58 protein-coding genes and 4 pseudogenes are annotated in these 53,297 nt (G+C 62.4%); 34 read left to right on the top strand and 28 right to left on the bottom strand.

All coding sequences use genetic code 11. The features are described 5' to 3' along the window. From IP85_RS22480 to IP85_RS20090, 4 genes and pseudogenes are all read right to left on the bottom strand, one after another. Positions 1-66, bottom strand: a pseudogene (locus IP85_RS22480) (cold shock domain-containing protein); the annotation flags it as partial. Positions 67-292: 226 nt separating this feature from the next. Continuing rightward, positions 293-892 (bottom strand): NAD(P)H-dependent oxidoreductase, encoded by a 600-nt coding sequence (locus tag IP85_RS20100; RefSeq protein WP_054151431.1) that lies wholly within the window; start codon positions 890-892, stop codon positions 293-295. Beyond that, positions 892-2,502 (bottom strand): exodeoxyribonuclease VII large subunit, encoded by a 1,611-nt coding sequence (gene xseA, locus IP85_RS20095; RefSeq protein ID WP_054151430.1) that lies wholly within the window; start codon positions 2,500-2,502, stop codon positions 892-894. The genes IP85_RS20100 and xseA overlap by 1 nt, the downstream gene beginning before the upstream one ends. 66 nt (positions 2,503-2,568) lie before the next feature. Further along, on the bottom strand, positions 2,569-4,401 hold the full coding sequence (locus IP85_RS20090; RefSeq protein ID WP_054151429.1) for a hypothetical protein: 1,833 nt from the start codon (positions 4,399-4,401) through the stop codon (positions 2,569-2,571). Between the two features lie 171 nt (positions 4,402-4,572). Here IP85_RS20090 and IP85_RS20085 point away from each other — a divergent pair, with 171 nt between their 5' ends. The 4 genes from IP85_RS20085 to IP85_RS20070 are packed head-to-tail and all read left to right on the top strand — an operon-like array spanning position 4,573 to position 7,001. Beyond that, positions 4,573-5,565 carry a glycosyltransferase gene (locus IP85_RS20085; protein WP_054151428.1) on the top strand — a complete coding sequence of 331 codons (993 nt, stop codon included), beginning with the start codon at positions 4,573-4,575 and terminating at the stop codon, positions 5,563-5,565. Next, positions 5,562-6,260, top strand: a complete 699-nt coding sequence (locus IP85_RS20080; RefSeq protein ID WP_054151427.1) for a class I SAM-dependent methyltransferase — start codon at positions 5,562-5,564, stop codon at positions 6,258-6,260. Before IP85_RS20085 ends, IP85_RS20080 begins: the two co-directional genes overlap by 4 nt. A 5-nt stretch (positions 6,261-6,265) precedes the next feature. Beyond that, positions 6,266-6,631, top strand: coding sequence for a transporter (locus tag IP85_RS20075; protein WP_054151426.1), 366 nt, complete (start codon positions 6,266-6,268; stop codon positions 6,629-6,631). A gap of 25 nt (positions 6,632-6,656) precedes the next feature. Continuing rightward, the gene (locus IP85_RS20070) at positions 6,657-7,001 is read left to right on the top strand and encodes a hypothetical protein (RefSeq protein ID WP_156323020.1); all 345 of its coding nucleotides are present in this window, start codon (positions 6,657-6,659) and stop codon (positions 6,999-7,001) included. Positions 7,002-7,039: 38 nt separating this feature from the next. Here the strand turns inward: IP85_RS20070 and IP85_RS20065 are convergent, their stop codons facing one another. Continuing rightward, a complete protein-coding gene (locus IP85_RS20065) occupies positions 7,040-8,026 on the bottom strand; it encodes a Gfo/Idh/MocA family oxidoreductase (protein ID WP_054151424.1) in 987 nt (328 codons plus the stop codon). A gap of 192 nt (positions 8,027-8,218) precedes the next feature. Between IP85_RS20065 and IP85_RS20060 the strand changes: the two genes are divergently transcribed. From IP85_RS20060 to IP85_RS20045, 4 genes are all read left to right on the top strand, one after another. Further along, positions 8,219-8,779 (top strand): isochorismatase family protein, encoded by a 561-nt coding sequence (locus IP85_RS20060; RefSeq protein WP_054151423.1) that lies wholly within the window; start codon positions 8,219-8,221, stop codon positions 8,777-8,779. A gap of 11 nt (positions 8,780-8,790) precedes the next feature. Then, positions 8,791-9,759 carry a helix-turn-helix domain-containing protein gene (locus IP85_RS20055; RefSeq protein WP_054151422.1) on the top strand — a complete coding sequence of 323 codons (969 nt, stop codon included), beginning with the start codon at positions 8,791-8,793 and terminating at the stop codon, positions 9,757-9,759. Positions 9,760-9,947: 188 nt separating this feature from the next. Continuing rightward, positions 9,948-10,898, top strand: a complete 951-nt coding sequence (locus IP85_RS20050) for an aldo/keto reductase (protein ID WP_054151421.1) — start codon at positions 9,948-9,950, stop codon at positions 10,896-10,898. A gap of 2 nt (positions 10,899-10,900) precedes the next feature. Beyond that, positions 10,901-11,896 carry an aldo/keto reductase gene (locus IP85_RS20045; RefSeq protein WP_054151442.1) on the top strand — a complete coding sequence of 332 codons (996 nt, stop codon included), beginning with the start codon at positions 10,901-10,903 and terminating at the stop codon, positions 11,894-11,896. Positions 11,897-11,905: 9 nt separating this feature from the next. On the opposite strand, the gene IP85_RS20040 is transcribed toward IP85_RS20045, so the two are convergent. Beyond that, on the bottom strand, positions 11,906-12,766 hold the full coding sequence (locus IP85_RS20040) for a DMT family transporter (RefSeq protein WP_054151441.1): 861 nt from the start codon (positions 12,764-12,766) through the stop codon (positions 11,906-11,908). Positions 12,767-12,873: 107 nt separating this feature from the next. Here IP85_RS20040 and IP85_RS20035 point away from each other — a divergent pair, with 107 nt between their 5' ends. From IP85_RS20035 to IP85_RS20025, 3 genes and pseudogenes are all read left to right on the top strand, one after another. Further along, positions 12,874-14,295 carry a PLP-dependent aminotransferase family protein gene (locus IP85_RS20035; protein ID WP_054151440.1) on the top strand — a complete coding sequence of 474 codons (1,422 nt, stop codon included), beginning with the start codon at positions 12,874-12,876 and terminating at the stop codon, positions 14,293-14,295. Continuing rightward, a pseudogene (locus IP85_RS20030) lies at positions 14,286-15,260 on the top strand (iron chelate uptake ABC transporter family permease subunit). Before IP85_RS20035 ends, IP85_RS20030 begins: the two are co-directional and overlap by 10 nt. After that, positions 15,257-15,878 (top strand): annotated as a pseudogene (locus IP85_RS20025) (ABC transporter ATP-binding protein). Before IP85_RS20030 ends, IP85_RS20025 begins: the two co-directional pseudogenes overlap by 4 nt. A gap of 70 nt (positions 15,879-15,948) precedes the next feature. On the opposite strand, the gene IP85_RS20020 reads toward IP85_RS20025, so the two are convergent. After that, complete coding sequence (locus IP85_RS20020) at positions 15,949-16,692, bottom strand: AraC family transcriptional regulator (RefSeq protein WP_054151439.1); 744 nt, start codon at positions 16,690-16,692, stop codon at positions 15,949-15,951. 281 nt (positions 16,693-16,973) lie between these two features. Here IP85_RS20020 and IP85_RS20015 point away from each other — a divergent pair, with 281 nt between their 5' ends. The 3 genes from IP85_RS20015 (at position 16,974) to IP85_RS22465 (ending at position 19,350) form a co-directional block, all read left to right on the top strand. Next, on the top strand, positions 16,974-17,888 hold the full coding sequence (locus tag IP85_RS20015) for a DMT family transporter (RefSeq protein WP_054151438.1): 915 nt from the start codon (positions 16,974-16,976) through the stop codon (positions 17,886-17,888). Positions 17,889-18,028: 140 nt separating this feature from the next. Beyond that, on the top strand, positions 18,029-19,051 hold the full coding sequence (gene rsgA, locus IP85_RS20010; RefSeq protein ID WP_054151420.1) for a ribosome small subunit-dependent GTPase A: 1,023 nt from the start codon (positions 18,029-18,031) through the stop codon (positions 19,049-19,051). Between the two features lie 152 nt (positions 19,052-19,203). After that, positions 19,204-19,350, top strand: coding sequence for a hypothetical protein (locus IP85_RS22465; RefSeq protein WP_166600004.1), 147 nt, complete (start codon positions 19,204-19,206; stop codon positions 19,348-19,350). A gap of 138 nt (positions 19,351-19,488) precedes the next feature. On the opposite strand, the gene pheT is transcribed toward IP85_RS22465, so the two are convergent. From pheT to infC, 12 genes are all read right to left on the bottom strand, one after another. Then, positions 19,489-21,912 (bottom strand): phenylalanine--tRNA ligase subunit beta, encoded by a 2,424-nt coding sequence (gene pheT, locus IP85_RS20005; RefSeq protein WP_054151419.1) that lies wholly within the window; start codon positions 21,910-21,912, stop codon positions 19,489-19,491. 82 nt (positions 21,913-21,994) lie between these two features. Then, positions 21,995-22,273 carry a DUF2442 domain-containing protein gene (locus IP85_RS20000; protein WP_054151418.1) on the bottom strand — a complete coding sequence of 93 codons (279 nt, stop codon included), beginning with the start codon at positions 22,271-22,273 and terminating at the stop codon, positions 21,995-21,997. Continuing rightward, complete coding sequence (locus IP85_RS19995) at positions 22,257-22,490, bottom strand: DUF4160 domain-containing protein (RefSeq protein WP_054151417.1); 234 nt, start codon at positions 22,488-22,490, stop codon at positions 22,257-22,259. Before IP85_RS19995 ends, IP85_RS20000 begins: the two co-directional genes overlap by 17 nt. A gap of 45 nt (positions 22,491-22,535) precedes the next feature. After that, complete coding sequence (locus IP85_RS19990) at positions 22,536-22,826, bottom strand: DUF2442 domain-containing protein (RefSeq protein ID WP_054151437.1); 291 nt, start codon at positions 22,824-22,826, stop codon at positions 22,536-22,538. An 84-nt stretch (positions 22,827-22,910) separates the two neighbouring features. Next, on the bottom strand, positions 22,911-23,996 hold the full coding sequence (gene pheS, locus IP85_RS19985) for a phenylalanine--tRNA ligase subunit alpha (protein ID WP_054151416.1): 1,086 nt from the start codon (positions 23,994-23,996) through the stop codon (positions 22,911-22,913). A gap of 126 nt (positions 23,997-24,122) precedes the next feature. Next, the gene (rplT, locus tag IP85_RS19980; RefSeq protein WP_006725066.1) at positions 24,123-24,527 is read right to left on the bottom strand and encodes a 50S ribosomal protein L20; all 405 of its coding nucleotides are present in this window, start codon (positions 24,525-24,527) and stop codon (positions 24,123-24,125) included. 37 nt (positions 24,528-24,564) lie between these two features. Continuing rightward, entirely contained in the window at positions 24,565-24,768 is a 204-nt protein-coding gene (rpmI, locus tag IP85_RS19975) for a 50S ribosomal protein L35 (RefSeq protein WP_054151415.1), read from the bottom strand. 154 nt (positions 24,769-24,922) lie between these two features. Further along, complete coding sequence (locus IP85_RS19970) at positions 24,923-26,245, bottom strand: HAMP domain-containing sensor histidine kinase (RefSeq protein ID WP_054151414.1); 1,323 nt, start codon at positions 26,243-26,245, stop codon at positions 24,923-24,925. Beyond that, positions 26,242-26,907 (bottom strand): response regulator transcription factor, encoded by a 666-nt coding sequence (locus tag IP85_RS19965; RefSeq protein WP_054151413.1) that lies wholly within the window; start codon positions 26,905-26,907, stop codon positions 26,242-26,244. The genes IP85_RS19970 and IP85_RS19965 overlap by 4 nt, the downstream gene beginning before the upstream one ends. A gap of 3 nt (positions 26,908-26,910) precedes the next feature. Continuing rightward, complete coding sequence (locus IP85_RS22460; protein ID WP_054151412.1) at positions 26,911-27,429, bottom strand: hypothetical protein; 519 nt, start codon at positions 27,427-27,429, stop codon at positions 26,911-26,913. A gap of 147 nt (positions 27,430-27,576) precedes the next feature. After that, positions 27,577-28,164 (bottom strand): hypothetical protein, encoded by a 588-nt coding sequence (locus tag IP85_RS19955; RefSeq protein WP_245280916.1) that lies wholly within the window; start codon positions 28,162-28,164, stop codon positions 27,577-27,579. Positions 28,165-28,339: 175 nt separating this feature from the next. After that, complete coding sequence (infC, locus tag IP85_RS19950; RefSeq protein WP_236759370.1) at positions 28,340-28,876, bottom strand: translation initiation factor IF-3; 537 nt, start codon at positions 28,874-28,876, stop codon at positions 28,340-28,342. 177 nt (positions 28,877-29,053) lie between these two features. Between infC and IP85_RS19945 the strand changes: the two genes are divergently transcribed. Both IP85_RS19945 and IP85_RS19940 read left to right on the top strand, forming a co-directional pair. Beyond that, a complete protein-coding gene (locus IP85_RS19945) occupies positions 29,054-29,848 on the top strand; it encodes an alpha/beta hydrolase (RefSeq protein ID WP_054151409.1) in 795 nt (264 codons plus the stop codon). A gap of 174 nt (positions 29,849-30,022) precedes the next feature. Beyond that, positions 30,023-30,640 (top strand): transglutaminase-like cysteine peptidase, encoded by a 618-nt coding sequence (locus IP85_RS19940; protein WP_054151436.1) that lies wholly within the window; start codon positions 30,023-30,025, stop codon positions 30,638-30,640. Positions 30,641-30,646: 6 nt separating this feature from the next. Here the strand turns inward: IP85_RS19940 and IP85_RS19935 are convergent, their stop codons facing one another. Continuing rightward, positions 30,647-31,828 (bottom strand): MFS transporter, encoded by a 1,182-nt coding sequence (locus IP85_RS19935; RefSeq protein ID WP_054151435.1) that lies wholly within the window; start codon positions 31,826-31,828, stop codon positions 30,647-30,649. A 138-nt stretch (positions 31,829-31,966) separates the two neighbouring features. On the opposite strand from IP85_RS19935, the gene IP85_RS19930 reads away from it, so the two are divergent. Then, entirely contained in the window at positions 31,967-32,575 is a 609-nt protein-coding gene (locus IP85_RS19930) for an RNA polymerase sigma factor (protein ID WP_197278033.1), read from the top strand. 31 nt (positions 32,576-32,606) lie between these two features. Continuing rightward, complete coding sequence (locus IP85_RS19925; protein ID WP_054151407.1) at positions 32,607-33,005, top strand: VOC family protein; 399 nt, start codon at positions 32,607-32,609, stop codon at positions 33,003-33,005. A 28-nt stretch (positions 33,006-33,033) separates the two neighbouring features. Here the strand turns inward: IP85_RS19925 and mbfA are convergent, their stop codons facing one another. Next, the gene (gene mbfA / locus IP85_RS19920; RefSeq protein WP_054151406.1) at positions 33,034-34,017 is read right to left on the bottom strand and encodes an iron exporter MbfA; all 984 of its coding nucleotides are present in this window, start codon (positions 34,015-34,017) and stop codon (positions 33,034-33,036) included. Between the two features lie 129 nt (positions 34,018-34,146). Between mbfA and IP85_RS19915 the strand changes: the two genes are divergently transcribed. The 3 genes from IP85_RS19915 (at position 34,147) to IP85_RS19905 (ending at position 37,689) form a co-directional block, all read left to right on the top strand. Then, the gene (locus IP85_RS19915) at positions 34,147-34,617 is read left to right on the top strand and encodes a globin (protein WP_054151434.1); all 471 of its coding nucleotides are present in this window, start codon (positions 34,147-34,149) and stop codon (positions 34,615-34,617) included. Positions 34,618-34,774: 157 nt separating this feature from the next. Further along, the gene (locus tag IP85_RS19910; protein ID WP_054151405.1) at positions 34,775-35,872 is read left to right on the top strand and encodes a TRAP transporter substrate-binding protein; all 1,098 of its coding nucleotides are present in this window, start codon (positions 34,775-34,777) and stop codon (positions 35,870-35,872) included. A gap of 191 nt (positions 35,873-36,063) precedes the next feature. After that, complete coding sequence (locus IP85_RS19905) at positions 36,064-37,689, top strand: alpha/beta-hydrolase family protein (protein ID WP_245280915.1); 1,626 nt, start codon at positions 36,064-36,066, stop codon at positions 37,687-37,689. Positions 37,690-37,696: 7 nt separating this feature from the next. Here IP85_RS19905 and IP85_RS19900 read toward each other — a convergent pair whose 3' ends face one another. From IP85_RS19900 to IP85_RS19885, 4 genes are all read right to left on the bottom strand, one after another. Continuing rightward, complete coding sequence (locus IP85_RS19900) at positions 37,697-38,725, bottom strand: histone deacetylase family protein (protein ID WP_054151404.1); 1,029 nt, start codon at positions 38,723-38,725, stop codon at positions 37,697-37,699. A 138-nt stretch (positions 38,726-38,863) separates the two neighbouring features. Then, positions 38,864-39,205, bottom strand: a complete 342-nt coding sequence (locus tag IP85_RS19895; protein WP_156323022.1) for a hypothetical protein — start codon at positions 39,203-39,205, stop codon at positions 38,864-38,866. 147 nt (positions 39,206-39,352) lie between these two features. Further along, positions 39,353-39,877 (bottom strand): GNAT family N-acetyltransferase, encoded by a 525-nt coding sequence (locus tag IP85_RS19890; RefSeq protein ID WP_054151402.1) that lies wholly within the window; start codon positions 39,875-39,877, stop codon positions 39,353-39,355. Between the two features lie 33 nt (positions 39,878-39,910). After that, on the bottom strand, positions 39,911-40,486 hold the full coding sequence (locus IP85_RS19885; protein ID WP_054151401.1) for an XRE family transcriptional regulator: 576 nt from the start codon (positions 40,484-40,486) through the stop codon (positions 39,911-39,913). Positions 40,487-40,606: 120 nt separating this feature from the next. On the opposite strand from IP85_RS19885, the gene IP85_RS19880 reads away from it, so the two are divergent. From IP85_RS19880 to IP85_RS19865, 4 genes are all read left to right on the top strand, one after another. Beyond that, positions 40,607-41,173, top strand: a complete 567-nt coding sequence (locus IP85_RS19880; RefSeq protein ID WP_054151400.1) for an XRE family transcriptional regulator — start codon at positions 40,607-40,609, stop codon at positions 41,171-41,173. Positions 41,174-41,255: 82 nt separating this feature from the next. Beyond that, positions 41,256-42,458: a glycine C-acetyltransferase gene (locus tag IP85_RS19875; RefSeq protein ID WP_054151432.1), complete on the top strand. Its 1,203-nt coding sequence runs from the start codon at positions 41,256-41,258 to the stop codon at positions 42,456-42,458. 2 nt (positions 42,459-42,460) lie between these two features. Continuing rightward, a complete protein-coding gene (gene tdh / locus IP85_RS19870; protein WP_054151399.1) occupies positions 42,461-43,486 on the top strand; it encodes an L-threonine 3-dehydrogenase in 1,026 nt (341 codons plus the stop codon). A 90-nt stretch (positions 43,487-43,576) separates the two neighbouring features. Beyond that, positions 43,577-44,305, top strand: a complete 729-nt coding sequence (locus tag IP85_RS19865; RefSeq protein ID WP_054151398.1) for an MOSC domain-containing protein — start codon at positions 43,577-43,579, stop codon at positions 44,303-44,305. Here the strand turns inward: IP85_RS19865 and IP85_RS19860 are convergent. Next, the gene (locus tag IP85_RS19860) at positions 44,290-45,981 is read right to left on the bottom strand and encodes an FAD/NAD(P)-binding protein (protein ID WP_054151397.1); all 1,692 of its coding nucleotides are present in this window, start codon (positions 45,979-45,981) and stop codon (positions 44,290-44,292) included. The genes IP85_RS19865 and IP85_RS19860 overlap by 16 nt on opposite strands. Positions 45,982-46,146: 165 nt before the next feature. Here IP85_RS19860 and IP85_RS19855 point away from each other — a divergent pair, with 165 nt between their 5' ends. Continuing rightward, positions 46,147-46,377: a DUF2171 domain-containing protein gene (locus IP85_RS19855; RefSeq protein ID WP_054151396.1), complete on the top strand. Its 231-nt coding sequence runs from the start codon at positions 46,147-46,149 to the stop codon at positions 46,375-46,377. Positions 46,378-46,448: 71 nt separating this feature from the next. Here IP85_RS19855 and IP85_RS19850 read toward each other — a convergent pair whose 3' ends face one another. Next, positions 46,449-46,850 (bottom strand): ketosteroid isomerase-related protein, encoded by a 402-nt coding sequence (locus tag IP85_RS19850; protein WP_054151395.1) that lies wholly within the window; start codon positions 46,848-46,850, stop codon positions 46,449-46,451. A gap of 81 nt (positions 46,851-46,931) precedes the next feature. Between IP85_RS19850 and IP85_RS19845 the strand changes: the two genes are divergently transcribed. The 3 genes from IP85_RS19845 (at position 46,932) to lepA (ending at position 50,293) form a co-directional block, all read left to right on the top strand. Then, on the top strand, positions 46,932-47,525 hold the full coding sequence (locus tag IP85_RS19845; protein WP_054151394.1) for a GNAT family N-acetyltransferase: 594 nt from the start codon (positions 46,932-46,934) through the stop codon (positions 47,523-47,525). Further along, positions 47,522-48,397 carry a carbon-nitrogen hydrolase family protein gene (locus tag IP85_RS19840; protein WP_054151393.1) on the top strand — a complete coding sequence of 292 codons (876 nt, stop codon included), beginning with the start codon at positions 47,522-47,524 and terminating at the stop codon, positions 48,395-48,397. The genes IP85_RS19845 and IP85_RS19840 overlap by 4 nt, the downstream gene beginning before the upstream one ends. A 75-nt stretch (positions 48,398-48,472) precedes the next feature. After that, a complete protein-coding gene (gene lepA, locus IP85_RS19835; protein ID WP_054151392.1) occupies positions 48,473-50,293 on the top strand; it encodes a translation elongation factor 4 in 1,821 nt (606 codons plus the stop codon). A gap of 49 nt (positions 50,294-50,342) precedes the next feature. Here the strand turns inward: lepA and IP85_RS19830 are convergent, their stop codons facing one another. Continuing rightward, on the bottom strand, positions 50,343-51,155 hold the full coding sequence (locus tag IP85_RS19830; protein WP_054151391.1) for an NAD(P)H-binding protein: 813 nt from the start codon (positions 51,153-51,155) through the stop codon (positions 50,343-50,345). Positions 51,156-51,226: 71 nt separating this feature from the next. Between IP85_RS19830 and IP85_RS19825 the strand changes: the two genes are divergently transcribed. From IP85_RS19825 to IP85_RS22655, 5 genes and pseudogenes are all read left to right on the top strand, one after another. Beyond that, entirely contained in the window at positions 51,227-51,628 is a 402-nt protein-coding gene (locus IP85_RS19825) for a helix-turn-helix domain-containing protein (protein WP_054151390.1), read from the top strand. A gap of 61 nt (positions 51,629-51,689) precedes the next feature. Then, a complete protein-coding gene (locus IP85_RS19820; protein ID WP_054151389.1) occupies positions 51,690-51,920 on the top strand; it encodes a type II toxin-antitoxin system CcdA family antitoxin in 231 nt (76 codons plus the stop codon). Between the two features lie 2 nt (positions 51,921-51,922). After that, positions 51,923-52,222, top strand: coding sequence for a CcdB family protein (locus tag IP85_RS19815; RefSeq protein WP_054151388.1), 300 nt, complete (start codon positions 51,923-51,925; stop codon positions 52,220-52,222). An 80-nt stretch (positions 52,223-52,302) separates the two neighbouring features. After that, positions 52,303-52,473: pseudogene (locus IP85_RS22585) on the top strand (DUF1508 domain-containing protein); the annotation flags it as partial. Continuing rightward, positions 52,459-52,668: a DUF1508 domain-containing protein gene (locus tag IP85_RS22655; RefSeq protein WP_280949610.1), complete on the top strand. Its 210-nt coding sequence runs from the start codon at positions 52,459-52,461 to the stop codon at positions 52,666-52,668. The pseudogene IP85_RS22585 and the gene IP85_RS22655, both read left to right, overlap by 15 nt. Positions 52,669-53,297 lie beyond the last annotated feature (629 nt).

The raw sequence follows: 53,297 nt of genomic DNA, 5'->3' as shown, positions 1-53,297 counted from the left end.
GAAGCCGAAGCCCTTGGTGGAATTGAACCATTTTACTGTGCCAGTGGTCATGATGAACCCTTTCATAGCGTAGAGAGTGCCCCAGCGCGGATGCGCTGTGGAGGTAACGATTTTTGAAAGGAAGGTTCGACAGGGCGCAAATGATGCGCGGTAACCAAAGCTCAGCAAGCAAATATCGATGACCATTAGATAGACGCGTTTCTAATGAATGTCAACCATCGGTTTCCATTCCGCCTCAAATCTCAATCAAAAGTGTAATTTGCGCGAATGCAACCGCATCCCGTTTTCTGCATCAAATGCTCGCGAAAGCGGCCCTGAGTTTCGCCAGGAAACGCTTGCGCTTTTCATCCGTCGCGCGGTCCATGTCGTGCAGCGCCAGCATGCGAAAATCGACGGACTTGGCGCAGAAGGCGGCCACGCCGCGCTTCATGATCCGCCTGACCGGGTTGCCCATGTAGAGATGCACGACCCACCACGGAGAACCGGTCGAGGTCACGACCCAGAAGCTACGGATATGGGTCATCAGCGGCACGATGCGTCCGCCGGCCTTGTCATGCTCGAAGGCAACGCCCGGCACGAAGATGCGGTCGATGAAGCCCTTCATGATGGCCGGCAGATTGAACCACCATTGCGGAAAGACGAGCACGAGACCATCTGCTACCTTCAGTCGCTCGACAATGCCTGAGACGTCTTCCGGCGGTTGATAGCCCGGCTCCATGTAGGCGGCACGCTCGGCAGCCGAGAGGCGCGGGTCGAAATCCTCGGCGTAGAGGTCGAGCAGATCGACCTGATGGCCCTTCGCTTCCAGCGTCTCCACCACAGCCCGTGCGGCAGAAGCGGCAAAGCTCTGCGGCAGCGGATGGGCGAGCACGACCAGAAAGCGGCGTGACATCAGAACAGGCTCCCCTGCCCGGCCGGAGGCTCGCTCTTGCGCGCCGGCCTGAACACGGCGGCTGCGCGGGCCGGCTGCGGGGCCGACGGTTCCGGCGGGGATACACCCTCGCCAGCAACGGCATCCACTCGCCCATCGGCGAATTCGATCGCGATCGCCTGGCCATGCGACAGCCCGTCGGCGCGCGAAACCGGGCGATCATTCTCGTCGCGGATCACGGCATAACCGCGCGCCAGTACGTTCTTGTAGGAGAGTGACTGCAGCACGCGGTCCTGCGACACCAGTGACTGTCGGGCACGGCGCAGGTCGTTCATCACGGCGCTGTCGGCACGGCGACCCAGACTTTCCAGCCTGTCCTTCGAGCGCTCCGTCATCGCCTTCAGCCGCGCCGGGACTGCCGTCAACGTTGCATCGAAGCGTCCAAGGCGGGCCTTGTTGCGCTCGATCAGCCGCTCGATGACCCGTTCGGCGCGCACGGCATTTTCCGTGAGTTTCTGCTTACGCTCCACCAGTCGGCGCGCCAGCATGTCGGGCGACAGTTTCGCCGCCGCGCGCTCGAAGCTGCGGCGCTTGTTCATGGTGTTGAGTTCGAGGCTGCGCCCGAGACCTGCGGCCGCCTCGTCAAAGCGACGACGCGGCAAGGCCAGCAACTGGTCCAGCGAAGGCAGCGCCCGCACGAGGCTGCGCAGGTTCTGGCGGCGATTGTCCATCTGCCGGTTCATGGCGCCGGACAACCGGGCAGACAGTGTGGCCACCTGCGCCTCAAGATCGGCCTTCACGGGCACGGCCATTTCGGCCGCCCCCGTCGGGGTCGGTGCGCGGACGTCTGCGGCGTAGTCGATCAGGGTCCAGTCGGTTTCGTGGCCGACCGCCGAGATCAGTGGAATGCTGCTCGCAGCCGCCGCACGGACCACGGCCTCGTCGTTGAAACTCCAGAGGTCCTCGAGGCTGCCGCCGCCGCGCGCCACGATCAGCACGTCCGGTCGCGGCATCGGCCCGCCGGGCTCCAGCGCATTGAAGCCGTGGATGGCATTCGCCACCTCGTCGCCGGAGCCTTCGCCCTGAACCTTGACCGGCCAGACCAGCACATGCACCGGGAAGCGGTCGGAGATGCGGTGCAGGATATCGCGGATGACAGCACCGGTCGGCGAGGTGACGACGCCGATCACCTTCGGTAGGAAGGGCAGGAGCTGCTTGCGGGCCGGGTCGAACAGGCCCTCCGCCGTAAAGCGACGCTTACGCTCCTCAATCAGGGCCATCAGCGCGCCTGCACCGGCCGGCTCCATCTGCTCGATGACGATCTGGTATTTCGACGAACCTGGGAAGGTCGTGACCTTGCCGGTGGCGATCACCTCCATGCCCTCTTCCGGGCGATATTTCAGCTTGGAAAAGGAGCCCTTCCAGATCACCGCATCAATGCGCGCCTTGTCGTCCTTCAGGCTGAAATAGGCATGGCCCGAGGAATGCGGTCCGCGATAACCGGAGATTTCACCGCGCACCCGCACATGGTCGAAGGATGTTTCGATGGTGCGCTTGATCGAGCCCGAAAGCTCCGAAACGGAAAATTCGGTGAGGTTCGTCGGCGAATCGTTGTCGAAGAAATTGCTCATGCCCCTTCCCTAGCGGAAAACGGGGCCAAGATCAGCCCAAAGCACCCGTCATCAAGCGCTTTCCGCTCACGGCAGCTCCACCCGGTAAATCTGCATTCCGGAGGCGCCTTCGATGGGCACGGGCCTGAGATAAGCAGGCACCTCCCCCTTCATCATGCCGGCATAGAGCCCGTCGACTTTCGTCGACGCGATGTTTTGTGTAGGCGTGAGATCCGGGCAGAAGACGAGGATTGTCGCCCCGGCGCCGCGCAGGAACGCGGCGGCCTCTTCCGGCTCGGCCAGCCCCACATGCAGTTCCGTCAGCATGCCACCCTGATTGCGGTGGTAGGGGCCGGACAGGACGCGGTGGCGGGTGAAACGCAGAATTTCCGGGCCCAGATCCACAGCCGCGACTACCACGCCGTCCGGCAGGCTGTTCAGGGTCGCAAATCCTGCCGGCGCGTCACAGGCCGGCTTGGCCCCAGCCATGGTGGCCGGTGTCTGGGCAAGCCCCTTCATCCGGTTGGTTACACCTGCCGTTCCCTCGACGAAGAGCACGCCGAAAAGCGCCCAGGCGCTCGGCACGGACAAGAAGGCAGCGAGCGCAAAAAGCAGGCCCGTGCCAAGCTGCTGCGGCTCCTCGCGCGCCTTGCGCCTCAGTTCGCCGATCAAAAGCGCCAGCGGCGGGATGGCGAGCAAATTGGCGAAAATCGCCCCGCGCACCTGAACCAGCGCAATGACGAAAGAAACCGCGATCAGACCGAGCATGATTGCGTGGCTGCGGATCCGGTCACCATTGACGATGCGCAACAGGCAGACGCCAATGGCGAAGAAACCGACGGCGTAGAAGCCTCCAAAGGCTGCGGGGTCCTTCGCGAGTTGATCGACGAAGGACTGGGCCTCGATGACGCCGGAAAGCCAAAGCGTGTGCAGCAATGGATCGAGTTCGTTCAGCGGGTTCTGCAGGCATTGCGGCGCGATCGTCACGGTGCCGGCCAGCACCAGGGCGCCGGTCACGCCGATCGCCGCAATCCGCAACCGACGATCGCCCATGCCCGGAAGCTGCGTGGCAACGAAGAGGGACGCGGCTCCGATGCCGACCACGGCATAGAAGCCGACCGAAAGGCTGTCGCAGGTCACCACCGCATACTGGACCGATGGCACGGTGGCGAAGAACATGGCAGACAGGCTGACCAGAAGCGTCAGGGAGAAGGCGCGCGCGGCCCTCGCATAAATCTCACCCTCGAGCGCCCATAGGATGCCGACGGTGGCACAGACGGTCGCCACCAGGGGCGTGGTCTCGGCGCCGATGGCGATCGCGAGTGCAGCAGCGAGGCCCGCAAGCGCATGGCCAACGAGCCCACGCGCCGGATCGACCAGCCCCGCAGCCATGGTCGCGACCAGGACAAGCTGGACATTGTGGTGATCGATCGAGCCCGGCAGGAAGCGGTTTCCGGTGACGACGAAGACCGCCGTCAGCATCAGTGCCAGATGCATGGTGACATCATCGCCCATGCGGCGGGCGGCGACGGCGACCGCTGCCATCAGCGGCAAGATCAGAAGGAAAGGCCAGACGATCAGCGCCAGCGCCTCGGCCTGTTGCATCGGCACAAACTGGGCGAATAGGCGGATCAGCAGCGCGATCGGCAGATCGATCAGGCGGGACCAGTGCATCAGCGTGCCGCCATCAAGCCCCAGCCGATACTGTGTGACGTCGAACCAGGACTGACCGGCAAGCAGATCACGCACCTGCACGAGCCGCAGGACATCGTCGTTGTCGGCTCCGACATAGTCGCTCGCGGCCGGCAGGTTGAGCGCAGCCAGCACCGCCATGGTCACGATACCGTAAACCAGCGTCCAGAGAAGGAGCGGGCGCGGCGCCCGGGCTCTCGACGCGCCAGGCAGGGTGATGTCGGCCATGCTTCGTCAAACCTCCAAGTCCGCCTCGATCGTTTCCTTGCAAAGAAACGACCGGCAGACCGTATTTCAAAGACTGCTCTTCTCCGAAACCTAGCCTTAACCTTCTCAAGAAATAGTAAAACCAATGGTGGCCGAAGGCTGCCCGAACCCCAGCGCTTTGAGCAGGTCCCGATGAGCCACCCGGCCAACCCCTCCCTCGACATCGCCGTTCTCCTGCCCTGCTACAATGAGGCGGCAACGATCGGCCAGGTTGTGAGCGATTTCCGTGCGGCCCTGCCCGAGGCGAAGATCTACGTCTATGACAACAACTCGACCGATGGCACAGCGCTGAAGGCGATGCTGGCCGGGGCCACCGTCGTGCGCGAACGTCGCCAGGGCAAGGGCCATGTGGTGCGCCGCATGTTCTGCGACATCGATGCCGACATCTACATCATGGCCGATGGCGACGGGACATATGGTCCTGCCGACTCCGAGGAACTGATCCGCACGCTGATCACCGAGCGGGCCGACATGGTGGTCGGCACCAGACGGGGGGTCCATGACGATGCCGGACGCCAGGGCCATGCCTTCGGCAACCGGCTGTTCAACCTGCTTTACCGCGTGCTGTTCGGCAACGACTTCACAGACATCTTGTCCGGCTACCGCGCCTTTTCGCGCCGTTATGTAAAGAGCTTCCCAGCGATTTCCGGTGGGTTTGAGATAGAGACGGAAATGTCCGTGCATGCCTCGCGGCTGAGGCTGCCGGTCGTCGAGCTGGAGCTCGACTATGGGCGTCGCCCAACGGGATCACAATCGAAGCTCTCGACATTTCGAGACGGCTTCAAGATCCTCAAGATGTTCGCTCTCCTGATGAAGGAGACCCGCCCTTTCACGTTCTTCGCCCTCATCGCCTGCGCGTTCCTGGCGAGCGGCATACTCTTTGCCGCTCCGGTCATCGTGGAGTATCTCCAGACGGGCCTTGTCCCGCGAATGCCGACCTGGGTCCTGTCCCTCTGCCTCGTCGGCCTCAGCTTCGTTTCCTTTGCCGGTGGGGTCATCCTGGATTCGGTTGCGCAGGGACGCAACGAACTGCTTCGGCTTCATTATCTTGCCTTGCCCTCGATCCATTCGCGGAGCCGGTCCGAAGCGACCGAAGGGAATGCACAGGAAAGAAATGCCGCATGAGGCGCGAGACCACCAACAGGATCCGCTTCGTCATAGAAGACATCCTCCCGCCGATCCTGCGCGATTCCAGGCTGTTCCTTTGGCTGGCCGAGCGGGTCTGGGGCAAACACATCCGGGATCTGGCCGAGTTTCGGGCGCGCGCGCCGTTTCTGACCGAAGAGGCCTATGCCGCGCTCTACCGCAAACACCCGCGGGTGCATGCCGGGACGGACAATTCGGAGGCCTGCATTGAGCAGGTCGTGCAGGGTGTCGAGGGCGACAGCGTCTGCGACATCGGCTGCGGGACGGGCGCGCTGCTCACGCGCATCCGAGCGCGACACCCGCATCTTGCCCGGATCACGGGCGTGGATTTTGTCATCGACGACGCGGCTTCCCTGCCGGGTGTCGAATATGTTGCAGCGAAGATCGAAAACCTGCCCTTTGCGGACAAAGAGTTCGATACGGTCATCTGCACCCATGTCATCGAACATGTTCTCGAATACCAGCGCGCCATCGCGGAGTTGCGGCGCATTGCCCGAAAGCGCCTGATCATCGTCGTTCCGCGGGAACGTGAGGCGCGCTACAGTTTCAATCCGCACTTCAATTTCTTTCCCTATACGCACTCGTTCCTGCGCGCCATGCATCCGATCCCACCACAATATGCCTGCGCGGATATCGGACGGGACATCTTCTACATGGAAACGCTGGAGGGCTGAGGGCGATGGAGTTTTCCAGCCTGACACTTGCGACCTGGATAGGATTGCTCGCCACGCCGCTGTTGATTGCGATGGGGCAGGTTCTGTTCAAGCTGACGAGCCAGAGCACAGGGACATTTTCTCTGGCGAGCCTGATGATGCTCGCGGTCAATCCGGTGTTCATTGCGGCGCTAGCGCTTTACGGTTTTGGAACCGTCGTCTGGATCTATGTGCTGCGCTCCGTACCTCTGACGCTCGCCTATTCCTTCATGGGGCTGACCTTCTGCTTCGTCCCCCTGCTGGCGCAACTCTTCTTCGGCGAACCCTTGCACATGCGCTATCTGATCGGGACGCTGCTCATCCTGGCCGGGCTTGTGACCATACATGTCTGATCGCAGCAATCGGTTTGATTCGTCTGTGACGCTCGGCGTCACGCTGGCCGCCGACCTCCTGCTGTTTCCGATAATTTTTGCCGTCCTCGACGCACCGCTCATGTCACGTGCGGTATCCCTGGTCGTTGCCTATGCTCTCTCGCAGATCCTGCGGCTCGGCATCGGGCGCGGCATATCCCCCCGGGCCCTTCTTCAGGTGCCGGGCTTGTGGCCGCTTCTTGCGGTCACGGTCCTGATCAATTTCGGCCTTTTCGTTATCCTCAACGCCCGTGCGCCGGACATCCGACCCATCCTGCATCTGTTGCTGGCCTGGGCCGGATCTCTGCTGTTCCTCAGTTTCGGATCTTCACGGATAAAACGCCTGCGCTGATCTTCGGCCACCGCTGCGGACAGTCGAGGTCGGTTCGCTTACACCGCTTCCCAGCCATCCTTGTCTGCGGCCCGGTAGATCGCATCGATCAGCTTCTGGTTTGCCTTGGAGCTTTCCAGGGTGACGACCTCCCCCTTGGTGCCGGCAACAGCGCGGGCAAAGGCTTCCGCCTCCAGCTTGTATTGGCGGCTGTCGGGGAAGCGGAAGATCTGCGAGACGTTGTGGCTGCGATTGGTGAGTTCGACTTCCTCGGCACCCCAGCGATCGGCGTTGAAGGGTGACTTCACCTCGATGAACCCGTCAGTGCCATGGAAGACCATCAGCTGGCGGTTGGCCATCTGGGTCGAGACATAGAAGTTCAGTTCGAAATCGGCAAAGTCAGCCTTCACGCTCGCATAGATATCCGTGCCGAAGTCCGGATCGCGCTCGATGGTCGACTGGACGCGGACCGGCTCCTTATCCGTGACGAAGCGGGTGGTGATCGTCGGGTAGACGCCGATATCGGGCAATGCACCGCCGCCGAGCTCCGGGATGTTGCGCATGTTGCTGGGGTCGCGGTTGAAATAGGTGAAGGAGCCCTGGACCATCTTCAACGTGCCGATCGCGCCTTCGGCCAGCAGTTCACGCACCTTCAGCCAGACCGGTGCGTAAGTCACCATATAGGCTTCCGTGATCAGTACCTTGTTGCGTTCGCGCGCCGCGATGATCTCGTCGATTTCCGACGCTTTGAGCGCGATCGGCTTTTCACAAAGCACATGCTTGCCGGCGTCGGCGGCCTTGATCGCCCATTCGACATGCTGCGAGGTCGGCAAAGGAATATAGACCGCGTCGATGACGTCGGAGGCCAGCATCTCCTCGTAGGAGCCGAAGGCATGCGGCACCGAGAAGCGATCGGCCATCTCGCGGGCTCTCGGCAGATCGCGGCTGGCGATCGCTGTCACCACGGCATTTTCGGCATCCTGGATCGCCGGTACGACAAGCTCGCGACCGATCTTGGCCGTCGACAGAATTCCAAAACGCAGCATCTTTATTCCTCCTCAAAATGTCGGGGCGGACATTAGGCGAAGCTCCGGCAGGGCGCAACGGGTTGTCAGACAATCAGCTTGCGCCGACAAGGAGCCGCTTGGCCGAAAATGTCCGATCTTCGTCCGGGCCGCGCATAGTACCCATGACGCCTGGACTTATGTTAGCTGTCATCACAACGACAGGAGACGAATATGTCCGCTCAAGACACTGCCCTCATCGTGGTCGACGTTCAGGAGAGCTTTCGCCATGCGCCCTATTGGGACGCATCGGAACTCCCCGCTTACCTTTCGAGGCAGCAGGCACTGATCGACGGCGCGAAGGCTGCAGGCATGCCGATCGTGCAGATCTTCCACGTCGACACCGACGAAGCCTTCCGGCTGGAAAGCGGACTTGTCCGCACGCTCGACGAGATCACAATTACGCCGGACGTGACCTTCCACAAAGGCGTGCATTCGGCCCTGGTCGACACTGGTCTCGAAGCCTGGCTGCGCGAAAAGGGCATCTCACGCGTCATCGTCTCGGGCATCCGTACCGAGCAGTGCTGCGAGACCACCACGCGCCATGCATCCGATCTCGGCTTCGCGGTCGACTTCGTCACCGAGGCGACGCTCACCTTCCCGATGACGCATGCCTCCGGCCGGGTCTTTACCGCAGACGACATCCGCATGCGGACGGAGCTGGTGCTTGCCGACCGCTTTGCCCGGATCGTGACCGTCGAGCAGGCGCTTGCGCCGCCCTCCGCCGCCGCCTGAGATTGCCCATCATGGACGTGATCCCAGTCTTCATCCTCGTTCCGCCTGACACCCTGCTGATCGACATTGCCGGTCCGCTGGAGGTGTTGCGGTATGCGAACCAGGAGCAGGACCGGGTCCGTTTCGACTATCGCTACATCTCGGCCCAATCGCGGCAGCAGACCTCGATCGGGCTCATGCTCGACGGTCTCGAACCCCTGCCCGAGACGCTGCCTGACAATGCGATCCTGATGATTTCCGGCAGCCTCACTGTCGGCACCGAAGAGATCGCCCGCGAGGCCGAACTGAAGACGCTGACGCGCTGGCTCGCCCGCACGGCCAGGCCGGACACGCGGCTCGTCACCATCTGCTCCGGCGCGCTGCTTGCTGCGGCAGCCGGGCTGATGGAGGGCTATCAGTGCACCACGCATGCAGAATGCCTAGACGAACTCCGGGCACTTGCACCGACGGCGAGTGTTCTGGAGAACCGGCTCTATGTGGAAGATGGCAACCGCTTTTCGAGTGCCGGTATCTCGACCGGCATTGACCTGATGCTGCATCTCGTCAGCCGCTTCGCCTCGCCGCAGGCAGCACTCGCCGCTGCCCGCAAGATGGTCATCTATCTCCGTCGCAGCGGCCAGGACCCTCAGCTTTCGCCCTGGCTTTCCGGCCGCAACCATATCCATCCGGCCATCCACCGCGCCCAGGATGCGATCATGGCGGATCCGGCGCGCGACTGGTCGCTTCCCGGGCTCGCCGAGATCGCGCATTTGAGCGAACGGCATCTGTCCCGTCTTTTCCGGGAATATGTCGGTCAGTCGGTCGTCGATTACGTCAATCTGATGCGGGTGACGCTCGCCCAGGAGCTGCTCAAGCAATCGAGGCTCGACATGGAGAACCTCGCTTTGCGTGCCGGATTTGCCTCTTCGCGCCACATGCGGCGGATCTTCGTCCAGCATCACGGCGTGCCGCCCAGTCACTTTCGCCGGGCGGCCGAATGAGGAGCCCTGGACCGCAAAAGAGAGACTGCGGGACTGGACGGCTGCCGGTTTCGATCCATATCGGTTGCGGTTTCCGGCGTCGGGACAGCGGCTCTGCAGGTTCGATCAACGCTTCTGAATGGCCTCTTCGACCGACGCTTGCTAACCTGCCCTTTCCGTCGCTCCCTTGACCCCTCCCGAGGCTTTCCATGCAGAAACGTGCTCTCGGCCGCACCGGCCTTTCGATCGCTCCCGTCGTGCTCGGCGGCAATGTCTTCGGCTGGACGGCCGACGAGAAGACGTCGTTTGCCATTCTCGACCGCTTCTTCGATGCCGGCTTCAACACGATCGATACCGCCGACATGTATTCGCTCTGGGCCGACGGCAATGTCGGAGGCGAGAGTGAGACGATCATCGGCAACTGGCTGAAGCGCGGTGGTGTGAAGCGCGAAGATGCCGTTATCGTCACCAAGGTCGGGGCCGATCTCGGGGGCAAGAAGCGAGGCCTCAGCGCCCGCCGCATTGCAGAGGCCGTTGAAGACTCGCTCCGCCGTCTGCAGACCGACTATATCGATCTCTATCTCGCCCATTGGCCGGATGCCGAAACGGACGATGAGGAAAGCCTGACCGCCTTCGCCAAGCTGAAGGACGAGGGCAAGGTTCGCGCGATCGGCTGCTCCAACCTCGATGCCGAACAGCTTCAGGCGACCTTCGATGCGGCAAGCAACGCGGGCGTTGGTCGCTATGACGTGATCCAGCCGGAATACAATCTCTACACACGCTCGAAATTCGAGGGTGAACTCGCAGAGCTCTGCCAGCGCGAGGAGATCGGCGTCATCACATACTATGCGCTGGCCTCCGGTTTCCTCACCGGCAAGTACCGCAGTGCCGCCGATACCGAGGGCAAGGCACGCGGCGAGGATATGGAGCCCTATCTCAACGCACGTGGCTTCGATATATTGGGCGCTCTCGACCAGATCGCGGCCGAAAATGGCACCAGCCACGCGACCGTTGCGATCGCCTGGATCGCCGCACAGCCCGGCGTCACCGCGCCGATTGCGTCTGCCACCAGCCTGCGCCAGCTTGAAAGCCTGATCGCGGCCGGAAAACTGGAGCTGACGACCGCGCAGATGAAACAACTCAACCAAGCCGGAGCATGATCATGAAGACCCGCAGACTCGGCACCCTCACCACATCGACCATCGGCCTCGGCTGCATGGGCATGAGCCATGGCTATGGCACCAATATCGACGAGGCGGCGGCGCAAACGCTGTTCGATCACGCCATCGAACGTGGCGTGAACTTCTTCGATACGGCGGAGGTCTATGGACCCTTCACCAACGAGGAACTGGTCGGAAAGGGCCTGAAGCGGCATCGCGATCACGTGGTGATCGCCACCAAATTCGGCTTCACCATCGGCGACGAAGCCAAGGCCGCTCGACCTTCCGGCCTCGACAGCCGGCCGGAGCATGTGCGGGCCGTCGCCGAGGCGTCGCTGAAGCGGCTCGGCGTCGAGGTCATCGACCTCTTCTACCAGCACCGCGTCGACCCCGACGTTGCGATCGAGGAGACCGTCGGCGTGATGGCGGACCTCGTCAAGGAAGGCAAGGTCAAGGCGCTGGGCTTGTCCGAAGCGAGTGCGGCAACGCTGCGACGCGCCCATGCCGTGCATCCGATCTCGGCCATCCAGAGCGAATATTCGCTCTGGACCCGCGACCCCGAAACCAACGGCGTGCTCGATACCTGCCGCGAGCTCGGCATCGGCTTCGTGCCGTTTTCGCCGCTCGGTCGCGGCATGCTGACCGGCGCCCTGAAGGATTTGTCCAAGCTCGGCGAAAACGACTTCCGCCGCGGGTTGCCACGCTTCGACCAGGAGAATTTCGACGCCAACCTTGCACTTGTCACCGCTCTCGAAACCATGGCGGCGGACAAGGGCGTGAAGCCCGGCCAGTTGGCGCTTGCCTGGGTACTAGCCCAGGGCGATTTCATCGTGCCGATCCCCGGTACGACCAAGATCGCCAATCTCGACAGCAACATCGATGCGACCGGGATCAGGCTCTCGGCCGAAGAGCTCGCCACGCTGTCTTCCGTCGTCTCGCCAGACAAGGTGGCCGGCGCACGGTATGGCGAAGCCATGGCCAAGATGGCGGGGCGCTAAAAGCCTCCCTCAAGCAAAGCGCCGGCTACCCGCCACGCAGAGCACCACGAGCAGGGCTGTCGCCAGCATGGGAAGGCTCACCTTCTCATGCAACAGCCCTGCGGCAAGCACGAAACCGAGAAAGGGTTGCAGCAGCTGCAGCTGCCCGACCGAGGCAATGCCGCCCAGCGCCAGACCGCGATACCAGAAGATGAAGCCGATCATCATGCTGAACAGCGAGACGTAAGCCAAAGCCAACCAGCCTGACATCGACACGGCGCCAAGATCCTGCGGCAGTGTCCAAAGCGCGAGTGGCAGCATCACCGGCAGCGACAGCACCAGCGCCCAGCTGATCACCTGCCAGCCGCCAAGCCCACGCGACAGGCGGGCACCCTCGGCATAACCCAGGCCGCAAACGATTACCGCCGCGATCATCAGCACTGCGCCTCGCACCGCCATGTCCGCCGTCCCCGAGAGCGCAAAGCCGGCCACGAGCGCCGCTCCCGTGACGGAGAACATCCAGAAGACCGCTGATGGGCGCTCCCCCGCCCGCAAGACGCCGAACAGCGCGGTAGAAAGCGGTAGCAATCCGATGAAGACGATCGACTGGGCGGAATTGATGCTCTGCAGCGCCAGCGCCGTCAGCAGCGGGAAGCCGACCACGACGCCAAGCGAGACGATGGCCAGTGGCAACAGATCGCCGCGCAGGGGGCGCTTCTCCCGCATCGCGATCAGCAGGGCCGCTCCCAGAAGTGCGGCGATCACGGCCCGCGCCGAAGTCAGGAACAGCGGGGCGAAATCGGCAAGCCCCACCCGCGTTGCCGGCAGTGAGCCGCTGAAGATCAGCACGCCGATGAAACCACTCGCCCAGGCCTTCCACGAAGTCGTCATTTTCGTCTCCATTCGTCTGGCCTCCCCTATCGCGCGGAGGGGCTGGCGCAGACAGAGACGGATCGATACAATCTAGTCAAACTGTATTGATGACAAAGGCCATACAGATGAACGAACGTGTTCAGCCACCGGAGCTGCCGGCCTCAAGGACGGCCCATGTCATGGCCGATATTCGCGGCCGCATCGGTTCGGGCCAGCTCGTGCCCAACGACCGGCTGCCCTCGATCCGGCGCCTCGCCGCGGAGCTTTCGGTGTCGCCCTCGACTGTGGTCGAAGCCTATGACCGGCTCTCCGCCGAGGGCTTGATCCGGGCCCGCCCCGGCTCCGGCTTCTTCGTCACCGAGGCCGGCCGCACGCCCGCACCACTCGTCCGGCTTGAGCCGCCAAGGCCCCCGGAAGTCGATCCCTTCTGGGTAGCGCGTCAGGCGCTGGACGCCGATCCAGGCACATCCAAGCCCGGTTGCGGCTGGCTGCCGCCGGACTGGATGCCGACCGCCCTCCTGCATGCCGGCATGCGAAACGTGCTCCGCCAGGCGACCAGCCTCATGACGGATTACGGACCCTCGCGCGGCAGTGCTGGCCTTCGGCGCTTCGTCGAGATGCGACTGCGTCAGCAGTCGATTCCGCTGTCCGAAGATCAGGTGCTGCTTGCAGGCTCTGCCACCCAGGCGCTCGATCTGGTCTGCCGGCTGCTTTTGCGCCCCGGCGACCGCGTGATCGTCGACGATCCCTGCTACTTCAATTTCCAGACGCTGCTCCGCGCCCACCAGGCCATCGCCATCCCCGTGCCCTATACGGAAAACGGCCCCGACATCGCCGCCTTCCAGGCCGCCGTCGCCCGCGAGGCGCCGCGGCTTTATCTCACCAATTCCGGTCTGCACAATCCGACCGGTGCTACGCTCTCGCCGCAGATCGCCTTCCAGCTGCTCGGCATCATCACGCGTTCGGACATGCTAGTCGTCGAGGACGACATCTTTTCCGATTTCGAGCCGGAGCCTGCGATGACACTTGCGACGCTCGACGGGCTTTCCCGGGTCATCCGCATCGGCAGCTTCTCCAAGACCATCTCTGCTTCGCTGCGCACAGGATTCATCGCCGCCGACCCCGAGCGGATCCGGCTCCTCACTGACCTTCAGGTTGCAATCCAGTTCGGCGGCCCAAGCCAGGTTGCGACCGAAGCGATCCATGGCGTGCTCGCAAGCGGCGGCTATCGCAAACATCTCGAGCAATTGCATCGGCGGCTCGACACAGAGCGGCGCGCGGTGGGGACCCGGCTCGGGGAGCTTGGCATCCATCCCGTGCTCGCGCCGCGCGGCGGGCCCTATCTCTGGTGCCGGATGCCGGAAGGTGTCAGTTCCACCGCGCTTGCGCAGGCCGCCCTGCCGCAGGGGGTGGTGCTGGCGCCCGGCAACGTCTTCAGCCCATCGCTGTCATCAGACGGTTTCATGCGCTTCAACGTCGCGCACATGGGCGATGCGCGCCCGTTTCGGGTTCTGGAACGGGCGTTGAAGACGTCGCGCTGGCACTGACTGCCGCCGTCTTCGTGGTGGCTTTGAGTGTCGGGATCGGTGATCTGCCGATCTCGATCACCACCACTTTCCTTGCGATCTCCAACAAGCTCGGCTGGACGACAGCCGAGCTCAATCGCATCCATGAAGCCGTGATCTTGGGACTACAGGCTGAGCCGGGCGCTTGTCGCGGCCTTCTGCGGTGCGGGGCTCGCGATCTCGGGCGCCATCATGCAGTCGCTGCTGCGCAACCCGCTGGCTGAACCCTATGTGCTCGGCATTTCGGCCGGCGCCTCCACAGGGGCCGTGGGTATCGTCATCCTCGGCTTCGGCTCCGGTGCTGTCTCCCTCTCGGCCGGCGCTTTCGCCGGGGCCTTCACCGCCTTCCTCTTCGTCGTCCTGTTGTCCAACGGCACGCGCGGCGGGGCCGACCGCACCATTCTGGCTGGCGTTGCTGCATCCCAGCTCTTCAACGCCGCAACCTCTTATATCGTGACGACTGCCGGCAATGCCCAGCAGGCGCGTGATGTGATGTTCTGGCTGCTCGGCAGCTTCGGCGGCGTGCGCTGGCCGGAGTTCATGCTGGTCTCCGTGGTCGTCGGGTTTGGCCTGATCGCCTGCCTCGCCTATTCCCGCATCCTCGACGCCTTCCCTTCGGCGACGAGGCTGCCGCAGCACTTGGCGTCAATGTCGGTCGCGCCCGGCTCGCGCTCTTCTGTCTCACCGCCATGCTGACGACGACGATCGTCAGCATGGTCGGCTCGATCGGCCTCGTCATCCCGCATGCCGCCCGCTTCCTGGTCGGACCGCTGCATATCCGCTTGCTTCCGGCCTGCGCCATCGGCGGGGCGATCTTCATGGTGCTTGCCGATATAGCCTCGCGGATCCTGGTTCCGCAGCAGGTGCTGCCGATCGGCGTCGTGACGGCGCTCGTCGGCGTGCCGGTCTTCTCGATCATCCTCTATCGTTTCCAGCGCCCGACATGAGCATCACGGCCGACACCATCACCTGGAAGATCGGGTCGAAGACCATTCTCGACAAGGTGAGCTTTGCCGCACGTCCGGGCGAGATGCTAGGCCTGCTCGGCCCGAACGGCTCCGGCAAGACCTCGCTGCTGCGGCTGCTCGCAGGATTGAAGCGTCCCCATTCGGGCAGCATCAGCCTCAAGGGACACGATATCCAGTCGATCGCCCGCAAGACGATGGCGCAGCGCGTCGCCTTCGTCGAACAACATGCGACGACCAATGCCAATCTGAAGGTTGTCGACGTCGTCAAGCTCGGCCGCTTCCCGCATCGCTCGATGTTCTCCGCCTGGACTGCGGAAGACCAGGCAGCCGTCGAGCAGGCGCTGGAGCGGGCGGGGATGGTGGCAAAGCGCGACCATACCTGGCAGAGCCTGTCCGGCGGCGAACGGCAGCGGGCGCATATCGCCCGGGCCCTGGCTCAAGCCCCGAAGGAAATCATCCTCGACGAGCCGACCAACCATCTCGACGTGCAGCACCAGATCGCACTTCTGTCGCGAGGTATTCTCGATCGATGCCCATGTTGAGCCCTCGGCGCATCATGGCCGGCCGCTGATCCAATTCTCGCGGACGGTCCGCTAGGTCGACATGATTGCCGGGCAGTCCTGACCCGGACGAGCCGCCGATGCGGCTGAGAAATCGACCATCTCGCTCAGCCGCCGACCGCCCGGCGATAGGCCGATGGCGTCGTGCCGGTGACGGCCTTGAACATGCGCGTCAGATGGCTCTGGCTGCTGAAACCGCAGGCCGAGGCGATCTGAGCGATCGGTTCGCTACCGGCCAGCATACGCCTTGCGCGATCGATACGGCGGTTGAGGATGAAATCATGCGGGGAGACGCCGCAGCTCAGGCGGAACATGCGCTGCAGATGGAATTCGCTCAAGTCCGCCAGCTTCGCCAGATCCTTCAGCGTGATTGTCTGGTCGAGGCTTGCCTCGATGTGCTCCACAAGCCGTCTCCGCAGCACGGGAGCCAGACCGCCACGCAGCACCGGACGCCGCTCACCGCCATAACGCGGGTCGGCAAAGAGCTGCCCGACGGCCGCCACGATCGCCTGTTCGGCCAGCAGCCGGTTGCCGCCCTGCGTGGCAGCGGCCAGATGCACCAGCGCCTCCGCGAGTTTCGGCGCCTCGTCGAAGGTCGCCTCTGGCAGAAGCATCAGCCGGGCATCGCGGTCGAAGGTCTCCGAGAACAGGCGACGCAGTTCATCGTCGGCGACATAGAGATGCACGAATTCGAAGTTGTCGGTGATCTCCCATTCGGACGAGGCACCCTGCGGCATGATGCAGAGCGCACCCGGCCAGCCGGCAATGCTGCCGGCATCAATGCGCCGCGTGCCGTCGCCACCGCGGAGATAGCAGCTGAAGGTGTGCCCGTCGGTCCGCTCGTAGCGCATGCGGTCATGGCTGTTGCGCCAGATGGCGCTTCCCCTGCCTTCGCCCAGGTCGAGAGTCTGCATGCGCTCGGCACGGGACGAGGCAGAGAGGGAGCCAAAGACAGTGGCGGTGTGCAGCATGGATTGCCCTTGAAAGATCGGCTCTCATTCTAGCGCGCTTTGTGCGCCGCGCCATCGCGCAATCGGCGAAAGCTCCCTGCGTGGCGAAGATCACCGCAAGATCGTGCAAGAATGGACAGCCTCCGCGGCGTTACCTGCCTTTCGAAAGCGAGGCGCATCCCATGACCAATCTTCTTCTCTTCTCGTCCACCGTGCTGATCTGGGGCACGACCTGGATCGCGATCGCGCTGCAGATCGGGCCGGTGCCCGTGCTGGTCTCGGTCTTTTATCGCTTCGCGCTTGCGGCGCTCGTGCTCGTCGGCGTGCTGGCCCTCACAGGTCGCCTGAAAGTGCCGACGCTCAAGCAGCAGCCCTTCATCCTCGTCCAGGCGCTGTCGCTCTTCTGCTGCAACTTCCTCTGCTTCTATCACGCGGCGAGCTATGTGCCGTCTGGGCTCATCTCCGTCGTCTTCTCGCTCGCCACTGTTTACAACGCCGTCAATGCCCGGATCTTCTTCGGTGATGAGGTCAAGCCGCGCACGCTGGTCGCAGCAGCCCTTGGGGCCACCGGACTTGCGCTGCTTTTCGGCCCTGAGATCTTCATCGCCGTCAATCCGGACAGCTGGAAGGGCATCGGCCTTTCGGCGCTCGGCACGCTGTTCTTTTCCTTCGGCAACATGGCCTCCCGCCGCAACAGCGCTGAAGGCATCGCGCCTGTCACCGCCAATGCCTGGGGCATGAGCTATGGCTCGGCAGCGCTTCTCGCCCTGATCGGCATCACCGGCACGCCCATCGTGCTGCCGCCGGACCAGACCTATCTCGCCGCCCTCGTCTATCTCTCGGTCATCGGCTCCGTCATCGGCTTTACCACCTATCTGATGCTGGTCTCGCGCATCGGCTCGCAGAAGGCCGCCTATGCCACTGTGCTTTTCCCGGTCGTCGCGCTGACGCTATCAAGCCTCTACGAGGACTATCATTTCACGCCGCTCGCGATGGTGGGTCTCGCACTCACGCTCGCCGGCAATGCAGTGATGTTTGCGCGCCTGCCGCGCCGACAGCCCCTTAACGCTGTCGAGCCGGCGGAACTGAAGGGCTGACTACAGATCCTTCCGCCGTGACGGATGGCGCGGTCGATTTCCCGCGTCAGCGACGACATTCTGCGCTATGAGAAGCGTCACCGTCTGATCCCAACGCTGAAAGTGCCCATGGCCCCACGTTCCAACTCCGTGATCCGCCCTTGACCGGCCTTAACGATACTGCCGCGCTCACGCGGCTCGGCTTCAACGCCTTTTTCGCTGAGCAAGTGACGGCTGACGAGGCCGAGCTCCTTGTGCGCCGCATCTCCTCGGTGCATCGCGACCGCCTGGAGGCGATCGATGCGACGGGGCCGGTGGAGATCGAGCTTCCGCCCAACAGCAACACGGCCGATTTTGCCGTGGGCGACTGGGTTCTTGCCGCGCCCTACACCGGACTGCTCGCGCGTCGCCTGGATCGCCAGACCGTGCTGCAGCGACGCACCGAAGGCGCCTTCGGCCAGCAGCTCGCCGCCGCCAATGTCGATACGCTGTTCATCGTTACCTCCTGCAATGCGGATTTCAACGCCGCGCGGCTAGAACGCTATCTGGTCATGGCCAATGAGGCGGGCACGCGGCCCGTCCTCGTGCTCACCAAGGCCGATACGGTCGATGATGCCTCTGTCTACGCGGATGAGGCCCAAGGCCTGCAGCGCGATCTGCCTGTCGTCATCGTCAACGCCCGCTCGTCTGAAGCCGTCGACCCCTTAATGCCCTGGTGCGGCCCGGGCCAGACCGTTGCTCTGGTCGGCTCTTCTGGTGTGGGCAAGTCGACACTCGTGAATACGCTCGCCGGCCACGGCGCGGAAACGGCGCAGAAGACCGGCGCGATCCGCGAGCATGATGCCAAGGGTCGGCATACGACGACGGCACGTTCCCTGCACGCCATTGCGAGCGGCGGCTGGGTGATCGATACGCCCGGCATCCGCACGCTCTATGTCAGCGACATCACCGACGGGATCGACACGCTGTTTGCCGAAATCACCGAGCTTGTGCCGCATTGCAAGTTCCGAGATTGCAGCCATTCGCACGAAAAGGGCTGCGCCGTGCAGGCGGCGGTCCAGGACGGTAGCCTCGACCCGGCGCGTCTCGACCGGTGGCGACAATTGCAAGCGGAGAACCGCGACCGCACACCCGTCTATTCCGGGCCGAAGGGCAACAAGACGCTGCGCAAGAAGAAGTATTGAGCTTTCGGTCGCCAATCCCTACATAGGGTTCATAGGCGACGCCCTTCGCACGCGTCGCATCCGCTCGCCATCGACGAGCTTTTCTTCCCCGTTTAGCGCGACATTCCAGGCTCCGGCATTCTGCCGGCGCATTTCCAGAATTGGAGACCAGCATGGCAGACGACAACACCAAGGGCTATGAGCCAATTCCCTTTGCCAAGAAGCATCGCATCTCGGTCGAAGACGCCAAGGCGATCCTTGCCAAGCACGGCGACGACCGCAAGTCCGCCGACAAGGAAGGCCGTCGCGTCAGCCTGTGAGGTGTGATGACGAAGCCCGACCTTGCCGACGGTCATGACCGTCGGGTACACATCAAAAAGCCCTTTCCCTGACATGCAGGGAAAGGGCTTTTTCTTTGTCTCATCGCCAGCGGCCCAGGTCCGCCCGCCATCACAGGATCAGGCGCGCAGCGTGCCGCCCGTGGACTTCTCGACATTGCCGACGATCTTCTTCGTCAGTGTATCGAAATCCTCGTCGGTCAGCGTCTTGTCGGTCGGCTGGATCAGAACCTCGATCGCCACCGACTTCTTGCCCTCGCCGACGGATGCACCCTCGAAGATATCGAAGACATTGACGCCGGAGATCAGCTTGCGATCGGCGCTTGTCGCAGCCTTGATGATCGCGCCGGCCTCGACCGCCTTTTCGACGACGAAGGCAAAGTCGCGCTTCACCATCTGGAAGGCCGAAAGCTCGAGCGCCGGCTTGGTGCGGGTCGCCTTCTTCTTCGGTTCCGGCAGGGCATCGACATAGATCTCGAAGCCGCAGAGCGTGCCGGAGACATCGAGCGCTTCCAGCGTCTTCGGATGGAATTCACCGAAGGTGCCGAGGATGACCTTGGGGCCGGCCTTGATCGTGCCGGAGCGACCCGGGTGATACCATTCGGGACCGCCCTGCTCGATCTGGACATTGCCCGTGGGTATGCCGCAGGCTTCGAGCACGGCGAGTGCATCGGCCTTGGCATCGAAAACGTCGACCGGCTTGCCGCCGCCCTTGGCCTGGTTCGACCACATGCGGCCGGAACCGGCAATCGAGGCCGTGCCACGGCGAACGCCACCAGCAACCCGACGCTGGGTGTTGGGTGTGTCGCCTTCATAGGTGCCGGAAACTTCGAAGATCGCCACATCGCCAAAACCGCGGTCGGCATTGCGCTGGGCAGCGGTCAGCAGGCCCGGCAGCAGCGAGGGCCGCATGTCCGACATGTCTGATGCAATCGGGTTGACCAGCTTCAGCTTCTCGCTGCCGCCGCCGAAGAGCTTGGCATGCTCGGCCGAGATGAAGGACCAAGTGACGGCTTCCAGCATGCCGCGCGAGGCAAGCGCCCGGCGGGCCGAACGCGTGCGGATCTGCAACGTGGTCAGGATCTTGGCATTGACCGAACCGGTCGGCGGCAGGGGCTCCGGCTTGATCTTGTCGACGCCGTGCATCCGCATGACTTCTTCGACGAGATCGGCCTTGCCATCGACATCAGGACGCCAGGAGGGAACGGAGACCTTGGCCGAGGTCTCATCGCCCGAGAGGACTTCGAAGCCGAGGGCGGTCAGGATCTGGCGCGACTCGTCGTTGGAAACGGTCAGACCCGTCAGGCGCTTGACTTCCACATAGGGGAAATCAACCACCTTCTTCTGATGGCCCTTGTAGCCCTCGACCTTCTTTTCGGCCGCAACACCGCCGCACATTTCGAGCACCAGCTCGGTGGTGCGCTCCAGACCCGGGACCATATATTCCGGATCAACGCCACGCTCGAAGCGATAGCGCGCATCGGTGATGATGCCATGCGCACGGCCGGTCTTGGCAATGTTGATCGGATCCCAGAGGGCAGACTCAATCAGCACATTGACGGTGTTCTCGTCACAGCCGGAATGCTCGCCGCCCATGATGCCGCCGATGGATTCCAGGCCGTTGTCGTCAGCGATGACGACATTGTTCGGGTTGAGCTTGTAGGTGCGGGTGTCGAGCGCGAGGATTTCCTCGCCCTCCTTTGCGCGGCGGACGACCAGCGCGCCGTTGACCTTGTCGGCGTCGAAGACATGCATCGGACGACCCTGGTCGAAGGTCATGTAGTTGGTGACGTCAACAAGCGCCGAGATCGGACGAAGCCCGATCGCGAGCAGACGCTGCTGCATCCATTTCGGGCTCGGGCCGTTCTTCACGCCGCGCACGAGGCGATAGGCAAAGCCCGGGCAGAGATGCTCTTCGAGCTCCAGCTTGACCTGATGCGGGGTCTCTCCCTCCACCTTGAAGGCGGGCGCCTTCGGGGCCTTGAGCGTGCCGAGCCCAGAGGCTGCGAGATCGCGGGCGATGCCGAAGACCGAGGTGCAGTCCGGACGGTTCGGCGTCAGGTTGATCTCGATGACCGGATCGTCGAGGCCGGCATAAGATGCGAAAGACGCACCAACCGGCGCATCCTCGGGCAGGTCGATGATGCCGTTGTGGTCTTCGGAAATATTGAGCTCCTTTTCGGAGCACATCATGCCATGGCTTTCGACACCACGGATCTTGCCGACGGCGAGCGTCACATCAATGCCGGGCACATAGGTGCCGGGACGCGCCAGTGCGCCGATCATGCCGGCGCGGGCATTCGGCGCGCCGCAGACGATCTGCACCGGCTTGCCGTCACCGGCATCGACCGAGAGCACCTTCAGACGATCGGCCTCGGGATGCTTTTCCGCCGTCAGGATCCTGGCGATGACGAAGGGCTTGTAGGCCGCCTTGTCATCGACATCCTCGACCTCAAGCCCGATCGCGGTCAGCCGCTCGCAGATCTCGTCGAGCGAGGCCTCAGTTTCCAGGTGATCCTTCAGCCAGGAGAGTGTGAATTTCATTGAACTTTCTCGTCTTCCTCAATGCGCGTCTCGCGCAAATTCAGTATTCCGTCGCGGTCTCGTCGATAGGCCGGCGAGTCAATCAGGCCGCCTTGTCAGGCGCTTTGGCGCCCGGTGCCTTCCAGCCTGCCAGCATGCCTCGAATCGACAAATCCTCATCGACATCAGGCCAATGAACCCCCGCGAGCATGAGATGCACGTTGTTGCGCTGCGCAGGCGTTGCGTTCAGAAGGCGCGGATACCACCACAGCGGCGTCGATACCTGCCGTCCGTCGGCGAGCCGAACGTGGACCGTATGCGGATCGCACCAGGCCTCGGTCGGGCGCTCCGCCTCTGGATAGGAATCATGCGAAATAGTCATTCCATGCCTCCAGCATCTGCTGCCTGTGTTCCGCGACCACTTCCAGTATACGTGCAAGGTCTCTCTGGCTAAAGCCCCCGGCTTCCGCGACCTTGAGATCCGCAAGCCAGACCTTCGCTTCACCTCCATTGCCATCGACGTGAATATGAGGCGGCTCATATCGGTCGGCGGAGTAGAAATGAAAGCGAAACCCATACTTGCGAAGGACCGTCGGCATCAGATCATCCCTTGCACACTATCCCTCAAGCTGAGGGGCCTAATCCTACTGTCTCGTTCCCATCTGTATCTTGCCCGAGACGTCCAGCGGTCGCGCGCCTGACGCCTGCCTTCCGAGGAGCATGCTGACCACCGTCACATCGAGATCGATGTCGGGCCAGTGGATGCTCGACGGCATGAATTCCACGTTGTTTCGCTCCACCGGCATCGCCTCCTGAAGGGGCGGGTACCACCAGACCGGGACGCTGACGATACGACCGTCCGTCAGTTCCACATGCAGCAGGTCGTCATCGCAAAGCAGATCGACCGGCCGCATGTTGTCGAGATGTTCAATCACGTCGCATTTGCCTTCATTCACAAGGATGGGGCAGCCTCCGCCTGCCCCGCCCATTTGGCTGCCACAGCAGCCGTCATTCGCAGATCAGCTGCTCAGACCGCCGAACAGCGTCGGTACGTCGAGCGGGCGGAAGCCGTAATGGCTCATCCAGCGGACATCGGCGTTGAAGAAGTCGCGCAGGTCCGGCATGCCGTATTTCAGCATGGCGATGCGGTCGAGGCCCATGCCCCAGGCGAAGCCCTGGTATTCGTCGGGATCGAGGCCGCCGGCGCGCAGCACGTTCGGGTGAACCATGCCGCAGCCGAGGATTTCCATCCAGTCCTTGCCTTCGCCGAACTTGACGATCGGGCCCGAGGAACGATCGCACTGGATGTCGACCTCGAAGCTCGGCTCGGTGAACGGGAAGAAGGACGGGCGGAAGCGCATGGTGACGCTGTCGACTTCGAAGAATGCCTTGCAGAATTCTTCCAAGATCCAGCGCATGTGGCCGACATTCGCCGTCTTGTCGATGACGAGGCCCTCGACCTGATGGAACATCGGCGAATGGGTGGCATCCGAGTCCTGGCGATAGGTCTTGCCCGGAATGACGATGCGGATCGGCGGCTTCTGGGCCTCCATGGTGCGGATTTGCACCGGCGACGTGTGCGTGCGCAGCACCTTGCGCTCACCATTCTCATCCGGCTGGAGGAAGAAGGTGTCGTGCATCTCGCGGGCCGGATGTCCCTCGGGGAAGTTCAGCGCCGTGAAATTGTAATAGTCGGTCTCGATATCGGGACCTTCGGCAATCGAGAAACCCATATCGGCGAAGATCGCTGTGATCTCGTCGACGATCTGGCTGATCGGGTGGATGCGGCCACGTTCGGCCGGCGAGGAACGCACGGGCAGCGAGACATCCAGCGTCTCTGCCTTCAGGCGGGCGTCGATCGCCGCGTCCTTCAGCGCCGTCTTGCGGGTTCCGATTTCCTCGGTGATCTCGTTCTTCAGCGCGTTAATCGCGGCACCGCGCGTCTGGCGCTCTTCCGGCGTCATCGTGCCCAGCGTCTTCAAGAGTTCCGAGACGGACCCCTTCTTGCCGAGGGCCGCCACGCGCACAGCCTCGATCTGAGCCTCGTCCGCAGCAGCGGCGATGTCAGCGAGAAGCGTCGTCTTCAAACTGTCGAGATCGGACATGTTTCCGTTTCCTGCCCCATTGTCTCGCCACCATTTCCCGGCGGCATGAAGATCACATGAAAAAACCCGCGCCAGCCCTGCCAGCGCGGGTTTCCCAATACTTGAATTCAGTCTGGGAAGCGCTGGTTACTTGACCGCGCTTTCAAACTCGTTGGCCGTGCCGGCGTCCTTGAGGTAGGCGAGTGCCTTCTTGGAAGCTTCTACGAGCTTCGCGAATGCTGCCGGCTCATGGATGGCGAGGTCGGAAAGGACCTTGCGGTCGACTTCGATGCCAGCCTTGTTGAGGCCATCGATGAAGCGGCCGTAGGTCAGGCCGAATTCGCGGACTGCAGCGTTGATACGCTGGATCCACAGAGCGCGGAAGTTGCGCTTGTTGTTCTTGCGGTCGCGGTAAGCAAACTGCTTGGAACGATCAACGGCAGCCTTTGCTGCGCGGATCGTGTTCTTGCGGCGGCCGTAGAAGCCCTTGGCCTGCTTGAATACCTTGTTGTGCTTGGCGCGGGAAGTTACGCCACGTTTTACGCGTGCCATGTCATGATCTCCTTAATTGTCCAACAGCGAGCGGGTCTCAGAGACCGTTTGGCAGGTAGTTCTTGATGACCTTCTTGCCGTCAGGTTCAGCCAGAACCATCGTGCCGCGGGCATCGCGAATGAACTTGTTGGAACGCTTGATCATGCCGTGGCGCTTGCCAGCAGCGGCGGCGAGAACCTTGCCGGTCGCCGTGATCTTGAACCGCTTTTTGGCGGCAGATTTCGTCTTCATCTTGGGCATTTTGCTACTCCATTGTTCTTGTATCGAAACAGGCTGACGAATGCCCGTTTTCAAGCATAAAGAACGGCCACGGCATGCCCTGCCGGACCGTTCGGACGCGCGCTTATAACCGTAGACCTGAAAAAGCGCAACGGGTGGCGATCGGAATCTTCGTTTATAGGCCAGCCGGCAAAAGCAAGCTCACTCTGAGGCCACCGGTTGCCCCCCGCGAAAAGGCGATGGCACCGCCATAGGCGTTCAGAATATCGGAGGTGATCGCTAACCCCAGCCCCGTACCCTCGTCCTCCACCAGATGGACACCGCGAGCAGCAATTTCCGGGATCGCTGCCTCGGCAACACCTGGACCATCATCCTCGACTTCGAGCCGAATATGTTTCCCGTCGCGCTCCGCCACGACAGCGATCTGAGTTTTGGCGAAGTGCGTGGCATTGTCGAGCACATTGCCGAGCGCCTCTGCGAGGTCGGCTGGATCCATGTCGACGGTCAGCTGATCATCGACATCGACCTTCCAGGCGACGTCACGCACGGCCGTGACCGGCGTCAGAACCGATATCAGCTTGCCGGTGAGCGAAGCCAGGCCCGTTTGTGCCATCTGCTCGACGCCGAGCCTTGCCGACTGCAGCTGCCGGTCGGAACGTTGGCGGATCAGATCAACCTGCTGACGGATCATGCCGCGCTCCCGATCGGGCAGATTGTCTGCGAGCTGCAGCAGAACGGTGAGCGGCGTCTTCAGGCCATGGGCTAGATCGCTTGCTCTGGCACGGGCGCGCTCGACGGCCGTTTCCCTCTCCTTCAGGAGGCCGTTGAGCTCCGTGACGAGAGGACGGAGCTCGGTAGGGCCGGCATCGGGCAATTGGTCGGTCCGTCCGGAACGGACGAGAGAAAGCGCCTGCTGCAATCTCGACAGCGGCGCAAGGCCGATGCCGATCTGCAGGAAAGCCGCCGCCAGCAGGACGGCAGCCGTGAGGACGAGCATGATCGTCATCGCGCCATGGAACTTAGAGATGGCATCATCGATCATCTTTTGATCGAAACCGGCAAGCAGCGTCAGAGGCCGATTGCCTTCCGGCGTTTCGAGTTGAACCTCGCGCAGTTGAAGCAACAGAGGTTCACCATCCGGCCCTTCGCCCTGTCGAAATCCGTAGGCGCCGTGTTTCAGGGTCTCGGGCAGCAGCTCGACATCCCAGAGCGAACGGGAGCGGAAGACCTGGTCGGTTCCGGCGATCACCTCCCAGTAAAGGCCACTGCCCGGCAGTTCGAAGCGCGGATCACCTGGCTCGTCCGTCATGCGCGCAACGCCGGCGGGGAATTCGACGCCCGCGGCCAACTGATCGATGATCGCCGACATGTCGGCATGATAGCGGTCTGCGACATAATTGGAGAAGATCCGGCTCAGGCCGGAGGCGACGAGGAGCAGAACAAAAGCAATCGCCAGAACGGCGCCAATGAACAGGCGCAGACGTAGCGACTGGGTCATGCCTCCTCGCCTGAGAGCGTGTAGCCGAAACCCCGGCGGGTCGCGATGGCAGACGGATGGGTCTTGCGGCGGATGCGCGCGATCATTGCCTCAACCGCGTTCTTGGCCTGCTCGTCGTCCCGTCCCTGAACCTGGCGAGCAATCTCGATCGGATCGAAGACCTTGTGCGGCTCGGCGATCAGCATGGAAAGCAGCCTATACTCGAGCGGCGTAAGCTCGATCGGCCGGCTCTCGAAGGTCACGCGACGGGAGGTATCGTCGAGCACGAAACCTCCGGCTGATGCAGTCGCCTTTGCGCGGCCATGAACCCTTCTCAACAGAGCCTTCAGACGGGCGATGAGTTCCTCGCTGCGGAATGGCTTTGGGAGATAGTCGTCAGCGCCGGCATCGAAGCCGTCGACCCGTTCCATCCAGGATCCTCGTGCGGTCAGGACCAAGATCGGAACCTCGACACCGGCTCCGCGCCAGCGTTTGAGGATGGACAGGCCATCCATGCCAGGCAGGCCCAGATCGAGGATGATCGCCTGATAGTCGCCCGTTTCGCCCTCGGCCCAGACATCCGGCCCATTGTTGAAATGTTCGATGATGAAGCCTTCCGCCTCCAGCTTCGAACGTGTGTGGTCCGCAATGGTCTGGTCGTCCTCCGCGAGCAGAATGCGCATGTGTCACCATCCAAAGATATTGAGTTTGCGGCCGGTCGCCGCCTCGAACTTGAGTGTTCTGACACTCGGACCGCTCTGCACCTTCAACGTATAGAAGGGCTTGCGCGCCTGCATGTTGAGATCGACGGCGATCACACGTCCGCCGCCCTGCTCGTCGACCCGTTTTAGAATTTCCCGCAGTGGCAGGATCTCTCCGCGCCTGACGGCTTCGCGCGCCTCCTTCTGGTCGCGCTCACGCCTGGAGCTGCCGGATCGGTCGTCGTCGTCGTCATCGTCCCTGTCGTCATCGTCGGAGCCTCGTCCCGAGCCGCTGCGGTTCTCCTTGTCGTCCTTGTCGTCATCTTTGCCACTGTCATCATCATCATCATCGTCGTCAGATCCGCTGCCGCCGCTGTCGTCATCTTTGCCACTGTCATCGCTGTCGCCATCATCCCCTCCGTCCTTTGCCCATGCCGATGACGTCGGTATGGCGGAGGCCAGACCGAGGCTCAGAAGGGCAAGAATGAAAAGACGACGGTCCATACAGGCTCTGTTCGGGTTTGTCGGAGAGTAGCGCGGGCCGAGACTTGCGCCAACAGGAGAAAAGCTATCCCCGCCCGGTGGGGGCCGGGCGGGGCGAAACGGTGAGAGGGTGCCCGCGGCGGCTCGGGCTTCACCGCTTCGAACTGGTCAGATGGCGGGGACCACGGTCACGCTGGACAGCGTGCCGCGTGGGGCCCGAAGCTTGATTTCCGTGTTGCCATGCTCCTGCTCAACCTCGAAGCGTAAACGCTTGCCATTCTGGTCGACGGGGATCATGGAGCCGCTGAGCAAGCCCTGCAGCTGGGTGTTATTGACGATAAGGCGGATCTCGTCGCGATCGCGGTTGCCGCTCCGGCGGCTGCCGTCCTCGGCGCTGTCATCAAAACGATCGTCGCTGTCGTCATAGCCATCATCGTCATCATCATCGCCGCTACGGTTGCGATCGCGGTCGCGGTCCCGGTCCCGACCCGAGCTGTCGTCATCGTCATCGTCGGAGCTGTCGCGGCCACTATCGTCCCTGCCGCTGTCGTCGCTACCACTGTCATCGCTACCGCCGCCGCCACTGTCACCGCTGTCGTCGCTGCCACCATCATCATCACCGCCACGCGCTTCGGCCTGGCTGACGACGAAGGATGCAAGGGTAGAGGGCGCGAGCGAGGCGATCGCGGGGATCAGGGTGAGTGCGGCCAATGCCGTGGTCGAGACCAGCAAGGTCCGGCGCAGAAATCGGGTCATCTTGAATTCCTCCAGGTTCGCAATCGCTTTCGATGGAGGGATCATGCAGCAACGCCGCTGACAGAGCGGCCGCTGTGACGATCAGCGTTCTGTCAGACAAGGAACCGGCAAAAACCACGCATGAAAAAAGCCGCCCCGTAGGGCGGCTTCATCCGGTCCTGCCGTGCGGCAGCAATCAACGCGGCGCGAGCACCATCATCATCTGGCGGCCTTCGAGCTTCGGCTCGGCTTCCACCTTGGCGATCGTCGCGGTGTCTTCCTTGACCTGAAGCAGGAGCTTCATGCCGAGTTCCTGGTGGGCCATTTCGCGGCCACGGAACTTCAGCGTCACCTTGACCTTGTCGCCCTCTTCGAAGAAGCGATTCATAGCCTTCATCTTCACCTCATAGTCATGGGTGTCGATGTTCGGGCGCATCTTGATTTCTTTGACCTCGACGATCTTCTGCTTCTTGCGCGCTTCGGCCGCCTTCTTCTGGTTGGCGTATTTCAGCTTGCCCAGGTCGAGGATCTTGCAGACCGGAGGCTCGGCATTCGGCGAAATCTCGACCAGATCCAGTCCGGCCTCTTCGGCCATGCGCAACGCCTGATCCGTCGCCACGACACCGAGGTTCTCGCCCTCTTCGTTGATCAGCTGGACTTTCGGAATGCGGATTTCACGGTTGGAGCGCGGCCCGTCCTTTACGGGGGCATCGGTCTTGAACGGTCTGCGAATGGTCGTATTCTCCTCAAAACATTTCGGAATGTCGCAGCGTAAACCCGCGCGCATCCGCGTCAAAGGGCTATGTGATATCTGCGACGGCAGTGTCAATAGCATGCTTGCGAAAGAAAATCACCTGTTGTCGCGCACTTCCTGGATGTGTTTTACAGCATTCGACAAAAGGAGCACTCGATGACCGACACAGCCAACATCCTCAGAGAGACGACACTGACCGTCGGTTCCGGCGATGCAGCCCGCGACATCGCGGTCATCACCCGCATGGGAACCGAGACGGACCGGCCGGCGCTTGTCTGGCTCGGGGGCTACCGCTCCGATATGGCCGGTACCAAGGCCATCGAGATGGACGCGTTGGCAGCTGACGAGGGGCTCACGGCCATTCGCTTCGACTATTCCGGCCACGGGGTGTCCGGCGGCGATTTCAGAAAGGGGACCATCTCGCGCTGGACCGAGGAAGCGCTTGCCGTTCTTGCCTCGTCGGGCCTGAAGAAGGCCGTACTGATCGGCTCCTCCATGGGCGGATGGATTGCACTTCGCGTCATCCAGGAGGCCAGGCGCCTCGGCCTGCCCTTCTCGGTCGATGGCCTGGTGCTGATCGCGCCGGCACCCGACTTCACATCGGAGCTCATCGAGCCCAGCCTGACTGCGGCAGAGCGGCAATCCCTGGCCGAGCGCGGCTATTTCGAAGAGCCGTCCGAATACAGCCCGGAGCCCAACATCTTCACCCGCGACCTGATGGAAGACGGGGCCGAGAACCGAGTGCTGACCGGGCTCATCGAGACCGGTTGCCCGGTCCATATCCTGCAGGGCATGAAGGACCCGGACGTGCCCTATCAGCACGCCCTGAAGCTGATGGAATTCCTGCCGCTCGACGACGTGGTGCTGACGCTGATTCGCGATGGCGACCACCGGCTTTCCCGTCCAGAAGACATCGCCAAGATGAAATCGGCGATACTTTCAATGATCTGAGTATTTCGGTCTCTCTATATCTCCTCGATCTTGGGAACCGATTCTCATTTCGGCTGTTCGAACTGTCGCATTTTAACCATACCGGATGAATTGCGCGGGAGAGAGCCTCCCGCGCCGTTGACTCACGTCCTGTCGCAATCTTAACCTTTTGTTAAGGATACAGGGGACGTGTTCATGACGAACGGCTCGCGCGCCATCAAGGCGCTGATCATTGCAGTTGCGGTGCTCGCACCTGCCCATGCGGGTCTTTCGGCACCGCAGACATTGCGATCGATGATCACCGGCGCCGTGACATCCCAGCCCATCGGCCATTACGAATTCTGCAAGGCCCTCGCCGATGAATGCAGCATCCGGACCCGTCCTTCGGTGCCACCGAAGGTCACCGATCACGGCTGGAGCGTCATCCGCGACATCAATGCCAGCGTCAATCACGCCATCGTCCCCATGACGGATGCGGAGATCTACGGCCGCGAGGAAGTCTGGGCCTATCCGGTCGATCTCGGCGATTGCGAAGATTTCGTGCTGTTGAAGCGCAAGAAGCTGATGGAAGCCGGATTCAATGCGGCCGATCTCCTGATCACCGTCGTGCGCAAGCCGGATGGCGAAGGCCATGCGGTGCTGACGGTCCGCACCCAGTCCGGCGACTTCGTGCTCGACAACCTCAACGACGACGTCAAGCTCTGGACCGAGACGCGCTATGCCTTCCTCAAGCGCCAGTCTTCGACCGACACCGGCCGCTGGGTCACCATCGAGAACGGCACCTCCGACGTTCTCGTCGGCGCGCTGCAGTAAAATCGGTCAGCTTTGTCTCTCGCGCGTCAGCGCGAGGGTCGCGATCACGGCGAGGCCGGCCATGCCTGCCAATGCAGCCAGAGCTGCATTGGTCCCGACCGTCTCGTTCAGCCAGATCACGGACACAGGCGCAATCGCCGAGGCGATGATGCGGGCGGACGCGAGCGTGCCCATGGTCCGGCCATAGCCCACGGCGCCGAAGTAGTGGAGCGGCAGGACGCCCCGCACGATCGAGGTCAGCCCCTGCCCTGCCCCGTAGAAGATCGCAAAGGCGATGGCGAATGCCGCCATCGGCTGGACCAGTGCGCCGGCAAGAATGGCGAGGCTCAGCGCCATGGCCGATGCGGCGATGATTGCGGTCAGCGGCGGCGAGAAAAGGTTGCGTCTGACATATTCGATCAGCCTGGCAGCTACCTGGCTTGGACCGATGAGGCTGCCGGCAAGCGTTGCCATTGCGGTGGCGTAGCCGAGGTCGTGCATCAGGACGAGAAGTGTCGACCCCACCGCCGACATGACGAAACCTCCGGCGGCAAAGGCCGTTGCCATGAGGATCATCCGGCGTTTGCGCTCCCCGTCGAGAACAGGCTCACCGGTCGATTGCTCTTCACGGACGGTCTCCTCCGGCGCGATCATCCGTGTCCTTGGCAGGGCAAGATGGATCGGCAGCGCGATCAGGAGGTGCATCGCGGCCATCACCAGGTAAATGTCGCGCCAGGTCATGACGGTGAGCAGCCATTGCAGGAGCGGCCAGAAGACGGTGGAGGCAAAGCCTGCGATCAGCGTCACCAGCGTGATATGGGCGCGCGCCTCGCGGCCATGGCTCTGGGCGAGTGCTGCAAAGCCCGCATCGTATTGTACCGCAAGCGCAATGAATTCGGCGACGAGCGTGATCGCCGCGAATTGCCAGGCATTCTCCATCACCGAAAACAGCGCGAGCGAAAGTGCTGCCGCGACGGAACCGAGACAAAGGATGAGGCGTGCACCGTATCGATCGACCAAGCGCCCGAGCACGGGGGCTGCCACCGCGCCCGCCAGCAGCCCGAAAGAAAAGACGCCGAAGACGAAGCTCTGGCCCCAGCCGAATTCGCGAGCGATCTCGGGAGCCAGCACGGAGAAGGAATAGTAGAGCGTGCCGTAACCAATGGTCATGGTGACGCCCAGACCGATGGTCGCGGGAGATGCTTTCATGAAGGCGCCATATCCACGGATTATTGCAGGCATGTGACCATTCATCCTGACGCAATCGGTCACCTCAGCCAAACTCAATCTCTGTTGCTTGTCGGGTCAGCCGGGGTCTGCCACCATGACGGGTGAGTGGGGGACATCGTGCAGGCCAGACAGTTCAGACAGCTTCTCAACGAGGCGCGACGCCTCAGCCGGCGGGCGGACGAGGCGGAAGACCTACTTCAGGACGCGCTCCTCGCCGCGATCACCGCAGGCCGGAAGGATTTTTCCAAGCCGGAGAACCTGCGTTGGCTGCGCGGCGTGTTGCGCCATCGCAGTAGCTTCGTGGCGAGATCGGCAGTCAGGCGACGGCAGCGGGAGAGCGTCTTCGTATTTCGGCAACCGCAGACCAGTGAACCGGCCGAGCCGAATGACCTCGCCCACCATCTGCAACGCCTGCCGCCCGGCCTCAGAACCACCTTTCTGCTCGCTCTCAATGGCCAGACGCATGCCGAGATCCGTCATCTGCTGAAGCTCAACGAGGCGGCACTGCGCCAGAGGATCTGCGACATCCGCAAACGCCTGCGTCCCTTTGAATTTACTGGCGCAGTACCAGAACGGCTGTGCGGAAATCTCGCCTTCGGCTCGATCCGCCAGACGCTGCGTCCGCTGATCGGCCATGTCCACGCGACGCTTGCGACCCATGATCCGGACGGTCATCTGATTTCTTTTGGACGCAACCTCACGAAAATACGGCCAGCGGCAACATGATCATGTTCGCATTCCAACACGGGAGTTCTCCATGCTGAAATCCAAAAAACTCACCAATATCTGCTACTACGTCGCCGATATCGATCGGACGGCCCGTTTCTACGGCGAGACGCTGGGGCTCGACCTTCAGCGCATGCCGAACGAGCCGGGCGAACCGGACTGGCTCATTGCCTCGACGGCCAACGGCATCGATCTCCTGTTCTTTCAAATGGAGACCAGGCCCGGCAATTCACCGATCATCGTCTTCGACCTCGACGACGGCGGCATCGACGACATGGTTGCGGGACTGGCCGAACAGGGTGTCACGATCGTGACACCCGTCAGCCATGCGCCCGGCGGCTGGTCATCTGAATTTGCCGATCCAGACGGACATACGCTGTCCATGTATCAGAGCGAGGAGATGCCGCGACGGAAGAAGGCTGCAGTCTAAGGCGCCAGCTGTCGCTCCTCGCATTGCGTCACCCCTGCCCGATCAGCACCCCGGCGGCCAGCACCAGCGAGCCGCCGAGCACCACCTGCATGGCGGCGCGCCAGAAGGGCGTCTCCATGTAGCGGTTCTGAATGAAGGCGATCGCCCAGAGCTCGAAGAAGACGACGATGATCGCGGTGATCGTCGCGGTCCAGAAATGCGGGATGAGATAGGGCAGCGCGTGGCCGAGACCGCCGACCGTGGTCATGATGCCGGAGGCAAGGCCGCGCTTCAGCGGCGAGCCGCGGCCAGAAAGCTTGCCGTCGTCATGGGCTGCCTCGGTGAAGCCCATCGAAATGCCCGCACCGACCGAGGCCGAGAGGCCGATCAGAAAGGTCGACCAGGTATCGCCTGTCGCGAAGGCGGCCGCAAAGATCGGCGCCAGCGTCGAAACAGAACCGTCCATCAGGCCTGCGAGGCCGGGCTGCACATAAGTCAGAATGAACTGACGCTTCTTCGTTTCGTCTTCCGTCTCGCGTGCATCCTCCGGCAGATGCCGGTCGCCGAGCATGGTCGCGATCTCTTCATGGCCCTGTTCGGCCATGGCGAGATCGCCGAGCAGCTTGCGGATGCCGGCGTCGGAGGTGTGCTGGGCGGCCTCGTGATAGAAGCGATAGGCCCCCTCTTCCATCTGCAAGGCCTCTTCGCGGATCTGGTCCAGCGTCAGGTTCTTCCTGAGCCAGTCCGGCTTGCGATCATAGAAGCCGCGCACATGTTCGCGCCGGATCAGCGGGATACGCTCGCCGAAACGGTCCCGATGCATCTGGATCAGCATGTTGCGATGGGTATGCTCCACCTCGGCCATATCCTCGAAAACCTTGGCAGATTGTGGATAGGCCGCCCGCAACTGGTCGGCATAGGCGAGGTAGATGCGGGCATCGTCCTCCTCGGAGGAAATGGCAAGCGCCAGGATCTCCTGTTCGGAGAGTGTGTCGAAGGGGCGCTTGCCGCCCTTCTGGAAAAGACTGAACATGACGATTATCACCTATCTTAGAATTATTCTAAACTTAGGCCATGGGAGGCCTTGTATCAAGATGCCGCATAGACCATTTGCACGGCAGGGTGCATCAGGTGCCCGAAAGCCATGAACGAGACGAAACCGATGACGATGGAACTGACGGGCCGCGCCGCCCACCGCGCTGAAATCACGGCTCGTGCCCAGGCCGACATGGCAGCCATGGGTGTCGATGGGGCATTTATCGACCGCTTGGTGGAGACGTTCTACGGGCATATCCGCCAGCATCCCGAGCTCGGCCCGGTGTTCGACGGGCGGCTCGCCGGACGCTGGCCGGACCATATGGTCAAGATGAAGGCCTTCTGGAGTTCCGTCGCCTTCAAGACAGGCGCCTATGGCGGCAAGCCAGTGATGGCTCACCAGAATGTCGACGGCATGGCGGAACACCTTTTCCTGCAATGGCTGCAGCTCTTCTCCGACACCCTCGTCGAAATCGGCGCCTCGGAAGAAGCCCATGGCTGGTTCATGGCCAGCGCCGAGCGGATCGCCAAGAGCCTGGTGCTGTCCCTCTTCTACAATCCAGCCTTCGATGACCCGCGCATGCGTAGCCCGTCCTGACAGTTCCTTGCGCGGAACACCGCTTGCGCGAAAGAATAGGCAAATTTGGTAAGGTTGCCGGACAATTTCCTGAGCTTTTGAACTTGCACTCCCGGTCATGCCCGACTAGACCCACCGCGGGAGCTGGAGGAGTGCGTATTATCAGAGGCAAGAGATCATGAACCGCCGTCAATTTTTCAAGCAGGCCAGTGTCGCCGGCATCGGTGCCGCCGCGCTTGCCGCCCCCGCGATTGCCCAGGAAAATCCGAAGATCACCTGGCGCCTCGCCTCGTCCTTCCCGAAGAGCCTCGACATCATCTATGGCGCTGCCACCGACATTGCCGAAAGCGTCTCGAAGGCGACCGACGGGCAGTTCCAGATCCAGGTCTACGCAGCTGGCGAAATCCTGCCGCCGCTTGAGGTCGCCGATGGCGTCGCCGACAATACCGTCGAGATGGCCCATACCTGCTGCTATTATTACATCGGCAAGGATCCGGCCTTCGCGCTCGGCACCGCCATCCCCTTCGGCCTCAATGCCCGCATGACCAATGCCTGGTTCACCGCTGGCGGCGGCAATGAGCTGCTCAACGAGTTTCTCGCCCCTTACAAGCTCTATGCGCTTCCCGCCGGCAATACCGGCGCGCAGATGGGCGGCTGGTATCGCAAGGAGATCAAGACGATCGACGACCTGAAGGGTCTGAAGATGCGGATTGCCGGTCTTGCCGGGGAAATCATGACCAAGGTTGGCGTCACGCCGCAGCAGATCGCCGGCTCCGACGTCTATCCGGCGCTCGAAAAGGGCGCCATCGACGCCACCGAATTCGTCGGCCCCTATGACGATCTGCAGCTCGGCTTCTACAAGGTCGCGCCCTACTACTATTACCCGGCCTGGTGGGAAGGCGGCCCGACGGTTCACGCCTTCTTCAACCTCGAAAAGTTCAACGCGCTGCCCGAAAGCTACAAGCGTATCCTGACGGATGCCTGCGCTGCCGCCAACGCCCGCATGCTCGCTCGCTATGATGCGTCCAACCCCGGGGCGCTTCGCGAACTCGTCGCCGGCGGCGCACAGCTGCGCGCCTTCTCGTCGGATATCCTCGACACCTGCCACAAGGCGGCGAAGGAAACCTATGCGGATCTCTCGGCCAAGAACGAGTGGTTCAAGAAGCTCTTCGACAGCCAGCAGGCGTTCAAGCAGGACGCCTATCTCTGGGCTCAGATCGCCGAATACAGCTTCGATACCTATCAGATGATCCAGCAGCGCCAGGGCACGCTCTGATCAAGGCGTCATCGTCCGACAACGACAAACCCGGCTTCCAGGCCGGGTTTGTCTGCTTTTGCCGCAGGGTCGCTTCATGCCCTTCAAAAGGCAGGACAAAACGACTAAGCTCTCGGTGGAACGGAACAGGAGCCGCAACGCTCCAACTGCATGAAGCGGGAGACAGTGCACTGTCGGTCATCGTCAGGGTCTTGATCGGCAAGCTTTCCCTGTCGGGCGTCGTTCTCGCGATCGCCTTCTTCTGCGCATCGCTCACTCCCAGTCTCATGCCGCGCGAAGCCCTGGTGCAGGGTTCCCTGTCCGGCATCGCGTCAGCTGTCGGCTATTTCTTCGGCGTTCTCCTGAGCTCCGTCTGGCGGCTGTTCGAGTTGCCCGAACCCCGGCTGCGTCGGGACAAGGCGCTTTTCTGGATAGCGGCGTTTGGTGTGTCCACAATGGCCGTGGCGCTCTGGCGCTCCGCGGTCTGGCAGGAATCGGCGCGCGCGCTCTGGCAGATGGCTCCTCTCGACGTGTCATATCTCGAGGCGGTGCTGGTGGCCGCAGCCCTGTTCCTTAGCCTGCTATGGATCGCCCGTCTGTTCATGATGCTGTTCAGGAGGCTGGCGGCACGCATGGCCACCATCTTCCCGGCACGCTTCGCCACCGCGATCGGCTTCGTCATCGCCGCCTTCATCTTCTGGTCGATCGGCGAAAACGTGGTTTTGCGCGGCGCAATCCGGCTCGCCGATTCCTCCTTCCAGCAATTGGACGACCTGATGGAGGACGAATTCGCCGCGCCGACGTCCTCGGCAAAAACCGGAGGACCGGATTCGCGTCTCGAGTGGCATGGTCTGGGCCGTCAGGGTCGTCATTACATCGCGTCCGGCCCGACGCGCGAAGATATCGAGCGCTTCTGGGGAGAGCCGGCGCTGGCGCCGATCCGCGTCTATGCGGGCCTCAACAATGGAGAAAACATCGAGACGCGCGTCGCACTCGCGCTCGAGGAACTTATCCGACAGGGCGGTTTCGAACGCTCGACGCTGGTGATCAAGGCTCCGACCGGAACCGGCTGGATCGACCCTGCGGCGGCAGACACGCTCGACCTTCTGCTGCGCGGCGATGTCGCAAGCGTCGCCCTGCAATACTCCTATCTGACCAGTTGGCTCTCGCTGCTGGTCGAGCCGGAATATGGCTCGGAGTCGGCAAAGGCGTTGTTTCGCGCCGTCTATCGTCACTGGAAGCAGTTGCCGCCCAATGAACGCCCCCGGCTGGTGCTCTATGGCCTGAGCCTTGGAGCGCTCAACTCGCAGAGCTCAGTCGACCTTCTCGAAATCGTCGCCGATCCCTTCTATGGCGCATTGTGGGTCGGACCGCCGTTCCAGAGCCGGATGTGGAGCGAACTCACCGCCGGTCGGGAGGCGGGCTCGCCTGCCTGGCTGCCCCGCTACGGCGACGGCTCGATCGTGCGCTTCACCAATCAGCGGGCCGACCTCAATTCACCCTATGCCGAATGGGGGGCACTGCGGATCGTCTACCTGCAATATGCCAGCGACGCCGTGGTATTTTTCGACCCCCGTTCGGCCTATCGGTCTCCCGCCTGGCTCTCGGGCACGCGGGGTCCGGATGTCTCTCCCGAACTCACCTGGTATCCCGTGCTCACGATGTTGCAACTCCTGTTCGACATGATGATCGCGACGACCAGCCCGGTCGGTTACGGGCATGTCTATGCTCCGCAGCATCATATCGATCCCTGGATCGCCGTGACCGGGATTGAAATCGACCCGGCCGACGTGGCGCGGCTGAAGCGCCACTTCACCGCAGTCGCAGAGACCTATTGAGGCGCCTTCAACCTTCCAGCCCTTTGAGCACATTGGCGACGTTGAGCCCGATTTCGGGCACGCCGTAGCCGCCTTCCATGAGCGTCAGCACCGGCACGCCACTGGCCGCGATCATTTCGCCCATCCGGATATAGTCAGGGCTCTTCAGCTTGAAGAAGCTGATCGGGTCCTTCTCGAACGTATCTACGCCGAGCGAGACCACGATGGCTTCCGCGCCATAGGCCTTGATCTTCTTCAGGCTGTCTTCCAGCGCTGCCGACCAGATGTCGAAAGGCGTGCCCGAGGGCATCGGGTAGTTGGCGTTCAGGCCTTCGCCTTCGCCCTCACCGGTTTCGTCGGCATAACCGAGGAAGAAGGGGAAGGCGTCTTCCGGCTCGCCATGCAGCGAGGCAAAGAAGATGTCGCCGCGGCGATAGGTGATGTCCTGCGTACCATTGCCATGGTGGAAGTCGACGTCGAGGATCGCGACTTTCTTGGCGCCGTGGTCGATCAATCGCTGGGCGGCAACGGCGGCGTTGTTGATGAAGCAATAGCCGCCGAAGAGATCGATGCCGGCATGGTGGCCGGGCGGGCGGCAGAGCGAGAAGGCGAAGCGGTTGCCTTCGTTCAGCCAGTCGGCACCGGACAGGGCCACATCCATCGAGGCAATCGCCGCCTCATAGGTGCCCTTGGAAATCGAAGTCTCTGCCGAATTGGTGTAGTAGCCGACGGCGCCGTCGATGTTCTTCGGCACGCGGCCCGTCTGGCTGCGGCGGCAGGGGAAAGAGGTGGCGATCGCCTCGCCTTCGAAGCCATGCGCCTGCCAGCGGTCCCAGCAGGTGCGCAGGAATTCGAGATAGCCTGCGTCATGCACCTTGAGCGCGGTTTCAAGCCCGTGTTCGGCCGGCGCGCGGACATCGGTGAAGCCCGCATCCCGGACGCCCGAGAGCACCCATTCGGCGCGGAACGGACCCTCGAAAGGCTTGACCAGCAGGCCGCCATGCAGCTCGGTCTTGGCGTCTCGCAGCTTGTGCTTTTCGGAATAAAATACGCGCATGTCGGTTGTTTTCCCTCTGGTGTTTTGGAGAGAAAACTAGCCTCGTCACGGCCTCAGCCACAAGTGCAAAGGGGGCGATTTTCCTGGTCAATCGACCAAAAAAATCGCCCCCGCCCCTCGGCCCCCGCCGATCCGATGTTACTCGGTCAGGTTAATCCGCTCGGTCTCGCCACCGGTGCAGGTATAGCAGCAGTTCTCGCAATTCTCGGCATTGTCAGGACCGACGCCCCAGTAGCTCTGCTTGTCGCCGGAAATCCAGGCGCCGTAGCAGATCGTCTCGCCTTCTTCGCAAGACAGAGGGATCTCCTTGGTCTCACCGTCATCGAGATAAAAGACCTGGTTGTCACCCGGCCAGACATGGTCGCGATCCTGGCTGTAGAGCTCGACCTCGACGGCATTCGGATGATCGTTGCGCATGAAGAAGGTCACGTCTGCGGCCAATGCGGGTGCCGCAATGGCAACAGCCAGCGCCAAACCCAACCATCTCAAAGTTGCTTTTGCAACCATCTGAAGTCCACCCCCGGAAATTTGAAAACGGAGGGACGATAATCAGATGCGTCGACCGCTGAAAAGGGCGAAGCTCAGACGTTTTTTGGGCTCAATCTCAAGAACTTGGCAGAGATGCCGTCAGGCCACAGTTTTCCAGAAGATCACCGTGTCGCAGTAGCGACCATCCGGAAACAGCGCGTAGTTCGGGATGATGCCTGAACGCTGCCAGCCAAGCTTTTCATAGAGCGCCTCGGCAAGCTCGCCTGCTGCCGTGTCGAGCACCAGCAACGTGCGTCCGGCCTGCGCTGCCCCCTGTTCGGCGGCCGCCATCAGCGCCTTCGACAAGCCGAGACCACGGGCGTCGCGATGCACCAAAAGCTTCATCAGATCGCCGCGATGCGGCTGGTTCGGCTTCGAGGCAAAGCCGACCTGAACTGTGCCGACCAGCCCATCGCCGAGAAAGGCGCCGTAGAGCAGGACTTCGCCACGCCCGACTGCCTCTGCGACGCCCCGCCAGAAGGTTTCGCCATCAGCGGGCGCAAACGGCGACATGAAGCCGAGCGAGGCGCCGCCATCGACGCAATCGGAAAGCGTCTCGCAGAGGTCGGGCAAGGCGCCAAGCGTCTCGTCTTTGGAAAGCGGGCGGATATTGGGCGAGGGCATGGGGCAGGTCCTGTCGTCGGAAGTGGGAGATGGTCAGGGGCCGAGGGAAATCACCACGGCATAGCGGGCGGGTCGATCGGTCGGGTTTCGGTAGCCATGCACGTCACCGACATTCATGAACAGGCAGTCGCCGGCTTCGAGCCGGTGTAACGTTTCGCCAACCAAGAGTTCGATCACGCCGTCGAAGACCCAGACATGCTGCGTCTGGCTGCGCCCGCTCGGGCGGCCGGGAAAGCGGACCTCGGCACCGGCCGGAAACTCGACCTCGACGATATCGGTGCCGCTGCCTGTGCCCGGGGGCGAAATCGCACGGCGCAGATATCCGCTTTCCGGATCGCGCCAGACCGGTTGGTCGGCTCGTCGTGACAGTGGCGAGGGTTCGCTCTCCGTGCTGGCAAAGAAGACGGACAGGGAAACCCCGAGCGCCGAGCAGAGCCGCGCCAGAAGCGCTGCCGTCGGACTTGCCTCGGATCGCTCGATGCGCGAGATCATCGCCCGGCTGACGCCTGAAAGGTCCGCCAGCTGATCAAGCGTCAGCCCCCGTTCGACGCGCAGGCGCTTCAGCCTTTCGGCGACATGTTTCTCGAATTGATCCTCTGATTCCATTATTTGAGAATTCCACGCGCATATATTGGAGTCAAGCTTTCATGCCCGCCCTCTTCCGTTGCGCCTGCCGGTCGGCGTAAAAGAGGCGGTCGGCACCCGCCGACGTGACCGCAGGACATTCTTATGCAGCAGCACACTCCCGAGATCGGCCCGGCCATCAAGCGCGAGCGCAAGGCGCGCAAGCTGACGCTCGAACAGCTCGGCACATTGTCCGGCGTCTCCAAGTCGATGCTGAGCCAGATCGAGCGCGGCGAGGCCAATCCGACCTTTGCCGTGCTCTGGAGCCTGACCCAGGCAATGGAAATCGAACTCTCGGACCTGATCGGCAATGGCACCTCCGTCGCCGGACGCGAGGAGATCGAGGTGACCTCGGTCATGCACACGCCCGTCATCCGCAGCGCCGATGGCTCCTGCCGGCTGAAGATCCTGAGCTCGCCCCGGCTCGCCGGCCAGACGGAATGGTATGAGCTCGAAATGGATCCCGGCGGCGCGCTTGTCAGCCAGCCGCATGCGATCGGCGGCTTCGAGCATTTCACCGCCTTTACCGACGGTTTCGAGATTTCGAGCGGCGGCAGCAAGACGGTCATCAGGGCCGGCGAAACCGCCCGTTACCGCGCCGATGTCCCGCATGCGATCCGCAATGGCGGAACGGATATCGGCAAGGGGCTGCTGGTCGTGCTACACAGATAGGCGAAAGGGCAATTCCAAAATATCGATTGCCGCAGGGCAAAATTCCGATATGCTGGAATTATTCAGCATCGAGGGATTTCCCATGCAGACCGGCTTTCTCGACCACATCACCGACGTCCTCCAGGGCATCGAAGCCGACGGGCTTTTGAAGCGCGAACGCGAAATCGTCAGCCCGCAATCGGGCCGCATCCAGGTGCGCGATGCCAGGGGCACGCGCGAGATGATCAATCTCTGCGCCAACAATTATCTCGGCCTCGCCAACCATCCCGAAATCGAAAAGGCCGCCAAGGCCGCGATCGACAGCCACGGCTTCGGCATGGCCTCGGTGCGCTTCATCTGCGGCGCGCAGGACATCCACCGTCAGCTCGAACTGGCGATTGCCCGCTATCTCGACAAGGACGATGCGATCCTGTTTGCCGCCTGCTTCGATGCCAATGGCGGGATCTTCGAGACGCTGCTCGGCCCCGAAGACGCAATCATATCCGACAGCCTCAACCACGCCTCGATCATCGACGGCGTGCGGCTCTCCAAGGCGAAGCGCTACCGCTATGCCAATTCGGACATGGACGGATTGGAAGACGAGCTGAAGAAGGCAATTGCCGACGGCACGCGCTTCCGGCTGATCGTCACCGACGGTGTCTTCTCGATGGACGGCTATGTCGCCAAGCTTCCGGAGATCTGCGCGCTCGCCGAGAAATACGGCGCCATGGTGATGATCGACGAATGCCATGCCACCGGCCATCTCGGAGAAAAGGGCAAGGGCACGCCGACGCTGACCGGTGTCGGCACCCGCGTCGACATCATCACCGGCACCTTCGGCAAGACGCTGGGTGGCGCCATGGGCGGCTTTATCGCCGGCCCGAAGGCGGCTATCGATCTGCTTCGCCAGCGGGCTCGGCCCTATCTCTTCTCCAACAGCCTCGCCCCCGCTGTCGCTGCCGGCTCGCTCAAGGCAATCGAGATCGCCGAAAGTGCCGACGACTTGCGCGAAAAGCTTACCGGCCATACCAAGCGCTTCCGCCAGGGCCTGACCGAGGCGGGCTTCGAGCTACTGCCCGGCGAGACGCCGATCATCCCGGTCATGACCCATGACGCGGTGCTGGCCCAAAAGCTTGCCGCCGAGCTCGATGCCCGCGGCGTCTATGTCGCCGGCTTCTTCTTCCCCGTCGTGCCGAAGGGCCAGGCCCGCATCCGCACCCAGATGTCGGCAGCGCTTTCCGAGGCCGATATCGACACTGCCATCGCCGCATTCATCGATGCCGGCAAGACCATCGGGATGATCTGATCATGAAGGCGCTTTCCAAGCAGAAATCCGAAGTCGGCATCTGGATGATCGACGCGCCCGTTCCCGAAATCGGGCCGGACGACGTGCTGGTCAAGATCAACAAGACGGGCATCTGCGGCACCGACGTTCATATCTACAAATGGGACGAGTGGGCGCAGAAGACGATCCCCGTGCCGATGATCACGGGCCATGAATATGCCGGCGAGATCGTCGCCGTCGGCGCCAATGTCCGCAATCTCAGCGTCGGCCAGCGGGTTTCCGGCGAGGGCCATCTCGTCGGCATGAACAGCCGCGCCTCACGCGCCGGCAAGTATCACCTTGACCCGGAAACCCGGGGCATCGGCGTCAATGTGCAGGGCACCTTTGCCGAATTTGCCAAGATCCCGGCCTTCAACATCATCCCGCTGCCAGACACGATCGACGACGAGATCGGCGCGATCCTCGATCCGCTCGGCAATGCCGTGCATACGGCGCTCGCCTTCGACCTCGTCGGCGAGGATGTCATCATCACCGGCGCCGGCCCGATCGGCATCATGGGGGCCGCGATCGCCCGCCATGTCGGCGCGCGTCACGTGGTCATCACCGACGTCAACCCGGAGCGCCTGGCGCTTGCGGCCGAAGTTGCCGACGTGCATCCGGTCAACGTCGCGAAGGAAGACCTGCGCGATGTCATGGCAAAGCTGAAGATGAAGGAAGGCTTCGATGTCGGCCTTGAGATGAGCGGCTCGCCGGCAGCGCTTGACCAGATGATCGACCATCTCGTCATGGGTGGACGCATCGCACTTCTCGGCGTGCCGGCGCGTCCCTTCCATTTCGATCTCTCCAAGGTCGTCTTCCGCATGGTGACGCTGAAGGGCATCTATGGCCGCGAAATGTTCGACACCTGGCACAAGATGCTCGCCATGCTCGAAAGCGGCCTCGACATCCGCAAGGTAATCACCCACCGGATGAAGGTGGACGATTACGCCGAAGCCTTCGAACTCGCGAGCGCCGGCAAGGCGAGCAAGATCGTGCTCGACTGGACCTGATGCAACTCTGCAGAATTCGGCGCTCCGCAGAAATGCGGGAACATAGAGCGGCTTTTCGACGTATGGTGATCGTCTGAAACAGGAGTCATCATGCGCAAAATCGGTCGAGTGCGGGAAGTCTGGCGCTATCCGGTGAGTTCTCTCGGCGGAGAAGCGCTCGCCTCGATCACCGTCTCGCCTGAAGGCATCGAGGGTGACCGTCGCTTCGCGCTGTTCGATCCGGACACAGGCCTTGCCGCCGCCCCCGAGAAGGAAACGCGCTGGCGCCCTGCCCTCTTCATCACCGCCTCGCAACCGGCAACCGGACTGCCGGTTCTGCGCTTCGCCGACGGCGCCGAACATGCACTCGATGACAGCGCATTGCCGGACCGTCTGGCAGAGCATTTCGGCTTCCCTACCGCCATCGGGCTCGTCGGGTCAGGCGATTACCGCTTCCCCGTCGTCTCCAACCGCTACGCACCGGCGCCGCTTCACCTCGTGACCACGGCCTCGGTCAGCGCGCTTGCGGCAGTCACGGGCCTCCCGCCGCTGGATGCGAGACGCTTCCGCCCCTCGGTGTTGATAGAGACGGAAGACGATGAAGGCTTCATCGAAAACGACTGGGTGGGCCACATCGTCAGGATCGGCGAAGCGGATATCCGCGTCACCGAAGCCTCGCGCCGCTGCGGCATGACGCTGGTCGCTCAACCGGGCATGGCAGAAGAGCCCGACGTGCTGCGCGGCATCATGCGCCACAACAAGCGCAATCTCGGCGTCTACGCCAAGCCGGCCGCACCCGTCACGCTGTCCGTCGGCGACCCCGTTTACGCCGAGATCTGAAACACCGGCGTATCAACGTCCACTATGTCCCTCAGGATCGCCCGGCCGACCGTCTCGCCGATATCCCGCGCGCTGGTGATCCCCTGCACGAAGGGCTCCTTGTGCAGCAGGAAGGCCACCGCTGCGCAATAGAGCCTGCCTTCCGACATCAGACCGAGACGCGGGCGATAGAATTCATCGACGTCGATTCCACCGGTGCGAACCATATCGGGATCCCGGTCGAGCGATCGGATCGCCGTCGCCTTCGGCGTCGCGGCTTCGCGCACACCACCCTGATCGACAAGCGTCGGAAAGGGCAGATCGGTCGCCGACAGCGTCTCCTGACCGGTCGCATCGACAAAGGCCCCGAAGGTATGCGTGGTTCCGTCAACCACGATCTCGGCGCCCCGCTCCAGGCCATCCTCGGCCGTCCGGATCTCGTAATCCTCGCCGAGTTTCAGGATCGACAGCTTGCCCGTACGGGCAAGCGCCAAAAGCCGGCGAATCGACATCAGCGGTACCGTTGCATAGTCGTCGATGAAGATGCCCTTGAAGTGACGATGGAAGCGCTTCAGATCGTTCTCATCGAGATGCGGAATGACCTTTGCCACGATCTCGTGGGTGATCAGGATCGCATAGCGCCACGGCACGGTGTAACGCTTCTGCCGGTTCTCTTCGGCCTCGGCCAGATTTTTCGACGCCCAGACAAAGGGATCGCTTTCGCTGCGATCGGCATAATAAGCGGCGGCGAAGGTCTCGACCGTCAACTGCGACAGCCCGATCCGGGCGGCATAATCAGGGTCACGCGCAACGATTTCGCCGCGAAACAGCTCGAAGACCTCGTCGAGCAGATCGTGCCGGCCCGTGGCAATCAGCGCATCGATCGCTTCTTCGGTGCAGACGAGGGGCGTGACATACGGAAGCGGGCAGTAGAAATCGGCCTCCGGCAGGATGCCCTTGCGTGACATCAACGTGGCGGAGAACCCTTCGGTATCGGCAGCCGGCTGATATTGCAGATCGCCGGCGGCATCGGCGTAGAACATGCCGTGTGCCGTCGCGACCGTCATCAGCGCATCGATGCCGCTCAGCGACGTGCCGAGAATGCCGACCGCCTCATTGCGGATCGATGTCAGAACGGTCGCCGGCCAGGGCGAAACGAAGTAGCCCGGCCGGATTTCCGTGCTGTCGGGCCAGTTGTGGCCGGTCGCCATCACGACATGGTCGTAGGCCGCGTCGTTCTCCCCGTCGACATGGCTGACGCGAAGGCGGATCGCATCGGCCTGGATCTCGATGTCGATCACCTTGTGGCGGGCAAGCACGATGATCTCGTGACCACGCTCGGCCGCGATTGCCCGCATCCGCTCGAACTGCGCCTGCATGTAGTCGCCAAGCACGAGACGCGGATAAAACTCCCGCTCATCGATCGCCTCGCGCCTGATCCCGTGGCGCATCAGCGTATCGTCATCCTGTCGTCGCAACCACTCGACCAGGGTCTCCGTAAACGCCGGAAACTCGATGCTCGGGATGTTGGAGAGCATGGCGGGATCGTTCATGTCGGGATGGTAGGGCGTGCCCTTTCCCGGCTCGCCCTCTGCCTCGTAAAGCGTGATGGACAAGGGAACGGTGGAACCGATCAGTTGTTTGAAGGTGTAGAGGCCGGTGGGACCGGTGCCGATGATCGAAATTCTCGGAAACATGTATGGACTCGCTGTCGGCGAGGGATCTCGCGCGGGTGCCTATCAATGCATCTGAAGCATGGATGTTCCCTTGCCTGTCTCATGCCTTCTGCGGCGAAGCGCCCCGGAACAAATGCCGCCCGTCGCGCCTTTCTCCGACACCCCAACCCAAGAGGAGCATGACCAATGATTTCTGCAGATCAGATCCGCGAACACATGGAAGTTCTTGCCCAGGACGGCGCCCATGTCGGCACCGTTGACCATATGGATGGCGCAAGCCGCATCAAGCTGACCAAGAACGATTCCGCTGATGGCCAGCACCATTACATCCCGCTCGACTGGGTCGATCATGTCGATCAGCACATCCATCTGTCGAAGGACGGCGATACCGTGAAGCGCGACTGGTCGGTCAACTGATCGATCAGTGCCTGGCACAATGCCGGCAGAAGAGCCGCCACGCCTATGCGTGGTGGCTCTTTCTCGTTTTATCAGCCGCCGACCTGGGCGATCCAGTCGGGAAGGCTGTAATAGTTGGAGATGCGGGCGACCTTGCCGTCGCGGATTTCGAAAAAGGCGCCCGCCGGCAGGCGGTAGGTCTGGCCATTGGCTTCCGGCAGGCCCTCGTCGGTTGAAAGATAAGTGCCGTTGACGATGAATTCGGCCGCACCCCGCGTGCCGTCCTCGTTGACCATGATCACCATGTCGGTGAGCTCTTCCCGGTAGCAGCGGTTCATGTGGTCCATGAACGTCGCGAAGGCTTCCTTCCCCGTCTGGCGGGCACCCTGGTTGATGTCATGCGCGACGTCATCGGTCAGCAGCGCGAGGAAACGGTCCATGTCGCCGGCATTGAAGGCATCGTAATAGGCGCGGATGGTGGCTGCGGCGGTCATCGGTCACTCCTCGTCGTGGAATTGCTTTCTTGGGTGGTCGCAGATGGGTATAACCACTCCGCAACGGACTGAAAACACTCTATGGCGCTTACGATCCAATCCTTTTCCGGCAGCGACGCCGCCCCCTATTTCGACGACCTCGCGCGGCTTCGGATCACGGTCTTCCGCGATTTTCCCTATCTCTATCATGGCGATAGCGACTACGAGCGGCAGTACATGGAGATCTACGCCCGCTCGGAAGGGTCGGTCTTCATCCTCGCCATCGATAATGGCCTGGTCGTCGGCGCCTCCACGGGGACGCCGATGGCGACAGAGACCGACGAGGTCCAGGTACCGTTCATCAAAGCCGGTCGCGATCCGGCCGATTACTTCTATTTCGGCGAAAGCGTGCTTTTGCCCGAGTATCGCGGTCAGGGCATCGGGATCAAATTCTTCGAGGGCCGCGAGGCGCAGGCGAAGAGGCTCGGCCTGCGCTACGCCACCTTCTGCGCCGTCGAGCGCCCCCTCGACCATCCGCGCCGCCCGGCCGACTACCAGCCGCTCAATGCCTTCTGGCAAAAACGCGGCTATACCCATCACCCCGAGCTTCGAACCACCTTCACCTGGCGCGACCTCGACGAGACCTTCGAGAGCCCAAAGCCGCTTTCCTTCTGGATCCGGGATCTTTCACCATGACCGCTCTGACCCTCGCCGCCTGCCAGTACAAGATCGATCTGATTGAGAGCTGGGAAGACTACGTCCTCCACCTGACACACCTCGTGCATCAAGCCGTCGATCGCGGCGCAAAGCTCGTGCTCCTGCCGGAATATGCCGGCCTCGTGCTCGCCGGCCAGCTCGATCCGGAAACCCGCTCCGACCTCACCGGCTCGATCGCCGGCATCCAGCCGCTGATCCCGGCCTGGGTCGAACTCTGCGAGGAGCTCGCCCGCACCCACGAAATCGTCTTCCAGCCCGGCTCCGCTCCGGTGCTCGATCCTGACGGCCAATACCGCAACCGCGCCTATCTTTTCGGTCCCGATGGTCTGATCGGTCATCAGGACAAGATCATCATGACCCGCTTCGAGCGTGAGCAATGGGGCATTGATGCCGGGAAGGATGGCCTTACCACCTTCGACACCCCACTCGGCAAGCTCGGCATACTCATCTGCTACGACAACGAGTTCCCGATGCTGGCCCATAGGCTCGCCGAACAGGATGTTGACCTCATCCTCGCCCCCTCCTGCACGGATACACTTGCCGGCGCCTATCGCGTGCGCATCGGCGCCCAGGCCAGAGCACTCGAAAACCAGATCGCCGTCCTTTCGTCACCCACCGCCGGCACCGCCCCCTGGTCGCCGGCGCTCGACGAAAACCGCGGCCGCGCCGCCCTTTTCGTGCCCTCCGACTACGGCATGCCGCCATCGGGCATCTATGCCGAAAGCGAGAGCGACGAGGTCGAAGAGAGCCACTGGCTGATCACCGAGATCGATCTCGATACCGTCCGGCGCCTGCGCACGGAGGGCCAGGTCGCCACCCGCCGCGACTGGCCGGAACAGTTCGGGGTGTGACAACCCCGGTTTTCCAGCCGATCGCGACAATTTCCCGCTAGGCGTTGACCGAGCTCGCTGCTATATGCGCGAGCCATGAGCACCGATCGCACGCCCCTGAGCCATATCCGCAACTTCTCCATCGTCGCCCATATCGACCATGGCAAATCGACGCTGGCCGACCGCCTGATCCAGTCGACCGGCGGCCTCGCCGATCGCGAGATGTCGGAGCAGGTCCTCGACAACATGGAGATCGAGAAGGAACGCGGCATCACCATCAAGGCCCAGACGGTGCGGTTGCACTACAAGGCCAACAATGGCGAAACCTATGTGCTGAACCTGATCGACACGCCCGGTCACGTCGACTTCGCCTATGAAGTCTCGCGCTCGCTGTCGGCGTGCGAAGGCTCGCTGCTGGTCGTCGACGCATCCCAGGGCGTCGAAGCCCAGACGCTGGCGAACGTTTACCAGGCCATCGACAACAATCACGAGCTGGTGACGGTCCTCAACAAGGTCGACCTCCCGGCCGCCGAGCCCGAGCGCATCAAGGAACAGATCGAGGAAGTCATCGGCATCGATGCCTCCGAAGCCGTGCTGATTTCGGCGAAGACCGGTCTTGGCATCCCCGACGTTCTCGAAGCCATCGTGCACAAGCTGCCGGCGCCGAAGAGCGAAGGTGGCGAAAAGGCCCCCTTGAAGGCCCTGCTCGTCGACAGCTGGTACGACACCTATCTCGGCGTCATGGTTCTCGTGCGCGTGCTCGACGGCGTGCTGACCAAGGGCCAGACCATCCGCATGATGGGCACGGACGCAAAGTATGCGGTCGAGCGCGTTGGCGTGCTGACGCCGAAGATGGTCGCCGTGGATTCACTTGGCCCCGGCGAAATCGGCTTCTTCACCGGTTCGATCAAGGAAGTGGCCGATACCCGCGTCGGCGACACCATCACCGAAGACAAGCGCCCGACCGCCAAGATGCTGCCGGGCTTCAAGCCGGCCCAGCCGGTCGTGTTCTGCGGTCTCTTCCCCGTCGATGCCGCCGATTTCGAAGACCTGCGCGCTGCCATGGGCAAGCTGCGCCTCAACGACGCTTCCTTCTCGTTCGAAATGGAATCCTCTGCGGCGCTCGGCTTCGGCTTCCGCTGCGGCTTCCTCGGCCTGCTGCATCTCGAAATCATCCAGGAGCGCCTCGAGCGCGAATTCGATCTCGACCTGATCGCGACCGCCCCGTCCGTCGTCTACAAGCTGTTCATGACCGACGGCACGGAGCGCGAGCTGCACAACCCGGCCGATATGCCCGACGTGGTCAAGATCTCGGAAATCCACGAGCCGTGGATCAAGGCGACGATCCTGACGCCAGACGATTATCTCGGCGGCATCCTGAAGCTCTGCCAGGACCGGCGCGGCATCCAGACCGAACTCACCTATGTCGGCAAGCGCGCGATGATCACCTATGAGCTGCCGCTCAACGAAGTGGTTTTCGATTTCTACGACCGCCTGAAGTCGATCTCCAAGGGCTACGCCTCCTTCGACTATCATCTCGACGGCCATCGCGAGGGCAACCTCGTGAAGATGTCGATCCTCGTCAATGGCGAGCCGGTCGATGCCCTCTCGATGATGGTCCACCGCATGGCAGCCGAAAAGCGCGGCCGCGACATGTGCGAGAAGCTCAAGGACCTGATCCCCAAGCACATGTTCAAGATCCCGATCCAGGCCGCGATCGGCGGCAATGTGATCGCCCGCGAAACCATCTCGGCACTGCGCAAGGACGTCACCGCCAAGTGCTACGGCGGCGACGCATCGCGTAAGCGCAAGCTCCTCGACAAGCAGAAGGCCGGCAAGAAGCGCATGCGCCAGTTCGGCAAGGTCGAGATCCCGCAGGAAGCCTTTATCGCAGCGCTGAAGATGAGCGACGAGTGAGGGTTGGAGGGAGCCTTTTCCAAGGCTCCCACTCGCCATTTCCGCTTCATCACCCTGCCCCCCGCGCAGCCTCTGCCGCGATCGCCAAGGTCGGCCGCGGCGCCCCGGCGATCAGGGCCAGAAGGTCCGTGTTCTCCGCTTTTAGAAATCCTGCAGCCGCACTGGAATAGATCGACATCAGCATCGGCGGCTGGAAGGGCTTGAGCGGAGCACCCACCAGCGACGCCCGCATCTCCTCGAGGCTCCATGGCTGATATGCGGCGGCGAGGACATCCGCCAGATCGGCAACACTCCAGGCTTCTGCTCCCGACAGTTCGTAGATCATGCCCGCATGGGCGCGCGGGTCCTTGAGAACCGCCAATGCGGCAGCGGCCAGATCGCGCCTCGCCACGGGCGATAGCGGCGCGGTGCCGAAGGGTGCCCGGATCACGCCATCAAGCGGTGCGGCAAGTGCCCCGATCAGCTCGGCATAGAGACCATTGCGCAGGATCGTCCAGGCAAGGCGGCTGTCCTTCAGCCGCTTCTCGGTCCATCGATGGGCAAGCGAGAAAGCAAGATGGTCACCCGTTCCGCTGAGGCTCGTATAGACGACATGTCGGACGCCCGAGCGGATAGCAGCTGCGATCACCGCATCATGGCGGCGGATGACGACATCGTCTTCCGCGTAACCGGCAGAGATCATCATCAGCGTTTCGACATCGCTAAAGTCGAGCGTTTCGGGATCGTCGAAATCGATCCGGCGTCGACCTGTATCCGTCTCCTCTGCCAGACGGCTGCCAATGCAGAAGTCGAGACCGGCGTCTTTGGTACCTTGCGCGATGAGCGAGGAGAGTTGGCCGGAGCCTCCAGTGAGCAGTATCATGGGTTGCGTCCTTTTCGTTGCGGGCGCATTTATTTATTGCGCCCTCAGGAACGACGTAAGGAGGCACATTGATGTTCGCCGCAACCCAGCCCGGGATCGAGACGCTCGAACCCTGCGGCACACCGGAACACGAAGATTGCGGTCTTCGCCTCACGCTTGATCGCCTCGGTGAGAAATGGACCGTCATGGCGATTGCCGAGCTCTCGGCCGGTCCGCGCCGCTACCGGGAGATCGAGCGCGCGCTGTCAGGCGTCACCCAGCGCATGCTGACGCTGACACTGCGTCGTCTCGAGCGGGACGGACTGGTCGACCGTCATGTCGAACCCACGAACCCTCCCTCGGTCACCTATTCTCTGACGCCCCGGGGCTTGGGATTCTCCGCCATCACGGCCGGGCTGGTCGAATGGTCGCGGGCACACAAGGAGGCGATCCTTTCATCGCGGGAAGCCTATGACGGGCGAGGCAATGGCTGATCGGCCCATTCTCAGCAAGCCGGAGCCGTGCTAGGCTCCGTCCCGCGCCGGAGACCATCCTATGTCGATCGAAGCCCGCAAAACCCATGACCTGACGGTCAGCCAAACCCTCGTCGCCGAGGCAGAATCCCTCGGCCTCGACATCACGGGTGCGGCTGAACAGGGCATTGCCCGCGCCATCAAGGCCGAGAAGGAACGGCGTTGGAAGATCGAAAACGCCGAGGCGATCCAGGCGGATAACGACTATGTCGCCAAGCACGGCCTGCCCCTCGCCAAATACCGGCAGTTCTGACCATGGCGCGATTTCGGGTCCATCGCCTGAAATCGGAAGACCAGTTGGTCGTCGATCTCCAGTCCGACTTTCTCCATGATCTTCCCACGCGGGTTGTCGCACCATTACAGCCGGTCGAAACCGTCTCCTGGGTGATCGCCCGCCTTACGCCTCGCTTCGAGGTTAGCGGTAAAACCTATGTCATGGCGACCCACCGTCTCGCGGCTCTTCCACTCTCTGAGATCGGTCCCGTGATCACCGATCTCTCCGCCCGCGCCGACGACATCACCGTCGCCACGGATTTCCTCTTCCAGGGCTTCTGAGCCCTGCTTGCCCGCCCGTCCCCATCGCGCTAGCATTCGGATGCAATCATAAGCCGATAGGCAAAACAGGGGAGACGGGCATGCACAAGTTCAAGATCGTCAAGACCGAAAAGGGCGAGTTCCGCGTCCAGTTCGTCTACAATGCCGAGATCATGGTCTGGTCGGAAAACTACGCTTCGAAGGCAAGCGCGAAGAACTGCGTCGAGTCGCTGAAGAAGAACGCCCCCGCAGCGCCCATAGTCGATCTTACGAAGAAGGAGACCGGCAGCGGTTATCGTTTCGAGATCGACGAAGCCAAGAACGGCGAAACCTTCGTCCGCTTCCGCGCCGCCAATGGCGAAATCATGGTGCGCTCGGAAACGTATAAGTCGAAGTCCAGCGCCAAGAATTGCATCGAGTCGATCCAGAAACGCGTGGCGGAGGCTGCGGTGGAGGAGGCAGAGTGAGGCCTCGACATTATCAGTCAAACTGAAGGCTTAGCGGGTTCCTCCTCTCCCCCTTGTGGGAGAGGTTACAAAATCGAAGGCTTAGCCCGATCAGGGCTAAACTTCAGACTTTGTTGGTGAGGGGATCGGCGATGGTGGCACCAGATAACCGCCCCCCCTCTCTGGCGATTTCGGATGTTTAGGCGGCTTGCGCTCGCCTAGTTCATCGAAATCGCTTTCTCCCCCAACAAAGGGGGAGATGGGCGTTGCGCATGCCGCCCGCTCCCGCTTCTCCCCGCTGGGGAGAAGATGGTCCGCAGGACCAGATGAGGGGGGCGCGAAGCGCAAGGCGATGCTGCAGAGCATTGGCGGGTTTATGGTGATCCTGTGCGCGGCGAAATCCGGCTCCGCCGCCCCCTCATCCGGCGCTACGCGCCACCTTCTCCCCGCTGGGGAGAAGAAGGAGGCCGCCGCCCCCCCCTCAATTCCCCTAGTCGGCGGGGGATGACTTTGAGAGTTTCCTCAACAAAATCAAACCCCGACATGTTTTTTCATCCCCGCCCATTTCCACGCGCTTACCCTGATGCCCGTCCCGCCCTCGGATACACCTGACGATGCGATGTCAGGCGAGGCGGGGCCGGCGCCGGGGT

Source organism: Rhizobium sp. AAP116, from assembly GCF_001295785.1.
GTDB lineage: Bacteria > Pseudomonadota > Alphaproteobacteria > Rhizobiales > Rhizobiaceae > Allorhizobium.
This window is presented reverse-complemented; position numbering and strand designations above follow the sequence as displayed.

Coding starts and splice junctions, on each gene's coding strand:
- IP85_RS20100 (WP_054151431.1), bottom strand. CDS start 892: ATGTCACGCCGCTTTCTGGTCGTGCTCGCCCATCCGCTGCCGCAGAGC.
- xseA (WP_054151430.1), bottom strand. CDS start 2,502: ATGAGCAATTTCTTCGACAACGATTCGCCGACGAACCTCACCGAATTT.
- IP85_RS20090 (WP_054151429.1), bottom strand. CDS start 4,401: ATGGCCGACATCACCCTGCCTGGCGCGTCGAGAGCCCGGGCGCCGCGC.
- IP85_RS20085 (WP_054151428.1), top strand. CDS start 4,573: ATGAGCCACCCGGCCAACCCCTCCCTCGACATCGCCGTTCTCCTGCCC.
- IP85_RS20080 (WP_054151427.1), top strand. CDS start 5,562: ATGAGGCGCGAGACCACCAACAGGATCCGCTTCGTCATAGAAGACATC.
- IP85_RS20075 (WP_054151426.1), top strand. CDS start 6,266: ATGGAGTTTTCCAGCCTGACACTTGCGACCTGGATAGGATTGCTCGCC.
- IP85_RS20065 (WP_054151424.1), bottom strand. CDS start 8,026: ATGCTGCGTTTTGGAATTCTGTCGACGGCCAAGATCGGTCGCGAGCTT.
- IP85_RS20060 (WP_054151423.1), top strand. CDS start 8,219: ATGTCCGCTCAAGACACTGCCCTCATCGTGGTCGACGTTCAGGAGAGC.
- IP85_RS20055 (WP_054151422.1), top strand. CDS start 8,791: ATGGACGTGATCCCAGTCTTCATCCTCGTTCCGCCTGACACCCTGCTG.
- IP85_RS20050 (WP_054151421.1), top strand. CDS start 9,948: ATGCAGAAACGTGCTCTCGGCCGCACCGGCCTTTCGATCGCTCCCGTC.
- IP85_RS20045 (WP_054151442.1), top strand. CDS start 10,901: ATGAAGACCCGCAGACTCGGCACCCTCACCACATCGACCATCGGCCTC.
- IP85_RS20040 (WP_054151441.1), bottom strand. CDS start 12,766: ATGACGACTTCGTGGAAGGCCTGGGCGAGTGGTTTCATCGGCGTGCTG.
- IP85_RS20035 (WP_054151440.1), top strand. CDS start 12,874: ATGAACGAACGTGTTCAGCCACCGGAGCTGCCGGCCTCAAGGACGGCC.
- IP85_RS20020 (WP_054151439.1), bottom strand. CDS start 16,692: ATGCGCTACGAGCGGACCGACGGGCACACCTTCAGCTGCTATCTCCGC.
- IP85_RS20015 (WP_054151438.1), top strand. CDS start 16,974: ATGACCAATCTTCTTCTCTTCTCGTCCACCGTGCTGATCTGGGGCACG.
- IP85_RS22465 (WP_166600004.1), top strand. CDS start 19,204: ATGGCAGACGACAACACCAAGGGCTATGAGCCAATTCCCTTTGCCAAG.
- pheT (WP_054151419.1), bottom strand. CDS start 21,912: ATGAAATTCACACTCTCCTGGCTGAAGGATCACCTGGAAACTGAGGCC.
- IP85_RS20000 (WP_054151418.1), bottom strand. CDS start 22,273: ATGACTATTTCGCATGATTCCTATCCAGAGGCGGAGCGCCCGACCGAG.
- IP85_RS19995 (WP_054151417.1), bottom strand. CDS start 22,490: ATGCCGACGGTCCTTCGCAAGTATGGGTTTCGCTTTCATTTCTACTCC.
- pheS (WP_054151416.1), bottom strand. CDS start 23,996: ATGTCCGATCTCGACAGTTTGAAGACGACGCTTCTCGCTGACATCGCC.
- rplT (WP_006725066.1), bottom strand. CDS start 24,527: ATGGCACGCGTAAAACGTGGCGTAACTTCCCGCGCCAAGCACAACAAG.
- rpmI (WP_054151415.1), bottom strand. CDS start 24,768: ATGCCCAAGATGAAGACGAAATCTGCCGCCAAAAAGCGGTTCAAGATC.
- IP85_RS19970 (WP_054151414.1), bottom strand. CDS start 26,245: ATGACCCAGTCGCTACGTCTGCGCCTGTTCATTGGCGCCGTTCTGGCG.
- IP85_RS19965 (WP_054151413.1), bottom strand. CDS start 26,907: ATGCGCATTCTGCTCGCGGAGGACGACCAGACCATTGCGGACCACACA.
- IP85_RS22460 (WP_054151412.1), bottom strand. CDS start 27,429: ATGGACCGTCGTCTTTTCATTCTTGCCCTTCTGAGCCTCGGTCTGGCC.
- IP85_RS19955 (WP_245280916.1), bottom strand. CDS start 28,164: ATGACCCGATTTCTGCGCCGGACCTTGCTGGTCTCGACCACGGCATTG.
- IP85_RS19945 (WP_054151409.1), top strand. CDS start 29,054: ATGACCGACACAGCCAACATCCTCAGAGAGACGACACTGACCGTCGGT.
- IP85_RS19940 (WP_054151436.1), top strand. CDS start 30,023: ATGACGAACGGCTCGCGCGCCATCAAGGCGCTGATCATTGCAGTTGCG.
- IP85_RS19935 (WP_054151435.1), bottom strand. CDS start 31,828: ATGAAAGCATCTCCCGCGACCATCGGTCTGGGCGTCACCATGACCATT.
- IP85_RS19925 (WP_054151407.1), top strand. CDS start 32,607: ATGCTGAAATCCAAAAAACTCACCAATATCTGCTACTACGTCGCCGAT.
- mbfA (WP_054151406.1), bottom strand. CDS start 34,017: ATGTTCAGTCTTTTCCAGAAGGGCGGCAAGCGCCCCTTCGACACACTC.
- IP85_RS19915 (WP_054151434.1), top strand. CDS start 34,147: ATGACGATGGAACTGACGGGCCGCGCCGCCCACCGCGCTGAAATCACG.
- IP85_RS19910 (WP_054151405.1), top strand. CDS start 34,775: ATGAACCGCCGTCAATTTTTCAAGCAGGCCAGTGTCGCCGGCATCGGT.
- IP85_RS19900 (WP_054151404.1), bottom strand. CDS start 38,725: ATGCGCGTATTTTATTCCGAAAAGCACAAGCTGCGAGACGCCAAGACC.
- IP85_RS19890 (WP_054151402.1), bottom strand. CDS start 39,877: ATGCCCTCGCCCAATATCCGCCCGCTTTCCAAAGACGAGACGCTTGGC.
- IP85_RS19880 (WP_054151400.1), top strand. CDS start 40,607: ATGCAGCAGCACACTCCCGAGATCGGCCCGGCCATCAAGCGCGAGCGC.
- IP85_RS19875 (WP_054151432.1), top strand. CDS start 41,256: ATGCAGACCGGCTTTCTCGACCACATCACCGACGTCCTCCAGGGCATC.
- tdh (WP_054151399.1), top strand. CDS start 42,461: ATGAAGGCGCTTTCCAAGCAGAAATCCGAAGTCGGCATCTGGATGATC.
- IP85_RS19865 (WP_054151398.1), top strand. CDS start 43,577: ATGCGCAAAATCGGTCGAGTGCGGGAAGTCTGGCGCTATCCGGTGAGT.
- IP85_RS19860 (WP_054151397.1), bottom strand. CDS start 45,981: ATGTTTCCGAGAATTTCGATCATCGGCACCGGTCCCACCGGCCTCTAC.
- IP85_RS19855 (WP_054151396.1), top strand. CDS start 46,147: ATGATTTCTGCAGATCAGATCCGCGAACACATGGAAGTTCTTGCCCAG.
- IP85_RS19850 (WP_054151395.1), bottom strand. CDS start 46,850: ATGACCGCCGCAGCCACCATCCGCGCCTATTACGATGCCTTCAATGCC.
- IP85_RS19845 (WP_054151394.1), top strand. CDS start 46,932: ATGGCGCTTACGATCCAATCCTTTTCCGGCAGCGACGCCGCCCCCTAT.
- IP85_RS19840 (WP_054151393.1), top strand. CDS start 47,522: ATGACCGCTCTGACCCTCGCCGCCTGCCAGTACAAGATCGATCTGATT.
- lepA (WP_054151392.1), top strand. CDS start 48,473: ATGAGCACCGATCGCACGCCCCTGAGCCATATCCGCAACTTCTCCATC.
- IP85_RS19830 (WP_054151391.1), bottom strand. CDS start 51,155: ATGATACTGCTCACTGGAGGCTCCGGCCAACTCTCCTCGCTCATCGCG.
- IP85_RS19825 (WP_054151390.1), top strand. CDS start 51,227: ATGTTCGCCGCAACCCAGCCCGGGATCGAGACGCTCGAACCCTGCGGC.
- IP85_RS19820 (WP_054151389.1), top strand. CDS start 51,690: ATGTCGATCGAAGCCCGCAAAACCCATGACCTGACGGTCAGCCAAACC.
- IP85_RS19815 (WP_054151388.1), top strand. CDS start 51,923: ATGGCGCGATTTCGGGTCCATCGCCTGAAATCGGAAGACCAGTTGGTC.